We start from the raw sequence: 55,995 nt of genomic DNA, 5'->3' as shown, positions 1-55,995 counted from the left end.
CACGGGTGCCGCAGCCGCTTTCGTCGGGGCGGGCGCCGGGAAGAGCCAGCTCGATGTCCTCGGCGGTTCGGATGCCTTCGTCTCCGCCGGCCTCGCTGCCGGACGGAATGCGCCATTCGTCGCCGGCTGGCTCCCGTTCCGGAAAGCATAGCCGTGGGAGGCGGGGGCTGGCCCGGTCCGCGCGGCGTTGGGTTCAGTCATGAGAGTTCCCCCATTCATGGGCGCCCCCTTGAGGAGCGGCTGACGTTCTTCGATCCTGGCAAATAGCGGTTCGCCGGCGCGGCGCGCGGCCGCAACGAGCTGAGGACGGGTCGAGACGCGCTCGGCGCGGAACCAGTCCTGCCGCACAGGTGCCGCCTCTCCGGCCTGCCAGCGGCGATCGAGCTCGATGACCGCGGCGTAGTCCTTCTCGGCACGGAAGCGGGCGGTGCAGGCGGTACGATAGACCTCGACCACCCGGCGCACGTCGTCGCGCATATGGTGGGCAAGTATTTCCTCGACATAGAGGTCCTGGCGAATGCCAATCGCCATCGTGTCGAAGAACTTCATAAGGACGGCAATGTCCCGGTAGATGCCGGTTTCCGCCCGGCGGCCATTGGAGAGGGCGTAGTTGGAGAGGGCGTCGGCCGCCTTCTCGAGGAGCGGATCGCTGTCGAAGCGGTCGCAGACGCCAAGGCTGGCACGCTTTTTCTCGTCATCGCGCGTCGCGCGCATCTGCTCGCGCAGAAGACCAAGCTGATAGAGGCCGCCAAAAGCAAGAACTGTAAAAAGAATCACGGAGATCAGCGAGGCGGCCGCACCGATCAATGCCACGGTCATTTGAGTCATCCTTCTTGAAGGCGCCGGCAAGCGTTCACAGTGCTCGTCTCAGACACCCGGCGTTCTTGCTTGTCAAGAATCCTGGGGACACCCGTTCCTACTCTATTGACTCTACCCACACGTGGTTAACGATAAGGTAATGACCGTTAAAAAAGGCTTAATACTAAGTAGAAATCCTAATTATACTGACATCCATCTGCGGCACTCAGAGTCGCCCCATCCGCGCCAGTAGACAAAAGGAAGGCGGCGGAAATGGGTCATTCTATGCCCCCAAGCGTTCGCGGGTCAAAAGGTCAGACGGGCGCACCCGACTATCGTGTCTCTGATGCGGTCAAAGAAAGTTCGCGGGGACGGCCGAAAACCGGCCATGTGGCGGTGTGCATGGGGCTCGGAACAGGCCGGGACGCGCCGGCTAAGTGATTCGCAAAGCCGCGGAAGGCCGGGCTTGCCGCGGGATTTTCGTCGCAACCGCTCCTACTTTTTCAGTGCTAGAGAAGATCCGCCGGCGCGCCTGGCCGGACGCCCGATGCTGGCGGGCAACGCGGCCGCGGCGAGGTTGAAAATGGCATCTGGAGGCTCTCGCATGATCGATCACATCGGCTTTTCGGCGTCGGACTATGGCCGTTCGCGCGCCTTCTATGACAAGGCCCTCGCCGCCCTCGGCATGGAGGTGGTGATGGAGGTGACGAAAGAAGAAAGCGGCAGCTACGAAGGGGTCGGCTACGGCAGGGCCGGAAAGCCGTTCTTCTGGGTGAGTCCGGTGCCGGGCGCGAGTGCGAGCGGGCATCTTCACGTCGCCTTCGCCGCGGCCGACAGAAGGGCGGTCGACGCCTTTTACGATGCGGCCATGGCGGCCGGGGGCCGTGACAATGGCGCTCCGGGGATCCGTCCCCACTATCATCCGAACTATTACGGCGCGTTCGTCCTCGATCCGGACGGCAACAACATCGAGGCCGTTTGTCATCGCCCGGAGTAAGGCGATGATGTCGGCCTTGCTCTCAGGCGCCCGACTGGGAGCGCCCGCAAGTATCGCGGAATTCCGGGAAAGTCAGTCGCACGACTGAGGCGTTGGTCGATCAGCCAAGCACGGGTTCGCCGCCGCCTTGGGGACGGAAAACGAGGGCCACTCCGTTGATGCAGTGGCGCTTTCCGGTCGGCGGCGGGCCGTCGTCGAAGACGTGGCCGAGATGGCCGCCGCAATCGGCGCAGTGCTCCTCGGTGCGGGGATAGACGAGCTTGTAGTCGGTGGAATTCTTCACCGCCCCCTCTTCAATCGGCTTGTAGAAGCTCGGCCAGCCCGTGCCGGAATCGAATTTTGCCTCGGAGGAATAAAGGGCGTTGTCGCATCCGGCACAATGAAAGGTGCCCGCGCGGTGCTCATCGTTGAGCGGGGAGGTGAAGGCGCGCTCGGTGTCGGCATCGCGCAGAACGGCAAACTGCCGGGGGGACAGCTTGGCTTTCCATTCCTCGCGGGTCATCTCGATCGGGAACGCACCCGAAGCGGCATCGGCGCGTCCGAAGATGCTCAGAGCGCCGGCCGAACCGGCGGCGACGGCGACGACGCCTGCGCCACCCAACAAAACCTGTCGACGAGAGAGCATTTCCAAATTCCTCCACCTTGCGAGCTTCCCTCAAGGTGGGGCGCGGTGAAAGGCCAAAAAAGGCCTCTCACCCTCTCGTGACGCATGGTGATGGCGGCGCGGCCGCAGCGGCGCGGGCTCGGATTGCCCTACTGGCCGACGCGCTTGGGCTGGCCGGAGGAGAAGTCGGTGGTGATCAGCGGCAGGTTCGCCTGTTTCCAGGCCGAAAGGCCGCCGACCATATGGGCGACCTTGTCGAAGCCGGCCGCGACGGCCTGGCGGCTGGCCGCCTCCGATCGTTTGCCCGTCCCGCAATGGAAGACGACGCGCTTGCCCGTCTGATCGGGCAGGCTGATCACGTCGAGCTCCGACATGGGCGCGAGCAGGGCCCCGGGGATGCGCTCGAAGGCGAATTCGGCGGGTGTGCGGACGTCGATGAGGACAATCTCATGCGCGTCGAGTGCCTTGCGCACCTCCTGCGGGGACAAGAGATCGAAGGGAATGCCGTTGATGTTCTCGGTGGTGCTCATGTTGCCTCGGCTCCTGCCGTAAACGGGATATCGGGATCGTCTGCAAGCGTCTGGACGCAGTAGCGCTGCAGGCTTTCCGTCAGCTGGGCCGCGTTACCCTGCAACTCCTCGTGAGAGATAAGAGGGCCGAACTCGATCTTGAAGGTCTTGCCGCGCTTGTTGAGAAGTTCGTGGAAGACGGTCATGTCCCGCAGCTCCGTCAGCCCCTGGTTGCCGAAGAGATAGAAGAGCCAGGAGTTGCGCGCCGTGACGCGGCAGGGAAGCACCGGAACCTTGTGCTTCTGCGCCAGCGAGACGGCCGATGTCTGCCACGGGCGTTCGTTGAGCCTGCGGTTGCGCCAATAGGCGATGCGGCCGGCGGGAAAGAGGACGATCGCGCGCCGATCGGCGAAGGCGCGCGAGGAAAGACGCAGCGTCTCGCGCGTCTTGGTGAGGCTGCGGTGTTCCACGCGCCACTCGACCGGGATCAGGTATTCGACGAGTCGCTCGTTGATGCGCACGGCGTCGCGGTTGGTGAAGATGGAGACGTCGCCGCGCACGGGCTTCAGCGCCTGGTAGACGGCGACGCCATCGGCGATGCCGGTCGGGTGGTTCGCCGCGATGATGAAGCCGCCCTCGCGGGGGATGCGTTCGGCGCCGCTGATCTGAAGGTTCAGCGAAAGGAGGTCACTGATATAGTCCATCCCGTCGACGCCGGAGAGGGCGCCCAGCCTATCGGCCATCTCGACCGCCTCGCGATAGCGCAGAATGCGGTAGAGGAAGGGCTTGTAGAGGGGCCAGAAAGGATTGGCGACGAGCTTGATCCCGCGCTCGGCGATGAGCTGGTCGACGATGTGTCCGCGACGCTGGCGAACAGCCGATCTCAGCGCGCGCTGGCGCGCCCTCTGCATCCAGCTCAGTTCAGATACCGCCATGCGCCGCCCTTCGTGACAAACCGCCTAGGACGTGCCAGAAGTCGGGTCAAGTCGAACCTCCGATCCGGGACAATTGGCCCGGTCCGTGTTGCAAGCTCACACGAGGGACACGTTATGCCGAGCGCCCCGCGCCCTCTCCCCGGGCGCGCCTTTCTTACCGCCCTTCTCCTGGCCGGCGGCCTGTCGGCCTGCCAGTCCGCCTATTTCGGCAATAGCGAGCCGCGCTACACGCCGCCGCCTCAACCCCTGCCTTCCGCGCCCGTCGGTACGGTCACGCAGAGCGACCTGCCGCCTCCCGGCGGCCTTCCCGCCGACCCGACGATGGCGGGAAACCAGGGTCCCTATTCGACGAGCCCCGGCGCGCCAGGCACCTCGCCCATCGGCGGCGATACGCAGGTCGCGTCGGCGCCTCCGCCTTCCGGCGGCGAGTCGATCGGGCGGACCGACCTTCTCGGCGGCTGGACCGTCGCCTCCGGCAACGACCGCTGCCAGCTCTTCATGTCGCTCACTTCCTGGTCGGGCGGCTATCGCGCCTCGACGCGCGGCTGCGGCTCCGCTGCCCTGCAGAACGTCTCGGCGTGGAATCTGACCGGCAATCAGGTCAGCCTTCTCGACCAGTCGGGCTCGACAGTGGCGCGACTTTATTCAAGCTCGAAGACGCAGTTTAACGGGCAAACGGAAAGTGGTGCCGCAATTTCGGTCACGCGCTAGCCTGATTTGGCGCCATCGCGTGTTGCACAAATGTGCCATAGCCGGCTTTCCTTTTCGGCCGACCTTCGTTCTAGTTCAATAACTTGCGCAAATCTCTTACCCTTCATTGCAATCCGATGACGGCCTGTCGGGTGGTCATCGCCGGGCATGCGCCAGCGCATGGAGGGGAAGATGAGTCAGCCAACCGACCAGCATGTCGGAAGCCTTCTCACCGGGCTTGGAGCTGTGGCCGTCATGGCCGCATCCCTCGCCTTTTGCGGCAGCGCGGAGGCTGCCAGCACCCGCCTTTCGGTGCCCCAATGCGCCGAGCACGGGAAGATGGTCGAGATCCTCGCCCAGGAATACAAGGAATTGCCGAAGGCGCTCGGCATCGTGCGCGGGGAGCGCATCATGCAGCTCTTCGTCTCCGAGCGCGGCACCTGGACCATCGTCGTCACCAAGACCTCCGGCTCCACCTGCATCGTCGCAGCGGGCCAGGACTGGGAAGAGGTGCCGGTCGATACCAGCAAGCTGGAACCGCGCGCCTGATACTTCGGGGAAGCGAGGGGCACTTCAGCGCTGCGACCCCGACAAGCGGGCCGCTCGCCCGATGAAGAATCCCGTTTCGCGCCGCTATGGCGAACTTGCCGCAGAGGGCGGCATCACCGCCGATCCCGGTCAAAAAGAGCTCGCAGAGCGCCTGGATGCGCTGCTCACGGCGCTTTGCGAGGCGCGCACCCGCTCGAAGCGCTCCTCGCTCGGCTGGCTCTTCTCGCGCTCCGGCGCGCCCCAGACCGTTCCCGGCCTTTACATCCACGGCCCGGTCGGGCGCGGCAAGACGATGCTCATGGACATCTTCTTCGAGCTGGCGCCGAACGCGCGCAAGCGCCGAGCGCATTTCAACGATTTCATGCAGGACGTGCAGGAGCGGATCGCCCTCTTCCGCAAGCGGCTGAAGGCCGGCGAAGTCGACGGCGACGACCCGATCAAGCCGGTGGCCGAAGAGATCGCGCAGGAGACGCGTCTCCTGTGCTTCGACGAATTCGCCGTGACCGATATCGCCGATGCGATGATCCTCGGGCGCCTGTTTGAAAAGCTCTTCGCTTCGGGACTGACGCTGGTCGCCACCTCGAACGTCGCGCCGGACGAACTCTATGCCGGCGGACTGAACCGGGCGCTCTTCCTGCCGTTCATCGATCTCATCAAGGAAAACGCCGAAATCTTCCATCTCGATGCGGCGCGCGATTTCCGCCAGGATCGTGAGCGCACGCATCCGCTCTATGTGGTCCCTCCCGGCCCGAAGGCAGAGGAAGTGCTGGCGGCCCATTTCGTGCGCCTGACGGGCCGGGAAAAGGGCGAACGTCAGGAGATCGCGCTGCGCGGGCGCCAGATCGAGGTGCCGGAGGCGGCGGAGGGCGTGGCTCGCTTCACCTTCTCCGAGCTCTGCGAGCGTCCGCTCGGCAGCGCCGACTATCTGAAGCTCGCCTCGCGCTTCCATACCTTCATCGTCTCCGGCATCCCGGTGCTGGGGTCGGAGCGACGCAACGAGGCGAAGCGCTTCATCAACCTCGTCGACACGCTCTACGACAAGCGCATCCGCCTGATGGCCTCTGCCGAGGCGGAGCCGGAAGCGCTGTTTTCCGGGACGAGCGGCGCGGAGGCGATGGAGTTCGTGCGCACCGCCTCGCGGCTTGCCGAGATGCGCTCCGACGACTGGCCGGAAGCGGCGCGGCGGGAGGAGCGGCCGGCCGTGGCCAAGGCCGGGAACTGAGCCGGCGAACCGGCGGCAACGCCCGCCAGCCGCTTGCCTCCGCCCCCCATTCGCGCTATCGCCGCCGCACCCGCAAGGGATGTTTCATCCTCATTTCCATCGCAACGGAAGGTAGCTCATGGCCCGCAACAAGATTGCGCTGATCGGTGCCGGGCAGATCGGCGGCACGCTCGCCCATCTCGTCGGCCTCAAGGAGCTTGGTGACGTCGTCCTCTTCGATATCCAGGAAGGAATCCCCGACGGCAAGGCTCTCGACATTGCCGAATCCTCGCCGGTCGACGGCTTCGATTCCAGGCTCACCGGCGCGCAGTCCTACGAGGCCATCGAGGGCGCCGACGTCGTCATCGTGACGGCCGGCGTGCCGCGCAAGCCGGGCATGAGCCGCGACGATCTCCTGGAGATCAACCTCAAGGTCATGGAGCAGGTCGGCGCGGGCATCAAGAAATTCGCCCCCGACGCCTTCGTCATCTGCATCACCAACCCGCTCGACGCCATGGTCTGGGCGCTGCAGAAGTTCTCCGGCCTGCCGCCGGCAAAGATCGTCGGCATGGCCGGCGTGCTCGATTCCTCGCGCTTCCGCTACTTCCTCGCCGACGAGTTCAAGGTCTCCGTCGAAGACGTGACGGCCTTCGTGCTCGGCGGCCACGGCGACACGATGGTGCCGCTGACGCGCTACTCCACCGTTGCCGGCATCCCGCTTCCCGATCTCGTCAAGATGGGCTGGACGACGCAGGAACGGCTTGAATCGATCCTGCAGCGCACCCGCGACGGCGGCGCGGAGATCGTCAGCCTTCTGAAGACCGGCTCGGCCTTCTATGCCCCGGCGGCTTCTGCGATCGCCATGGCGGAGGCCTACCTCAAGGACAAGAAGCGCGTCCTTCCCTGCGCGGCGATGCTCTCGGGCGAATACGGCGTCTCCGACATGTATGTCGGCGTGCCGACCGTCATCGGCGCCGGCGGCGTGGAGCGGATCGTGGAGATCTCGCTCGATCGCGGCGAGCAGAGCCAGTTCGAGAAGTCGGTCGGCGCCGTGCAGGGCCTCGTGGAGGCCTGCCGGAAAATCCAGCCGGCACTGAACTCGTAAGCCATAGGGGGCAGCCGGCATGAACATCCATGAATATCAGGCGAAAGCGGTCCTCAAAGAGTTCGGCGCGCCGGTCGCGTCCGGGGTGATGATCACCTCGGCCGACGAAGCGGAGGCTGCGGCAACGAAGCTGCCCGGCCCGCTCTATGTGGTGAAAAGCCAGATCCATGCCGGCGGCCGCGGCAAGGGCCGCTTCAAGGAGCTCGGCGAAGGGGCCAAGGGCGGCGTGCGCCTCGCCAAGAGCCCCGAGGAGGTGCTCGCCAACGCCAAGGAGATGCTCGGCCACACGCTCGTCACCAAGCAGACGGGCAAGGCCGGCAAGGTGGTCAACCGCCTCTATATCGAGGACGGGGCGGACATTGCCCGCGAGCTCTATTGCTCGCTGCTCGTCGACCGCAGCACCGGGCGCGTCGCCTTCGTCGTTTCCACCGAAGGCGGCATGGATATCGAGACCGTCGCCGAGGAGACGCCCGACAAGATCCTCACCCTGCCGATCGACCCCGAGACGGGAGTCACCGAGGCGGATACGGCAAAGCTCGCCGACGCGCTGGCGCTGGAAGGCGCGGCGCGCGAGGAAATGGCCGGGCTTGCCAAGGTCCTCTACGAGGCCTTCTTCGCCAAGGACATGAGCCTCCTTGAGATCAACCCGCTCATCGTCATGAAGGACGGGCATATCCGCGTCCTCGACGCCAAGGTCTCCTTCGACAACAACGCCCTCTTCCGCCATCCCGATATCGCGGAACTGCGCGACATCACGGAAGAGGACGAAAAGGAGATCGAAGCCTCCAAGTACGACCTCTCCTATGTCGCGCTCACCGGCAATATCGGCTGCATGGTCAACGGCGCGGGCCTTGCCATGGCGACGATGGACATCATCAAGCTCTACGGCGCGGAGCCGGCGAACTTCCTAGATGTCGGTGGCGGCGCCTCGAAGGAGAAGGTGACGGCGGCGTTCAAGATCATCACCTCGGATCCGAACGTCGAAGGCATCCTGATCAACATCTTCGGCGGCATCATGCGCTGCGACGTGATCGCGGAAGGCGTGGTGGCAGCGGTCAAGGAAGTCGGCCTCAAGGTGCCGCTCGTCGTCCGCCTCGAAGGCACCAATGTCGAGATCGGCAAGAAGGTGATCAACGAGAGCGGGCTCAACGTCATCGCCGCCGACGATCTCGACGATGCGGCGCAGAAGATCGTCGCGGCGGTCGGCAAGTAAGCCGGTCGCGCGAACGCGCCCTAAAGGCGCGCCAGAGACAAACGGGTCGAAACTTCATGTCCATTCTCGTCGACAAGAACACCAAGGTCATCGTCCAGGGCCTGACCGGCAAGACCGGCACCTTCCATACCGAGCAGGCGCTCGCTTATTACGGCACGCGCATGGTCGCCGGCGTCCACCCGAAGAAGGGCGGCACGACCTGGGAGGCGGGGGTCGAAGGCCTCGCCGAGCTGCCGATCTACGCCTCCGTCGCCGAGGCGAAGGAGAAGACCGGCGCGAACGCCTCCGTCATCTACGTGCCGCCGGCGGGCGCCGCGGCCGCCATCGAGGAAGCGATCGACGCGGAGATCCCGCTCATCGTCTGCATCACCGAGGGCATTCCCGTCCTCGATATGGTCAAGGTGAAGGCCAAGCTCGACAAGTCGTCCTCGCGCCTCATCGGCCCCAACTGCCCGGGCGTGCTGACGCCGGAAGAGTGCAAGATCGGCATCATGCCGGGCTCGATCTTCAAGAAGGGCTCCGTCGGCATCCTGTCGCGCTCCGGCACGCTCACCTACGAGGCGGTCTTCCAGACGACGAATGCCGGGCTCGGCCAGACGACGGCCGTCGGCATCGGCGGCGATCCGGTGAAGGGCACGGAGTTCATCGACGTCCTGGAGATGTTCCTCGCCGACGAGGCGACGGAATCGATCATCATGATCGGCGAGATCGGCGGTTCGGCCGAGGAGGACGCGGCGCAGTTCCTCGCCGACGAGAAGAAGAAGGGCCGCTGGAAGCCGACCGTCGGCTTCATCGCCGGCCGCACGGCGCCTCCGGGACGCACCATGGGCCATGCCGGCGCCGTCATCTCCGGCGGCAAGGGCGGCGCGGAAGACAAGATCGCGGCCATGGAAGCGGCCGGCATCACCGTCTCCCCCTCGCCCGCCAAGCTCGGCGACACGCTCACCGAGGTCCTCAAGGGCTGAATGGCGGACCGGGGGCGTTTGCACCTTCTTGACCATTGCCCGAGCAAGCCGCCTGCCGAACCGGCCGGCGGCACAATTTCCGGCTCGCTAGAGCGATTCTCGGTTGGCGACGGGCAGCAATTGCACTAACTCCGCGTTTGCAAACGGGGCAGTAGCATTGCGGCACGCCGTCGCGGCAGGGGAGCGGCGGGCGAACCGGGAAAGGCGCGGGCAGGCGAAGCCCGCGAGGCACAATGGCACGGCAAGTCTCTAACGAGGCCCTCAGGCAATCTTCCTTCCTTTATGGCGGCAACGCGGAATATCTGGAGCAGCTCTATGCGCGCTATCAGGAAAATCCGTCCTCGCTTGGCGCCGGCTGGCAGGATTTCTTCCGTCAGCTGAAGGATGACAAGGCCGATGTGATGGCCGAGGCGCGCGGCGCGCCCTGGCAGCGCAGCGACTGGCCGATCGTCGCCAACGGCGAGCTCGTCTCCGCCCTCGACGGCAACTGGCAGAGCGTCGAGCGCCATATCGAGACGAAGGTGCGCGGCAAGGCGCAGGGCGCCGGCGTGGACCTCTCCGAGCCGGAAGTGCTGCAGGCGACGCGCGATTCCGTGCGCGCCCTGATGATGATCCGCGCCTATCGCATGCGCGGGCATCTGCACGCCAATCTCGATCCGCTCGGCATCGCGGCGCGGCGCGACCACGAGGAGCTGCATCCTTCGTCGTACGGTTTCTCGGAGGCCGATTACGAGCGTCCGATCTTCCTCGACCATGTGCTCGGCCTGGAATTTGGCACCATCCCCGAGATGCTGGAAATCCTCCGGCGCACCTACTGCTCCACCCTCGGCGTGGAGTTCATGCATATTTCCGAGCCGGACGAGAAGGGCTGGATCCAGGAGCGCATCGAGGGGCCGGACAAGGAGATCACCTTCACCAATGAGGGCAAGAAGGCGATCCTCAACAAGCTGATCGAGGCGGAAGGCTTCGAGAAGTTCCTCGACCTCAAATATACCGGCACCAAGCGCTTCGGCCTCGACGGCTCGGAAGCGCTGATCCCGGCGCTCGAACAGATCATCAAGCGCGGTGGCGCCCTTGGCCTCCGGGAAATCGCCCTCGGCATGGCCCATCGCGGCCGCCTCAACGTGCTCGGCCTCGTCATGGGCAAGCCGCTTCACGTCATCTTCCATGAATTCAAGGGCGGCTCGGCGCAGCCGGACGACGTGGAAGGCACCGGCGACGTCAAATATCATCTCGGCGCCTCTTCCGACCGCGCCTTCGACGGCAACAACGTCCATCTGTCGCTGACGGCGAACCCCTCGCATCTGGAGATCGTCGATCCCGTCGTGCTCGGCAAGTCGCGCGCCAAGCAGGACCATTGGGAAGACGTGAATTCGGAAGGCGTGCGCGAGCGCACCTCCGTGCTGCCGCTGCTGCTGCATGGCGACGCGGCCTTCGCCGGCCAGGGCGTCGTCGCCGAATGCTTCGGCCTTTCCGGCCTTCGCGGGCACCGCACGGGCGGCTCCATCCACTTCATCATCAACAACCAGATCGGCTTCACCACCAATCCGCGCTTTTCGCGCTCCTCGCCGTATCCCTCCGACGTCGCCAAGATGATCGAGGCGCCGATCTTCCATGTGAACGGCGACGATCCGGAAGCGGTGGTCTTCGCGGCGAAGGTGGCGACGGAGTTTCGCCAGCGCTTCAAGAAGCCGGTCGTCATCGACATGTTCTGCTACCGGCGCTTCGGCCACAACGAGGGCGACGAGCCGAGCTTCACCCAGCCGCTCATGTACCGGGAGATCCGCAAGCACCCGACGACCCTGTCGATCTACGGCAAGAAGCTGGTCGAGGAGGGGCTCGTCAGCGAGGAGCAGATCGAGGAGCGCAAAGCCGAATGGCGCGCCCAGCTCGACGAGGAGTTCGAGGTCGGCCAGGCCTATCGCCCGAACAAGGCCGACTGGCTCGACGGCGCCTGGTCGGGGCTGACGACCGCCAAGGCGACGGACGAGCGCCGGGTCGGTCGTACCGGCATGCGCCTCGACCGGCTGAAGCAGATCGGGGCCGCGCTCACGACGGCGCCGGAGGATTTCAAGCTTCACCGCACCATCCGCCGCTTCCTCGACAACCGCCGCCAGATGCTGGAGACGGGCGAGGGAATCGACTGGGCGATGGGCGAAGCGCTCGCCTTCGGCACCCTCCTCTCGGAAGGCCACAAGGTGCGCCTTTCCGGCCAGGACGTGGAGCGCGGGACCTTCTCGCAGCGCCACACGGTGCTCTACGATCAGGAGACCGAGGAGCGCTACACGCCGCTCAACAATCTCGGCATGGAGCAGGAGCATTTCGAGGTCGTCAATTCGATGCTCTCCGAAGAGGCGGTGCTCGGCTTCGAATACGGCTACTCGCTTGCCGAGCCGAAAGGTCTGACCCTCTGGGAGGCGCAGTTCGGCGACTTCGCCAACGGCGCGCAGGTCATCTTCGACCAGTTCGTCTCATCGGGCGAGCGCAAGTGGCTGCGCATGTCCGGCCTCGTCTGCCTGTTGCCGCACGGCTATGAGGGCCAGGGGCCGGAGCATTCCTCCGCCCGGCTGGAGCGCTTCCTGCAGATGTGCGCGGAAGACAACATGCAGGTGGCCAACTGCACGACGCCGGCCAATTACTACCATATCCTGCGCCGTCAACTGCACCGCAACTTCCGCAAGCCCTTGATCCTGATGACGCCGAAGAGCCTCCTCAGGCACAAGATGGCGGTGTCGAAGCTTTCCGAATTCGACCAGGATTCCTCCTTCCACCGGATTCTCTTCGACGATGCGGATGCGGGGAATGCGGTGCGCAACGGCGATGGGCCGACGCTGAAGCCCGACAAGGAAATCCGCCGGGTGGTCGTCTCGGCCGGCAAGGTCTATTACGACCTGTTCGAGGAACGCGCCGAGCGCGGCATCGACGACATCTATCTCCTGCGGCTGGAGCAGTTCTATCCCTTCCCGATGACGGCGCTGACCAAGCAGCTGCAGCGCTTCGAAGGGGCCGAACTGGTCTGGTGCCAGGAAGAGCCGAAGAACATGGGTGGATGGACCTTCGTGAAGCCGCGGCTGACGAAGATCCTGCATACGATCGGGTCGAGCCAGAAGAAGCCGCGCTATGCGGGCCGGCAACCTTCCGCCGCAACGGCGACGGGCCTCATGTCCCGGCATCTGGAGCAGCGGGCCGCCTTCCTGGAAGGGGCGCTCGGCGACTGACAACATTCAATAGAAGGGGCGCCGTCACGGCGCCGATCGAGCGGGACATTTCATGACAACCGACATCAAGGTTCCGACGCTGGGGGAATCGGTCACCGAGGCGACCGTCGGCCAGTGGTTCAAGAAGGAAGGCGAGAGCGTCAGCCGCGACGAGCCGCTGGTGGAGCTGGAGACCGACAAGGTCACGCTCGAGGTGCCGGCGCCGGCGGATGGAGAGCTGGCGTCGATCGTCGTGAAGGAAGGCGAGACCGTGGGTGTCGGCGCGCTCCTCGGCTCAATTGGCGAGGGGGGCGGCGAGGGCGGCGGCAAGGCCGCGGCAAAGCCGGCTTCCAAACCCGCCGAGGCCAAGAAAAGCGAAAAGGCCGAACCGGCGAAGAGCGACGGCAAGGCGAAGGCGGACAAGTCCGATAGCGGCGATGAAGGCGGCGAGCTCGTCGATATCGTCGTTCCGGCCGCCGGCGAGTCGGTGACGGAGGCCGATGTCGGCGAATGGTTCAAGTCCGAGGGCGAGGAAGTCGCCATGGACGAAGCGCTGGTGGAGCTGGAGACCGACAAGGCGGCGCAGGAAATCCCTTCGCAGGCCAAGGGCGTGCTCGTCGAGATCCTGAAGAAGCAGGGCGAGACGGTGCAGGTGGGCGAGGTGCTCGGCCGCATCCGCGTCGGCGCCAAAGCCGATGGCGCGAAAGCGGGCGAGGCGAAAGGCGAAGACGCGCCGGCCAAGGCCGCTCCCGCAAAGGACGAAGCCAAGACCGAAGAGCCTTCCGGCGACAAGCGCCCGCCGGCGCCCTCCGCCGCCAAGATGATGAAGGAAAAGAGCCTTGCGGATGCCGATATCGACGGCTCCGGCAAGGAAGGCCAGGTCCTGAAGGAAGACGTCCTGAAGGCCCTTGAGGGCGGCGGCAGGAAGAGCGAAGAGGCCAAGCCCTCCGCGCCCCGCGCGCCATCGCCGGAAGAGGATGGGGGCCGCGAAGTGCGGGTGAAGATGACCCGCCTGCGCCAGACCATCGCCCGGCGCCTGAAGGAGGCGCAGGACACCGCCGCCATGCTGACGACGTTCAACGACGTCGACATGGGCGCGGTGATGGAACTGAGGAAGAGCTACCGCGACCTCTTCGAGAAGAAGCACGGGGTGCGGCTCGGCTTCATGGGCTTCTTCGTCAAGGCGGCGGTGCACGCGCTGAAGGAGATCCCGGCGGTGAATGCCGAGGTCGACGGCAACGAGCTCGTCTACAAGAACTATTACCATGTCGGCGTCGCCGTCGGCACCGACAAGGGCCTGGTCGTGCCCGTCGTGCGCGACGCGCAGGACATGTCGATCGCCGACATCGAAAAGAAGATCAACGAGCTCGGCAAGCGGGCCCGCGACGGCGCGCTGACGCTCGACGACATGCAGGGCGGCACCTTCACCATCTCCAATGGCGGTGTCTACGGCTCGCTGATGTCGACGCCGATCCTCAACGCCCCGCAATCGGGCATCCTCGGCATGCACCGCATTGAGGAGCGGCCGGTGGTGAAGAACGGCCAGATCGTCATCCGCCCGATGATGTATCTGGCGCTTTCCTACGACCACCGGATCGTCGACGGGCAGGAGGCGGTGACCTTCCTCTTGCGCATCAAGGAAGCGATCGAGGATCCGCAGCGGCTCGTCCTCGACCTCTAGGAGGGGAACGAAACCGATGGAATCGGCCCCCCTTTCCACCGAGCTCGTGCTTCTCGGCTGGAGCGTCGTCCTTCTCGTCGTGCACATCCTCGTCCAGTCCGGGACGATGACGCGCGAGACGGGGCTGGAATGGAACGCCAGCGCCCGCGACGGCGGGCCGAAGGCCGACGGCCTGATGGCCGGGCGCTCGGCGCGTGCGCTGAAGAATTTCCTGGAAACCTACGCCGCCTTCGTCGGCCTTGCCGTGGCGCTTGCCGTCACCGGCCAGACCGGCGGTCTCGGCGCCGTCGGCGCGCATCTGTGGTTCTGGGGCCGCGTCCTTTATCTGCCGCTTTATCTTGCCGGGATTCCCTATATCAGGAGTATCGTCTGGGCGATCGCGACGGGCGGCCTCCTCCTGATGGCCTGGGCGCTGCTCACATAGGCTGCGTGGCGGGCGCGGGCTGGCCGGGTGAAGAGACGGGAGCCGCAATGAGCATCGAATTCCTGCTGACGAGCCTCCTCATCGTCCTCGTTCCCGGGACGGGCGTCGTCTACACCATCGCGGCGGGACTGACGGGCGGGCGGCGTGCCGGCCTCATCGCGGCGTTTGCCTGCACGCTCGGCATCGTGCCGCATCTCGCCGCTTCGATCCTCGGGCTCGCGGCGCTCCTGCATGCGAGCGCCACGCTCTTTGCGGCGCTCAAATATCTCGGCGTCGCCTATCTCCTCTATCTCGCGGTGACGACGCTGCGGAATGCCGGGCCGCTGGCGCTGACGCCGGCAGCGCGGGCCGAGCGCAAGGCGCGCGAGATCGTGCGCACCGGCATCCTCATCAACTTTCTCAATCCGAAGCTGTCGATCTTCTTCGTCGCCTTCCTGCCGCAATTCGTGCCGGCCGAGGGCGGCACCAGCCTCCAGCTCCTGGCGCTCTCCGGCGTCTTCATGGCGATGACCTTCGTCGTCTTCGTCTTCTATGGCGTCTTCGCCGCGCTGGTGCGCCAGAAGGTGATCGAGAGCGCGCGAGCGATGGCCTGGATGCGCCGGGCGACGGCGCTTGCCTTCGCCGGCTTCGGGCTGAGGCTTGCCTTTGCCGAGCGTTGATCGCCCGCCGCTAATGACTACCTTTCGCACGCAAACGAAAAACAGACGGAGATAACGAGCCGACATGCCCGACACCTACGACCTCATCGTCATCGGCTCCGGACCCGGCGGCTATGTCTGCGCCATCCGCGCGGCCCAGCTCGGCCTCAAGACGGCGGTGGTGGAGAAGCGGGCGACCTATGGCGGCACCTGCCTCAATGTCGGCTGCATCCCCTCCAAGGCGCTGCTCTACGCCTCGGAGATGTTCGAACATGCCGGCCACGGCTTTGCCGATCTCGGCATCAAGGTGGAGCCGGAGCTCGACCTTTCGGGGATGCTCGCCCACAAGGACAAGACGGTGAAGTCGAACGTCGAGGGCGTCGCCTATCTCTTCAAGAAGAACAAGATCGACGGCTTCGAGGGCACCGGCCGGATCCTCGGGCCCGGCAAGGTCGAGGTCAGCGCTGACAAGGGCGAGAGCCAGGTGCTGGAGACGAAGGCGATCGTCATCGCCACGGGATCCGATTCCGCGCCCCTACCGGGCGTTACGGTCGACGAGAAGAAGGTCGTCTCCTCCACCGGCGCGCTGTCGCTGGAAAAGGTGCCGGAAAAGCTTCTCGTCGTCGGCGCCGGCATCATCGGGCTCGAACTCGGCTCTGTCTGGCGGCGCCTCGGTTCGCAGGTGACGGTGGTGGAATTCCTCGACCGCATCCTGCCCGGCATGGATGGCGAGGTCGCCAAGCAGACGCAGCGCATTTTGAAGAAGCAGGGGCTCGATTTCCGCCTTTCGACCAAGGTGACGGGCGTGCGCTCGGAAAAGAAGGGGCTTCGGGTCAGCGTCGAGCCGGTCTCGGGCGGCGATGCCGATACGTTCGACGCCGACATCGTGCTCGTTGCGATCGGCCGGCGGCCCTATACGGAAGGGCTCGGGCTCGAGGAGGCCGGCGTGGAGACAGACGAGCGCGGCCGGGTGAAGACCGACGAGGGCTTCAAGACGAGCGTCGATGGAATCTATGCGATCGGCGATGTCATTGCCGGCCCGATGCTCGCGCACAAGGCCGAGGACGAGGGCAGCGCGCTGGCCGAGATCCTCGCCGGCCAGAAGGGGCATGTGAATTACGGCGTCATCCCGAGCGTCCTCTATACCGATCCGGAGATCGCGGTGGTCGGCCGCTCGGAAGAGGATCTGAAGGAAGCCGGAATTGCCTACCGCGTCGGCAAGTTCCCGTTCTCGGCGAACGGAAGGGCGCGGGCGATGAACGCCACGGACGGATTCGTCAAGGTTCTCGCCGACGAGAAGACGGATCGGGTGCTCGGCGTCCATATCGTCGGGCACGGGGCCGGCGAGATGATCCACGAAGCGGCGGTGCTGATGGAGTTCTCCGGCGCGGCGGAGGATCTTGCCCGCACCTGCCACGCCCATCCGACGATGTCGGAAGCCGTGCGCGAGGCCGCGATGGCCGCCTGGTTCAAGCCCATCCACATCTGAGCCCGGAGCGCTGGCCGGAACGAAAAAGAGCGCCGGAGGCTTCCGGCGCTCTTTATTTCTGAAGCGGTGAGCGCGCTAGCGCAGGTTCAGGCGTCCGGCCTCGTAGGCCTGCCGGCAATCGGTGGCGTCGTGGCGGATGTCGGCGTCGAGGAGCGGCGTATCCGTCATGCCCGGGCCTTCGAAGCGCGGGTCGTCGCATTCGCCGTCTTTCGACCAGCGGCCGTCGTCGTCACCGAAATCGACCCGCTGGTTCTGAGGCTTGGGCTCCTCCTTGCCGAAGACGATGCGGCCGGCATCGTAGGCCTGCTTGCAGTCGGTGGCATCGTGAAGGATGTCGTCGTTCAAGAGCGGCGTTGCCGTCATGCCAGGGCCGGAAAAGCGGGGGTCGTCGCATTCCCCGTCCTTCGACCATCTGCTCGCATCGTCGCCGAAGTCGATGGCCAGTGCGGGCGTGGCGAAAAGCACTAGCCCGGCGAATACCCCATATGCCGTCAGGCGCGATGCATCCCCAAAACGAAGCATGGTCTCTCCTTGTTTTTCTTTCCCTCCCCGGTCACGGAGGGCGAATGGAAGAAACGTAGCACAATTCTGAGCCGGATAAGCACGCCCCAAAGCGCGCGGGCGGCGCGGGTACCCAAGCGCCGGCGGCCGGCCGGACCAGCCTATCTTGCTGTCGGACATAAAAAAACGCCGGCCTGAGGCCGGCGTAAATTTTTCAGATTGCCCTTGGCAACCTAGACTGGAGTATGCCGATAACGGGCCAGTCGCTACTTGGTTCCCGCCTCAGGGCAAGAATCTTTTCCGATGCAGGTTTTTTCCGCCGCAGCGGTCTTTTCCTCCGCCGGACGGGTCGCCGGCGTCGCCTCGTCATGGGTCGACATGGCGACGGTTTCCTTTACCGGGGCCGCCGAGGCCATGACCTGCTGGTTGTGAAAGGCGCATCCGGCGCTCGCCGCGCCGGTCAGGAAAAGGGCCGCCGAAATCCCGGCCAGGCCGACAACAATCTTCCGCATGGCTGTCTCCTCTCGGTCTCTCTCCGCAGGACGGAGCGCTAAACTCCGCCGCTATCCTGGAGGATAGGGCCGCACCTGACGAAGGGGAAGGTGAGGGGGCGCCCATTTGCGCGCCATGACGCAAGTGTGATCGCAGCTTCGGCGTCTTAGCCGCCGCCTGCCGCGCGGGGATGGGCGCTGCGATAGACGTCGAGGAGCCGCGCCGCGTCGACATGGGTGTAGCTCTGCGTCGTGGAGAGGCTCGCATGGCCCAGGAGTTCCTGGATGGTCCTCAGGTCGCCGCCATTGCCCAGCAGATGCGTGGCGAAGGAATGGCGCAGCGCATGCGGCGTCACGCTCGGCTCCAGGCCCATCGCCGAACGCAGGCGCTCCATCACCTTCTGGATGATGCGGGGCGACAGCGGTCCGCCTCTTGCGCCGCGAAAGAGCGGCTCGCCGGGCGCCAGGGAGAACGGGCAGAGCGCGAGGTAGCCGGAGATCGCCTCTGAGACCACCGGCAGGACCGGCACGATGCGCGTCTTTCCGCCCTTGCCGGTGATGCGGAGCGTGTCGCGCCCTCCCACCGGCGCGTCGGCGCGGGTGACGGCAAGCGCTTCGGAAATGCGCAGCCCCGAGCCGTAGAGAAGAAGCAGCACGGCCCGGTCGCGCGCGGCGATCCAGGGCTCTTCGGCAAGGCTGTCCGCCTCCTCGGCAAGCGCCAGCGAATCCGTGACCGTCAGCGCTTTCGGCACACCTTTGTCGAGCTTCGGCGTGCGCACCGCCTGGAAAGCGGAGGGCGCGTCGTGGCCGCGGCGGGCGAGAAAGCGGGCGAAGGAGCGACAGGCGGCGAGCTGGCGTGCCAGCGTCCTCGATCCGGCCCCGCCCGCCCTGCGCGAGGCGAGGAAGGCACGGATATCGGAAGGGGCGAGCGTGGCGAATTCCTTCAGCGAAGGCGCGCTGCCGAGATGGCCCGTGAGGAAGGTGCAGAGCTGCGAGAAATCGCGCTGGTAGGCTTCGAGCGTCTTGGCCGCCAGCCGCCGCTCGCCTTTGAGGTACTCCAGCCACTCGCCGGCGAGCCCGGCGAGGTCGGGTCGTGCGATCAGCAGGAAGGGCGGCTCGGTCGGCATGTCAGAGAGGATGCGCCGCCATGGTTAAGCAAGCCTCAAGGGCCATCCCGCCCCACCGCTCAGAGGATCGACTGGCCGGTCTTCTTCCAGTCTGCCAGGAAGGCCGAAAGGCCCTTATCCGTCAGCGGATGGTCGATGATGCCCTTCAGCACCGAAGGCGGCACGGTGACCACGTCGGCGCCGGCGAGGGCGGCTTCCTTCACATGGTTCGGTGTGCGGATGGAGGCGGCGAGGATCTCCGTCTCGAGCATCGGATAGTTGTCGTAGATCTGGCGGATCTCCTCGATCAGATCCATGCCGTTGAGGCCGATATCGTCGAGCCGGCCAATGAAGGGCGAGATGAAGGTCGCGCCGGCCTTGGCCGCCAGCAGCGCCTGGTTCGCCGTGAAGCAGAGCGTGACGTTCACCATGCGGCCCTCGTCGGCGAAGGTGCGGCAGGCCTTCAGCCCGTCCCAGGTGAGCGGCACCTTGATCGCCACGTTCTCGGCGATTTCAGCGAGCTTGTGGCCTTCCTTCAGCATGGTGTCGTAATCCGTCGCCGCCACCTCGGCGGAGACCGGCCCGTCGATGATCTCGCAGATCTCCGCGATCACCTCCAGGATTCCGCGCCCCGACTTCATGATGAGGGAAGGATTGGTGGTGACGCCGTCGAGAAGGCCCGCGGCGGCAAGCTCCCCGATCTCGGCTACATCGGCGGTGTCGACGAAGAATTTCATGGCTTCTGCCTTTTCCTGTGGCCGGCCGGTGCCGGCGTGCTTTTAACTCGTTGCCCTGTCTAGAGCGTTCGCTGGCCGGAATGAAGGCATGACGGGCTTCGCGCGCAAGGGGGCCTCAAAAGGCGAAGGCCGCGATGGCGACCGCACCCAGATAGATGGAGAGGATGCCGGCGGTCTCAAACCCGACATTGCCGATGCCGGAGCGCTCGCGCCGGATGAGACCGAGAAGAAGCACGGCGGTCATGGCAATGCCGACCAGCGCCCAGAAGCGGGAATCCGGGCCGATGGCGTTGTAGATGGAGCCGTCGCGGTAGGCGACGTCGGAGGCGGAGAGGAAGAGAACGTCGAAGGTGTTGCCGCCGATGATGCCGCCAACGGCGAGTTGCAGCGCCCCGCGCCGGATGGCGGCGAGCGTGGTCACGAGCTCCGGCAGCGAGGTGACGGTCGCCGTCAGGAGGGCGCCCACGACGCTGCCGGCGATGCCGGTTTCGCGCGCGATGGTCATGCCGGTCTCGGCGACGACGTAGCCGGCGATGCCGACGACCACGACCATGGCGGAAAAGGCGAGCACGAGCCGCGTGGCGGAGGCGTTCTCGTTGTCCTCCTCCGGCACGTCGTGGCGTGTCTCGGTGGTATCGCGGGGCTGCCACATCGGCGCCTCGCGGTCCAGCTTGCTCAGCTTTACGCCCGCCACATAGACCAGAACGAGGACGAGGCTCGCCGGATGCACGCCGAAGAAGGTGATCGGCGGGGCGGCGCCGGCAATCAGCGGGATCGCCAGAAGCAGGATCAGGAGTGTCGACTGGGAGAGATTGGAGGCTTCTGCCGCGGCATGCTCGAGATTCGCCCGCCGGTAGGCGATGTCGGCGCAGGCGAGGAAGGCCGTCTGCGCGGCGATGCCGCCCAGCGAATTGGAATAGGCTAGGTCGATGTCGCCGCCCGAGGCGGCGGTGACGGAGGTGACGACGCCGGCGGCCGAGGTGCTGGCGCCCAGAAGGACCGCACCGGCCATCGCCTCGCCGAGACCGGTGCGGTCGGCGAGCATGTCCGCTGTGCCCGTCAGCTTCGTGCCGATGAAAGCGATGACGGATGCGGCCGCGATGAAGAGGCCGATCGCAAGGGGGAGAGAAAGCTCTGGCATGTCGATGTCGGAAGGCAACCCGGCACTTCGCCAAGTGTTCCCCGGCCTTCGCGAGGCTTTCCGTTCAACCTGGCATTGGCCCGGGCGACAGATTTCTTGAGCGCGCCGCCGCTTGGTATGCCGGCGCGCGAGCGGCTAGTCTCGCGCGCGATTCCCTATCTGCCGGTCGATCCGGCGCCGGAGCATTCAATCCCCGTGGCCCAGCAGGAACTTCTTCCAAACGACGAGCACGAGGTGAGCGTTCTCCTGCCCTATGCGCTGGAGCGGGCCTACACCTATCTCGCCGACCGGCCGCTTTGTGCGGGGAGTGTCGTCGTCGTGCCTCTTGGGGCGCGCAACGTGCTCGGTGTCGTCTGGCCCGAGAAGGAAGACGCCGGCGAAAAGAAGCCGGTCGCCCGCTCCCGGCTGAAGCCGGTCGGCGAGGTGCTGGGCGCGGCACCGCTGCCGGCGGCGCTTTTGAGGCTCATCGACTTCATCGCCGATTACACCCTTTCGCCGCCGGGCATGGTCCTGCGCATGGTCCTGCGCGTGCCGGCGGCGCTGGAGCCGGAAAAGCCGGTTCAGGCCTTTCGGGTCACCGGGACTGTGCCGGAACGGATGACGCCTGCCCGCGGGCGGGTGCTGGAACTTGCCGGCGACGGGCTCGCCTGGTCGAAGAGCGGCCTTGCCGGCCAGGCCGGCGTCTCGCCGGGCGTGGTCGACGGGCTCGTCAAGCAGGGCGTTCTGGAAGAAGTGTGGCTGCCGCGCCGGCCGGTGACGGGAGAGCCGAAACCGGACTTCCGGCCGCCCGGCCTTTCCGGCTCGCAGGCGGAGGCGGCCGAGACGCTTCGCCAGATGGTGCGGGACGACCGATTCGCCGTGGCGCTGGTGGAAGGGGTGACGGGGGCCGGCAAGACGGAGGTGTTCTTCGAGGCCGCCGCGCAGGCGATCTCCGCCGGGCGGCAGGTCCTCATCCTGATGCCGGAGATCGCGCTGACCGCCGCGGCTCTGGAGCGCTTTTCCTCCCGCTTCGGCGCGCCGCCGGCCGAGTGGCATTCCGACATGCCCCCGCGCCAGCGCGAAAGGGTCTGGCGGGGGGTGGCCGATGGCTCGGTGCGCGCCGTCATCGGGGCGCGCTCGGCGCTCTTCCTGCCCTTTCGCGAGCTCGGCCTCATCATCGCCGACGAAGAACATGACGGCGCCTACAAGCAGGAGGAGGGCGTCATCTACCACGCAAGGGACATGGCGGTCGCCTACGGCCATCTCGCCGGATTTCCGGTGGTGCTCTCCTCGGCGACGCCCTCGGTGGAAAGCCGCGTCAACGCCGAGCGCGGGCGCTATCGGCATATCCGCCTTGCCGAGCGCTTCGGCGGCGGCACGCCGCCGGCGATCGAAATCGTCGACCTCAAGGCCGCGCCCCCGGCGCGCGGCCAGTCACTGTCGCCGCCGCTCATTGATGCGGTCCGGCAGAACCTCGCCGAGGGCCATCAGAGTCTCCTCTTCCTCAACCGGCGCGGTTACGCGCCCCTGACGCTCTGTCGGACCTGCGGGCACCGCTTCACCTGTCCGAACTGCTCGACCTGGCTGGTGGAGCATCGCTTCCGCGGCGTGCTCGCCTGTCACCATTGCGGCCACGAGGAGAGGCGGCCGGAAGCCTGCCCGTCCTGCGGCGCCGAGGACAGCCTCGTCGCCTGCGGACCGGGCGTGGAGCGCCTGCAGGAGGAGGTGGAAGCGCATTTTCCCGATGCGCGCAGTCTCGTCCTTTCCAGCGACCTGTCTGGCGGGGTGGCGCGCCTCAGGCTGGAACTGGCGGCGGTGGAGCGGGGTGAGGCCGATATCGTCATCGGCACGCAGCTCGTTGCCAAGGGGCACAATTTTCCGAGCCTCACGCTCGTCGGGGTGATCGATTCCGATCTCGGCCTTGCCCAGGGCGATCCGCGCGCAGCCGAGCGGACCTTTCAACTCCTCACCCAGGTGGCGGGACGCGCCGGGCGCGCCGGCCAGGCGAGCCGCGCCTTCCTGCAGACCTGGCAGCCGCAGCATCCGGTCATCGCCGCGCTTGCCGCCGGCGATCCGGAGTCTTTCTACCGGGCGGAGATCGACAGCCGGAAGAGGGGCGGGCTGCCGCCGTTCTCGCGGCTTGCCGGCATCCTCGTCAGCGGCGAGGAAAGGGCGGCGGCGCAGGAATATGCCCGCGCTCTCGCCCGCGGGGCGCCGCGCCAGAAGGGGCTTGAGCTCCTCGGCCCGGCCGAGGCGCCGCTCGCGCTCATCCGCGGCCGCTACCGCTTCCGCCTTCTCCTGCGCGCGCCGACTTCGGCGATATTGCACGATTATCTGAGGGCCTGGCTCGCGGCCGGGCCGAAGCCGCGCGGCAGCATCCGCGTCTCGGTGGACGTCGATCCGCAGGCATTCCTTTAAGGCGCGCGTGACGGCTAGAAGGCGATCGCCGCCTGCGCCGTGACGCCGAAGACCTCGAGCGACCAGTCCTCGTCCTGGTCGCCCGCCCCGGCGACGACATCGCCGAAATGCGCGTCGCCTTCCGTTTGCATGTGCCAGTAACGGCCGCCGAGGCCGATCATGAAGCTTTCCGTGACGCGGAAGTTCACCATGCCCTCAAGCTGATAGCCCCAGCCCGCGCCGGTCTCCGGAATCGCGCCGCCGATATCGGGGCGCAGGTGATGCGTATCGGCGCCGTCAAGATAGACGTAGGGGAGAACGGCGCCTTCCGCGCTCACCATCCAGCGGTCGGCGACGACGGCATCGGCCTTGAGGCCGAGCCGGACCGAATGCCAGTCGTTCTCCTGCGAGATGACCAGTGTTGCAGGCGCGACCTGGCCGCTGGCGCATATGGAGGGATTGCCGGCCACCTGCGTGCAGCCATAGGCCTGCACCTTGTTGCGGACCCAGGAATAGCCGGCGAAGGCGCCGATTCGGAATTCTGGCTTTTCCCAGAGCCAGCCGCCGCCGTCGATGGTGGCGTAGGTGAGGCCGCCGTCGTCCTGGCTGGAGTCCGTGCTGGAATAGGGGTTGATGTACGGCGGGAAATCCTCGTCCTGCAGCGATCCGCGCAGCACCGCGCCGAGGCCGACATTCGCCTTGCTGAAGAAGCCTTCGTTGGTGACTTCGCCGAAGAGCTCGCCGACATGGCTGTCGAGGTTGTCATAGGTGAGACGCGAGACCAGCGGCGCGCCTGTGGAGGTGAAGAGATCCTTGCCCGTCTCTCCCATGGCGTACCAGTAGCGCGCTCCGAGCACCCAGCTAAAAGGCTGGTTGAGCGGCCCGATGTCCTCCGCCGCGTTCCAGTCCTGGGCGGAAGCCGTTCCGCCCGCGAGGATGACGAGCCCCGCCAAAAGCGCGCCCGCCGCCGTTTTCTGCATCCCCAGCATCGTTCTTCTCGCCCCTTCGAACCCAAACCGAAGCCCGGGCGAAAGGTAAAACCGGAAGTTAAAAAGTTCGGTTAACGGCGAGATAACGCCCGCGATCTCTGGGGTGGCGACGGCGCGCAGACGAGGCGGCGTCGACCGGAGCGTTCCCCCGGTTGCAAATCTCCGCCTTTTTCCGGTCGCAGCCCGTGTTGCACCCCCCAAGACCCTGTGCTAGAGGGGCCCCGGCTTGGCAGAGGGGGCTCCTTGGCGAGCCCCTCGCGGTCGTTTGAACCCACCTGCTTCCGGGCCGACAATCCGGAGCTCAATAGAGATAGGACAGGCGTGGCGGATTCCTCCTCCCCCGTATCCGGTGTGGCTGAACGCTATGCGACAGCTCTCTTCGAGCTGGCGGTCGAAGAATCGGCAACCGAAGAGGTGGAAGCCGAACTCGATCGCTTCGCCGAAATCCTGGCGGAAAGCGCCGATTTCCGGCGTCTCGTGGAAAGCCCCGTCATTTCCGCCGACGATCAGGCGCGCGCCATCGCAGCCATCGCCGACAAGGCGGGGATCACCGGACTTGCAGCCAATTTCGCCGGCGTTCTCGCCGGCAATCGCCGGCTCTTCACGCTGCCGGGCGTCATTCGCGCGTTCAAGCGGATGGCGGCCGAACAGCGCGGCGAGGTCACGGCCGAGGTGACCTCGGCCCATGCCCTCAGCGACGGGCAGAAGGACGCGCTCAAGGCGGCTCTGAAGGAGCGCCTCGGCAAGGACGCCTCGCTCGACCTCAAGGTCGATCCGGCGGTTCTCGGCGGGCTCGTCGTCAAGCTCGGCTCGCAGATGATCGACACGTCGCTGAGGACGAAGCTCAACATGATGAAATCACGTCTTAAAGAGGCCAGCTGATGGATATTCGGGCCGCGGAGATCTCCTCGATCCTGAAGGAGCAGATCAAGAATTTCGGCAAGGAAGCCGAGGTCACTGAGGTCGGCCAGGTCCTGTCGGTCGGTGACGGCATCGCCCGCGTATGGGGCCTCGACAAGGTCCAGGCCGGCGAGATGGTCGAGTTCGACGGCGGCGTGCGGGGCATGGCGCTGAACCTCGAAGAGGACAATGTCGGCGTCGTCATCTTCGGCTCCGACCGCGAGATCAAGGAAGGCAGCACGGTCAAGCGCACCGGCGCCATCGTGGAAGTGCCGGTCGGCAAGGGCCTGCTGGGCCGCGTCGTCGATGCCCTCGGCAACCCGATCGACGGCAAGGGCCCGATCGAGAGCGACGAGAAGCGCCGCGTCGACGTCAAGGCGCCGGGCATCATTCCGCGCAAGTCGGTGCACGAGCCGATGTCGACGGGCCTGAAGGCGATCGACGCGCTGATCCCGATCGGCCGCGGCCAGCGCGAGCTGATCATCGGCGACCGCCAGACCGGCAAGTCCGCGATCATCCTCGACACCATCCTCAACCAGAAGCCCGCCTGGGACCGCAAGGACGAGAACCGCATTCTCTATTGCATCTACGTCGCGGTCGGCCAGAAGCGCTCCACGGTTGCCCAGTTCGCCAAGACTCTCGAGGAGCACGGCGCGCTGGAATATTCCATCATCGTCGCGGCGACGGCTTCCGATCCGGCGCCGATGCAGTTCCTGGCACCGTTCTCCGGCTGCGCCATGGGCGAGTTCTTCCGCGACAACGGCATGCATGCGCTGATCTCGTACGACGATCTGTCCAAGCAGGCCGTGGCCTACCGCCAGATGTCGCTTCTCCTGCGTCGTCCGCCGGGACGCGAGGCCTATCCGGGCGACGTCTTCTACCTGCATTCGCGCCTCCTGGAGCGCGCGGCCAAGATGAACGACGATTACGGTGCGGGCTCGCTGACGGCCCTGCCGGTGATCGAGACGCAGGCGAACGACGTGTCGGCCTACATCCCGACCAACGTCATCTCCATTACCGATGGCCAGATCTTCCTGGAGACGGACCTCTTCTACCAGGGCGTCCGTCCGGCGGTGAATGTCGGCCTGTCGGTGTCGCGCGTCGGTTCGGCGGCGCAGATCAAGGCGATGAAGCAGGTGGCGGGCTCGATCAAGGGCGAGCTGGCGCAGTACCGCGAAATGGCGGCCTTCGCGCAGTTCGGCTCGGACCTCGACCGTGCCACGCAGCGTCTCCTCGATCGCGGCGCACGCCTGACGGAACTCCTGAAGCAGCCGCAGTTCTCGCCGCTGAAGACGGAAGAGCAGGTCGTCGTCATCTTCGCCGGCGTCAACGGCTATCTCGATAAGATCAAGGTATCCGAGGTGCGCGCCTTCGAGGATGCGATCCTGACCATGATGCGCAGCGAGAATCAGGAGGTTCTCGACCAGATCCGCACGGAGCAGCAGCTTACGGACGACATCCGCGAGAAGCTGACCTCGATCCTCGACAAGCTCGCGAAGAATTTCGCAGCGTAAGCCCGGGGAGTAGCGGCTCATGGCGAGCCTGAAAGACCTTCGCAACCGTATCGCCTCCGTCAAGGCGACGCAGAAGATCACCAAGGCCATGCAGATGGTGGCCGCGGCGAAGCTGCGTCGTGCGCAGGAGGCGGCGATCGCGGCCCGTCCCTATGCGGAACGCATGGACAAGGTCCTTGCCAATATCGCGGCCTCCGTGGCCGGCAAGGAAACGGCGCCCGAACTCCTCGCCGGCACCGGCAAGGACGACGTGCACATGCTCGTCGTCTTTACCGCCGAGCGCGGCCTTGCGGGCGCCTTCAACGCCTCGATCGTGCGCAAGGCGCGTCTCGACGCCCGCCGGCTAATCGGCGAGGGCAAGACCGTCAAGCTCTTCCTCGTCGGCAAGAAGGGCAACGACATGCTCCGGCGCGAGTTCGAGAAGGAGATCGGCGAGCGCATGGATTTCCGCGGCGTTCGCAATATCGCCTTCGAGCAGGCGCAGGGCGTGGCGGAAAAGCTGCTCACCCTCTTCGACGAGGGCGCCTTCGATGTTGCGACGATCTACTATGCGCGCTTCGAATCGGTGATCTCGCAGGTGCCAGTCGCCCAGCGCGTCATCCCGGTGGAGATCGCCGAGGAAGACGACGGCGAGCACGCGGCCTCGTATCACTACGAGTACGAGCCGAGCGAGGAAGAGATCCTGGCCGACCTCTTGCCGCGCAATCTCGCGGTCCAGGTCTTCCGGGCACTTCTGGAAAACGCGGCTTCCGAGCAGGGCGCTCGGATGAGCGCCATGGACAACGCCACACGCAATGCAGGCGACATGATCGACCGGCTGTCGCTCTCCTACAACCGCCAGCGGCAGGCGCAGATCACCACCGAGCTCATCGAGATCATCTCGGGCGCGGAATCGCTTTAAAGGCCCCGGCAAGGGCCTAAGTTAAATACCAGCCCCGGAACGCGGCCAGCCGCGCCGGGACAGGATGAGGATGAAGGCATGGCTGAGAAGAACATCGGACGCGTCGCACAGGTGATGGGCGCCGTCGTGGACGTGGAGTTCGACGGCGCGCTGCCGGGGATCCTGAACGCCCTCGAGGTGGACAACCACGGCAACCGGCTTGTCCTGGAAGTGGCGCAGCATCTCGGCGAGAGCACCGTGCGCGCGATCGCCATGGACCTCACGGAAGGTCTGGCACGCGGCCAGGAAGTCGTCGATACGGGGCGGGCCATCACGGTGCCGGTGGGCGACGAGACGCTCGGGCGCATCATGAATGTGATCGGCGAGCCGATCGACCAGGCCGGCGAGATCAAGACCGCCGAAACCCGCGGCATCCACCAGGATGCGCCGTCCTACATGGAACAGTCGACGGAATCGGAGATTCTGGTCACCGGCATCAAGGTCATCGACCTGCTCGCGCCTTATGCGAGGGGCGGCAAGATCGGCCTGTTCGGCGGCGCCGGCGTCGGCAAGACGGTGCTCATCCAGGAGCTGATCAACAACGTCGCCAAGGCCCATGGCGGCTATTCGGTCTTCGCCGGCGTCGGCGAGCGCACCCGCGAGGGCAACGATCTCTATCACGAGATGATCGAATCGGGCGTGAACAAGGACCCGCACAAGGACGGCTCGGCCGAGGGCTCCAAATGCGCTCTCGTCTACGGCCAGATGAACGAGCCTCCCGGAGCGCGCGCCCGCGTCGGCCTGACGGGCCTCACCGTCGCCGAGTATTTCCGCGACCAGGGCCAGGACGTGCTGTTCTTCGTCGACAACATCTTCCGCTTCACGCAGGCGGGTTCCGAGGTGTCGGCGCTTCTCGGCCGCATCCCCTCGGCGGTGGGCTATCAGCCGACGCTCGCCACCGATATGGGCGCCATGCAGGAGCGCATCACCACGACCACCAAGGGCTCGATCACCTCGGTGCAGGCCATCTACGTGCCCGCGGACGATCTGACCGACCCGGCGCCGGCGACCTCCTTCGCGCATCTGGATGCGACGACGGTGCTCAACCGCGCCATCTCCGAGAAGGGCATCTACCCGGCGGTCGATCCGCTGGATTCCACCTCGCGCATGCTCGACCCGCGTATCGTCGGCGAGGAGCATTACGAAGTTGCCCGTTCCGTCCAGGAGATGCTGCAGCGCTACAAGTCGCTTCAGGACATCATCGCCATTCTCGGCATGGATGAGCTTTCCGAAGAGGACAAGCTGACGGTGGCCCGCGCCCGCAAGATCGAGCGCTTCCTGTCGCAGCCCTTCTTCGTCGCCGAGGTGTTCACCAACACCCCAGGCAAGCTCGTCGACCTCGCCGACACCATCAAGGGCTTCAAGGGCCTCGTGGCCGGCGACTACGACGATCTGCCGGAAAGCGCCTTCTACATGGTCGGTACCATCGAAGAGGCGCAGGAGAAGGCGCAGAAGCTCGCCGAGGCGGCGTAACCCAGCGCCCAACCGGCGGAGGCATGAATGGCTGATCCTTTCCGTTTCGAGCTCGTCACACCGACGGCGCTCCTCGTTTCCGAGGAGGCCGATCAGGTCGTGGTGCCCGGCCAGGAAGGCCAGTTCACGGTCCTGAGGCAGCATGCGCCGTTCATGACGACGCTGAAGCCCGGAATGGTGGAAGTGACGAAATCCGGCGGCGAAACCGAGCGCTTCTACGTGCGCGGGGGTTTTGCCGACACGACGCCGGAGAGCCTGACGATCCTCGCCGATGAGGCGGTGCCCGAGACGGAGGTCAATGCCGACCTCATCGAGGCGCATCTGCGCGAGGCGGAGGAAGAGCTCGAGGCGGCCGGAGGAGATTTCCACCGCCACGCATCGGCGCAAAAGCGGATATCCGACCTGCACGACGTGCGGCGCTGGATCATCCCGGCCTGAGGGCCGCGATCCGGCGCCCTTTCGTCGCGGTGGCGGCAAGGCCGCACACCGCCTTTAATTGACTCGCTCGGCGCAGGCGCGTAGTGCTCCAAGAATCCGCCCTGCCGACGCTTGATTTGCATGGGGCCAGACGCCCCCAAATGGACCAGAAACAGCGATGGCATTGAAGATATCCGGCAAGAACGTCGATATCGGCGAAGCGCTTCGATCCCGGATCGAGGCGACCGTCGAAGGGGCGGTTACCAAATATTTCGACGGCGGCTATTCCGGCCACGTCACGGTGTGCAAGAACGCCCGGAACTTCCACACAGAATGCGCCGTTCATCTCGATACGGGCGTGGTGCTGGAAGCCGGCGCGACCAATCCGGACGCCAATGGCAGCTTCGACGAGGCGGCGGAACGCCTCGAAAAGCGCCTGCGCCGCTACAAGCGGCGGCTCAAGGACCACAAGCGGCATGTGAGCCCGAAGCAGGCGGCTGCGGAGGCCGCGGCCTTCGTGATCGCGCCGCCGCACGAGGAAGAGGAGATCGGCGACGAATACGCTCCGGCGATCGTCGCGGAGACCACTACGGAGATCAAGCGCATGACCGTCAGCTCCGCCGTCCTTGCCCTGGATATGACGGACGCGCCGGTCATCGTGTTCCGCAACCATTCCCATGGCGGGGTCAATGTCGTCTACCGGCGGCCCGACGGGCATTTCGGCTGGATTGACCCGGCTCTCAGCGATTCGTCCGAAGAGGCGAACGGCTAATCGTGACGGCCGGGCCAGACGCCCGACGCTCACCCAGCGCTTTATGGACCCATCATGGACCTTAGCGATCTCCTGAAGCCCAACGCCATCGTGCCGAACCTGAAGGCCGTGAGCAAGAAACAGGTCATTCAGGACCTGTGCGGCAAGGCGTCGAAGCTGACGGGGCTGTCGGAGCGCGAACTGTTCGACACGATCCTGCAGCGCGAACGCCTCGGCTCGACCGGGGTGGGGCAGGGGGTCGCGATTCCGCACGGCAAGCCGCGCTCCATCAACGAGATCACCGGCGTGTTCGCCCGGCTGTCGAAGCCGGTCGATTTCGAATCGCTCGACGAACAGCCGGTCGATCTCGTTTTTCTGCTGCTGGCTCCGGAAGGGGCGGGGGCCGATCACCTCAAGGCACTGGCCCGCATCGCCCGGGTGCTGCGCGATCAGCAGATCGCGGCAAAGCTGCGCGCCACCACGGATCCGGATGCGCTCTATGCGCTTCTCGTCGACCGCGGCTCTTCGCAGAGCGCCGCCTGAGCCAGGGGCTCAAGCCGCGCGTCTTACCTTTCGAAAAGTCCGTTTCTGCCGGCTGTCAGTGGACGCTGAGCGGCTCGAGATCGTTCTCGCGCGCATTGGCGAGAGCGGCAGCTCGTGAATCGGTGAGGAGGATGGGCGTGCCGTCCGCGGTCAGGAGGGCCCACAATTCCAGCCCGGGCGCGAGGGCGGGGGCGGACGGGAAAAGGCTCGGGACGTCGTCGGACTTCACCGGGCGGATATAGGCGATCTCCCCGCCTCCCAGCTGGGCAAGCGGGCCGGTGGAGGGGGGCTTCAGAGCCTCGCAATTGGCCATCTTTAACTCCTTTGACGTGCCGGGGCTGAGCCCGGCCGCATCCTTCCTACGAAGCGATGCTTGCGTGAACCCCGGCTCCTTGCGGCCTCCGGCGTCCTTGGAGATGCATATGGGATGCCAGACCAGGCGAGGCAAGCGCGCCCTTCGATGGTCGCCGCCGCGGGTCACGATCGTGTGACAGAAGCGGAATCGTCAAAGTTTCCACAATGTTAAGGATATTGGGGAGTCATTGGGGCGCGCCAATGGCGCGGGACTCGGATTGCCAGCGAAGCAAGTGCGACCCATCCGCAACACCCGGAATGGGTCGTCCCGTGTGCGGCTGTCCCGCTCCCGGGCTATCGGATAAGTTGCCTGTGCAACGCGCGAACATGTCTGGAGTAAAACGCATCGTGCAGGAGACGGGACGGGATGAGAAGCGCCCGCTGGGCGCGGCCGGCAGATCCTGCCCGCCGTGCTGGCGCAGCCGCGTCTCGCATCTTGCGATGGCCGCCTTTCTCCTCTGCCTGCCGATGAGCCAGCCGGCAGACGCCTTCTCCCTCTTCGGCTACCATTTGTGGGGCGAAAAGGAAGACGACCTTTCGGACCAGGTGATCGAGCCGCAGACCTACACGCTCGATCTGACGGTGAAGGGCGAGGACGGCGACGTCGAGGATTCCGTCAAGAGCGCCTCGGCGCTCTACCGCGACCGCGAAAAGCCGGCCTCCGGTACGGCGGGGCTGCTTGCCCGCGCCCGCGGCGACTATGCCCGCATCCTGACGGCGCTCTACAGCCAGGCGCGCTATGGCGGCGTCATCACGATTTCCGTGAACGGCCGGCCCCTCGATGCGCTCGGCGCGGGAGACACGCTTCCCGCAGACGTGCCCGTCGCGCTCACGGTCGATCCCGGTCCTGCCTACGTCTTCGGCGCGGTCCGCATCTCCAACCTGCCGGACTACAACACCCGCGAAACACGCCGCCTCGACACGCCGGAGGACCTCGGCCTCGTCAACGGTCAGCCCGCCCGCTCCGGCATCATCCTGAAGAGCGAGGGAAGCCTCATCTCGGCCTGGCGCGAGTTCGGCTATCCCAAGACCTCCGTCACGCGGGAAATCGTCGCCGATCACGCCAACCGCACCGTCGATGTCGATCTCAACGTCGATACCGGCCCCTATGCCTCCTTCGGCGCGGTGACGGTCGAAGGCACCAAGCGCATGGATGCGGGCTATGTCGGCTACATGACGGGCGTGCCCGTGGGCGAGGAGTACGATCCCGACGTTCTCAAGCGCGCCCGCGAGCGGCTCAGGCGGCTTGAGGTCTTTCGCTCAGTGACGGTCAGCGAGGCGGAGGCGGTCGGCGCTGACGGGCTCCTGCCGATCGGCGTCCACGTCGCCGAGCGCAAGCGCCGCCTGATCGGCGCGGAGGCGAAATACTCCACCATCGACGGAGCGGAGGTCGGCGCCTACTGGGTCCACCGCAACCTCTTCGGCCATGCCGAAAGACTGCGCATCGAAGGCAATGTCAGCGGCGTCAACTCCACCGAATACGAGGATTTCAGCTACCTCTTCGCCACCACCTTCACGCGGCCGGGCGTGTTCACGCCCGATACCGACCTGACGGCGCGCGTGGAGGCCAAGCGGGAGGAAGTGGACACCTACGAGGAAAAGAGCATTTCGGGGCGGATCGGGCTCACCCACCGCTTCACCGAGGACCTGAAGCTCTCAAGCGCCGTCTTGGTGGAGCGCTCGCGCATCGACGACGCGCTCGGCGTCAACCAGTATCTCCTCGCCGCCCTGCCGACCGATCTCGACTACGACAGCCGCGACAACAAGCTGGATGCGCATGAGGGCATCCACGCGCAGCTGGAGGCCGAGCCCTTCTACGAATTCTACGACAGCACGATCGCGTTGCGCGGCCGCGCGGACCTCGCCACCTATTACGCCTTCGATCGCGACGGCCGTTTCGTCATCGCGGCGCGGGCGGCGGTCGGCTCCGTCGCCGGGCCTTCGCTTTCGGCAATCCCGGCCAGCCGGCGCTTCCTTGCCGGCGGCGGCGGCTCGATCCGCGGCTATTCCTACCAGACGGTTGGCATCGATCTGCCGAACGGGAAAACGACGGGCGGCAAGTCGCTGATCGAAGGCTCGCTGGAACTGCGCGCGCGCGTCACCGATTCGATCGGGCTCGTACCCTTCGTCGATGTCGGCACGGTCGGTGCGAACGCGATCCCCGATTTCGGCGACGATATCAAGATCGGCGTCGGGCTCGGCCTTCGCTACTACACCTCGCTCGGGCCGATCCGGCTCGACGTCGCCATGCCGCTCGATCCGGGGCCGGACGATTCGGACTTCGCCTTCTATGTCGGCATAGGACAGGCCTTCTGATGCGCCGCAGGACAGCTCTTTTCGTCGTCCCACTCCTTGCGACCGGCGTTGCGGTCGTCGGGCTGGCGCATGCCCAGTCGAGCTCGAACGACGAGGATAGATCCTGGCTCCAGAACTTTCTGGAGAACCGGCTCTCCACTCCGAACCGGCAGATCTCCGTCGGCGCGATCAACGGCGTCCTCTCCTCCAATCCGTCCATCGCCTCGCTGACCATCTCCGACGAGGCGGGGCCGTGGCTGAGGGCGGAGAATCTCTCGCTCAACTGGACGCGCTCGGCGTTGCTGCGCGGGCGGCTCGACATCGACAGCATGCGCGCCGGCTCGCTGGAAGTGATGCGCCGGCCCAATCCGGGGCCGGATAGCGACAGCGCCAGCGGCGAGCCAATCAGCTTCTCCCTGCCGATCCAGGTGAAGATCGCCGAGATGGCGATCCCGAAAATCCATCTCGGCCAGCCGGTGATCGGCGAGGAAGCGGATCTGTCGCTCCAGGGCTCCTTCAGCTACGACGGAGACCAGACGCTCGCCGCGCTCAACATCCAGCGGCAGGATCGCCCGGGCGATATCTCCCTCGATTTCCGTCTCGTTCCGGACAACAACGAACTCAGGCTGGAAGCCCATCTCGACGAGCCGGCCGGGGGCCTCGTGGCGACCGCCCTCAACGTGCCGGGCGGTCCGCCGATCAACCTCACCATCGACGGTGACGGGCCGCTTGCCGATTTTGCCGCCGATATCGCGCTGAAGACGGGCGAGGAATCGCGCCTCGGCGGCAAGGCGACGGTGCGCCGTGAAGACGCCGCCTACCACATCGCGGCCAATCTGTCGGGCTCGCTCGCCGCCCTTGCCTCCGGCGACGGGGCAACGCTGCTATCGGGCGAAAGCGAGATCGCTCTCGATCTCCTGCGCCGCGACGATGGCTCCGTCTCGCTGCGCCAGGCCCGGATCGCCAGCGACCGGGTGAAGCTCTCGGCGCAGATGGAACTGGCGAGCGACCTCTTTCCCGAGCGCGGCGATATCGCGCTTTCCCTCAACGAGGGCGGGACGGGCGCCCTGCCGCTTCCCGGCTTCAACGCCGATGCTTCGATCGGCCTCTTCACACTGAACGCCTCCCTGGCAGAAAGCGACGGCGAAGGCCGTCAGGCCTGGCAGGTAGAGCTCGACGCCCAGGCGCTCGATCATGCGGAGATCGAGCTTCAGCGTCTCACCCTTTCCGGCTCCGGTAACGCGGCCAACCTCTCCGACGCCGCGGCGCGCTCGGCCACTTTTTCAATGACCGCGAATGCGCAGGGCGTGCGGCCTGCCAATCCGGACCTCGCGCAGGCGCTCGGGCCGGAGATCACCGCGAGCGCCAGCGGCAACTGGCAATCGGCCAGCCCCGTGCGCATCGAGGAGAGCCGGATCGTCGCCGGAGACGTCAACGCCAGCTATACGGGCGCGGCTTCGGCGCGCTCCCTGCTCGGCAAACTGACGGCTGAAATCGGCAATCTCGGGCGCTTCTCCGGACTTGCCGGCCGCGATCTCGCCGGCTCGCTCGATCTTTCGGCCGATGGCAGCGTGGACCTCAAGACCTACGGCTTCGACCTCACGGTCGATGCCAACGGCGCGGAACTGGAAAGCGGCACGGCACCCCTCGATGCCCTGCTCGTGGGGACGACCCGGGTCACCGGCGGCGTCGCCCGCGACGGCGAGGGCGGGCTCACCTTCCGCGACCTTGTGGTGAATTCGGACGCGCTCCAGGCCAGCGCCGACGGTTCCTATTCGCAAAGCGCCGTCGATCTCGCCGTCCGGGCGACCATCGACGACCTTTCGCGGGCCACAGATCGTGCCCGCGGCTCCGTCACCGCTCGTGCCGACCTTTCCGGCACACCGCAAGAGCCGAAGATCGAGGCCGTGGTGACGGGCGAGCGGCTGGTCCTGATGGAAAAGCAGCTGACGGGTGCGCAGGCGCGCTTTTCCGGCACGCTCGGCAGCGCCGTTTCCGGCAGCTTCTCGCTCGCCGGCAATCTCGGCGGCGTGCCGATCGAAGGCTCCGGCCGACTGGAGCCCGGCGAGGCAGGCGCGAAGCGACTTGAGGACCTTTCCCTCACCGCCGGCGCGGCCGAGCTTTCCGGCGCGCTCGCCATGCTCGCGAACGGGCTTTTCGAGGGCGAGCTTTCGCTCCAGGCCCCGAACATCGCGCAGATCGCACCGCTCTTCCTGACCGAGGCGCAGGGTGCCGTCGATCTCGATATCTCGCTCTCGAGCGAGAACAACCGCCAGGGGGCAAGCGTCAAGGGCACGATCGACGGGCTGCGCGTGGAGCAGGCGCGCATCGACAACGGCCGCATCGACCTTACCGGCGGCGACCTTTTCGGCACGCCCTCTCTCGACGGCACCTTCGCCTTCCGCGGGGTCGACGCCGCCGGCTTCGATATCCGCACGATCGACGGCAAGGCGCAGCGGAGCGGGGAAGCGACCGCCTTTACCGTCTCGGCCGACATGGCCGAGGGTGACGCCTCGCTGGCCGGCAATCTCGCGCCGGTGCAGGGCGGTTTCGCCGTCGGCCTCGACAGGCTCACCTTCTCGCACCAGGGGGTGCGCGCCGCCCTTGCTGAGCCGACCACCATCCAGGTGGTGAACGGCGGCGCCACCTTCGACAGGCTGCGCCTCGATGCGGGTGGCGGCAGCCTCGTGGTTGATGGCTCGGCCGGCGACCGGCTCGATCTCCAGATCGTTCTCGACAAGGTCAATGCGGCGGTGGCGAATGCCTTCGCGCCCGACCTTGCCCTGGCCGGCACCCTTTCCGGCAAGGTTTCCGTCTCAGGGACATCCGCCGCGCCCGAGCCGGTCTTCGACGTCACCTGGCGCGGGGCGAACGCCGCCCCGCTGCGGCAGGCAAATGCCGGACCTTTCGATATCGCCGCCAAGGGCAACTATGCGGACGGGAAGGTCGATCTCAATGCGACCATCACCGGCGGGCGCGGCGAGAGGGTCGAGGCGCGCGGCACCATTCCGGTCTCCGGCGGGGGCAACCTCGACGTCACCGCCAACATCGTCTCGCTGCCGGCCGCCGCCATCAACGCGGTGAAGCCCGATCTCGGGGCGCAGGGCTCCATCACCGGCAGCGCCAAGGCCTCCGGCAGCCTTGCGGCGCCGCGGGCGACTTTCGATCTTCGCTGGCAGGGCGCCTCGGTGCAGCAAACGCGGGATGCGGGCCTCGGCGCGCTGACCATCGCGGCCGCCGGCAGCTACGACAACGGTCTCGTGCAGCTGCAGCGCGGCTCGATCGGCAACGGCACGCTCGACCTTTCCATCACCGGCACGGCGCGCGTCACCGGCGGGCAGAGCCTCGACCTCAGGATCAACGGCACGGCGCCTCTTGCTCTTGCCAACGTGCAGCTCGCCGAACGCGGCACCGCGGTTTCCGGCACGGCCCGCATCGATCTAGCCGTGGGCGGCACGCCCTCCAATCCGCGCATCTCCGGCACCGTTTCCACCTCCGACGGGGCGGTGACCGATCCAGACAGCGGCATCGTCCTGCGCAACATGGCGCTGACGGCCCGCTTCGACGGTGATCAGGTGTCGATCCAGAACCTCAATGCGAACTTCGCACCTTCCGGCCGGCTCTCCGGCTCCGGGACGGTCGGGCTTTCCGGCGCCATGCCGATCAGCATCAAGCTCAACATCGTCGATGGGCGCTACGCCGACGGAACCCTTCTGACGGCTCGCTTCAACGCCGATCTCGACATCACCGGCAGCATTTCGGCCGGGCCGACCATCGGCGGCCAGGTGCGCATCAATCGCGTCGACGTCACCGTGCCGGAAACGCTACCGGGCGGGGCGCTGGCCCTCGACGTCGAACATATCCATGCGACCGCCGCCATCCTGCGGACGGTGCACATGGCGCGTCCGCGCTCGCGCCCCGACGACGGCTCGGGCGGCGGCGGCGTCAAGCTCGACCTCGTCATCGATGCGCCGGCACGCATCTTCGTGCGGGGCCGCGGACTCGACGCCGAGCTCGGCGGCAGGCTGCGGCTTTCCGGACCTGCCGACAACGTCGTCGCTTCGGGCGGCTTCCAGCTCATCCGTGGCCGGCTCGACGTGCTGACCCAGCGCATCACCATCGATAGCGGCGAGCTCAACTTCATCGGCGATCTCGACCCGTATCTCGACTTCACCGCCTCCACCGACAGCGGCGACATCACGGTCACCATCACCATCTCGGGCCGGGCGTCCGATCCGAGCGTCAGCTTCTCCTCCGTGCCGCAGCTGCCGCAGGACGAAGTGCTCGCGCAGCTTCTCTTCGGCCGCTCGATTGCCGACCTCTCTCCGCTACAGGTGGCGCGGCTGGCGGCTGCGGCGGCCGAGCTCGGCGGCGTTGGCGGCGGTGCGGGAATCTTCGATCGACTCAGGGCTGCGACCGGGCTCGACGACCTCGATGTCGTCACGGATTCGGAAGGCAATGCCGCCGTGCAGGCCGGCCGCTACATCAACGACAACATCTATCTCGGCGTGCAGAGCGGCACGGATGCCCAATCCTCCCGCGTTACCATCGACCTCGACATCATCAAGGGTGTGAAGGCGCGTGGCGAGCTCGGCGCGGAGGGCGATTCCGCCCTCGGCATCGCGGTCGAGCACGAATACTGAGAGACGGGCAACGCCGGGCCATTTCGCAGGCGCGAAGGGCTTTCATTCCCGGATCGTTTGAGAGTAATTAATTCTCTCTATGGCCCCGCAAAGGCGCGTTCCTTTCTTACAATCAGGGCCGGATCGGCCTTTCATGGAATGACATTCTATTCCGTGAGAAGCTGCCATGCGAAACGGCCCGTCCAGGCTCGATGTCTTTCCCGCCTTTCACAAGGTTGCCGGCCGGCGCGTGCTCGTGGTCGGTGGCGGCGAAGAGGCCGCGGCCAAGGTGCGCCTCGTCGGCGAGAGTTCGGCGGAGATCCTCGTGGTCGCCGAAGAGGTCGAAATCTCCCTGACCGAGGCGATCGCGGCGACGGGCGCCCGGCTGGCCGCGCGTGCTTTCGAGGCCGACGACCTTGAGGGCGCCGTCCTCGTCTTCGCCGCTACCGGCGAGGAGGAGCAGGACCGCGCCGTCGTCGAGGCTGCCCGCGCTCGCGGTGTGCCGGCAAATGCGGTTGATCGGCCGGATCTGTGTGACTTCTACACCCCCGCCCTCGTCAACCGGGCGCCGCTTGCGATCGCGATCACCACGACGGGCGCCGCTCCGATCATCGCCCGGCGCCTTCGCGCAAGGCTCGAAGCGATGCTGCCGGGCGACTATGGCAGCTTCATCGCGTTTGCCGACGGGCTTCGCGCCAGGGTGCGCGAGGCGCTCGGCAATGGCGAGGATCGCCGCAGATTCTGGGCGAGCTTCTTCGACAGCACCGCTGCCGCGCTGTTCTTTTCCGGCGACCGCCGGCGGGCCGCGGCCGAAGCCGAAAGGCTGATCGAGAAGGCGTCCCGTCCGGCCGAGGGCTTCGTCGCTCTCGTCGGTGCAGGCCCCGGGGCGGAGGACCTCCTGACGCTGCGCGCCCAGCGGCATCTGCAGGAGGCGGACATCGTCTTTTACGACGCGCTGGTGCCGCAGGCGGTCGTCTCGCAGGGCCGGCGCGATGCGGAGCGCGTCGCCGTCGGCAAGCGCAAGGGCTGCCATTCCAAGAGCCAGGACGAGATCAACCGCCTCCTCGTCGCTGCCGCGCGGGAAGGCAAGAAGGTGGTGCGGCTCAAGGCCGGCGATCCGATGGTCTTCGGCCGCGCCGGCGAGGAACTCGCCGCTCTGAGGGCCGCCGGCATTGCCCATGAGGTCGTGCCGGGCGTGACGGCCGGGCTGGCGGCGGCCGCCGACCTGCAGCTGCCGCTGACGTTGCGCGGTACCGCCTCGTCTCTCGTCTTCACCACGGGCCACGACATGAAGGGCGAGACGCTTCCCGACTGGGCGCGGCTCGCCGCTGGCGGGCTGACGCTGTCGGTCTATATGGGCCGCTCCGTCGCCGCCGGCGTTGCCGGGCGGCTTGTGGAAGCCGGGCTTGCCGCCGACACGCCCGTCGCGGTGGTGGAGAATGCAAGCCGCGCCGACAAGCGCATGTTCGTCGGCACGCTCGCCGACCTGCCCGCGCTCGAGCATCGCAGCGACATCACCGGCCCGACCCTCGTCGTCATCGGCGAGGCGGTGGCCGCCGCCTCCCTTGCCGAGGCCGAACCGCTTCACGTTTCCGAAAAGACCGTTTCCGAAAGGCTCGCCGCATGAGCGCCAAGCTGCAGTATCCGAAAGTTCTCGCCGCCAACCGCCTGTCCGACGGCGAGGTCGTCTGGCTCGGCCATGGCGGCGCCTGGGTCGAGGCGATCGAGGAGGCTCGTCTCTTTCAGCCGCAAGAGGCCGATGCCGCCATCGAGGCGGGAGCGAGGGCCGTCGCGGCCGGGCTCGTGGTGGATCCCGACCCGATCGACGTGACCACCGGGCCGGAGGGCGTCGTGCCCGTGCGGCTTCGCGAGCGCATCCGCGCCCTCGGCCCCACCATCCGTACCGATCTCGGCAAACAGGCGAGCCGCCTTCCGCGCGCCGCCTGAGCCGGCAGAACCCCGCAGGATATTTCATGTACCGCTACGACGAATTCGACCAGAGCTTCGTGGAAGCCCGCCTGGAGCAGTTCCGCGGCCAGGTGGCGCGCCGGCTGGCCGGCGAGCTCTCGGAGGACGAGTTCAAGCCGCTTCGGCTGATGAACGGCGTCTACCTGCAGCTCCACGCCTATATGCTGCGGGTCGCCATCCCCTACGGCACGCTCTCCGGCCGGCAGATGCGCATGCTCGCCCATGTGGCGCGCACATACGATCGCGGCTACGGACATTTCACCACGCGCCAGAACATCCAGTACAACTGGCCGCGCCTCGTCGACATTCCCGATCTTCTGGCCGACCTCGCCAAGGTTGAGATGCATGCCATCCAGACATCGGGCAATTGCATCCGCAACGTCACGGCCGACCATCTCGCCGGGGCGGCGGCGGACGAGGTCGCCGATCCGAGGCCCTATGCGGAGATCCTGCGCCAGTGGTCGTCGATCCACCCGGAATTTTCCTTCCTGCCGCGCAAGTTCAAGATCGCGGTGACCGGCTCCGCCCGCGACCGGGCGGCGATCCAGACCCACGATATCGGCCTGCAGGTGAAGCGCGACGAGAACGGCGTGCTCGGCTTTGCCGTCTGGATCGGTGGCGGCCAGGGCCGCACGCCGATGATCGCCAAGAAGGTGCGCGAGTTCCTGCCCGAGGAGGACCTCCTCTCCTACGTCACGGCGATCCTGAGGGTCTACAATCTCTCCGGAAGGCGGGACAACAAGTACAAGGCGCGCATCAAGATCCTCGTCCACGAGACGGGAACGGAAGAGCTGAAGGCCGAGATCGAACGCGAATTCGAGGCGCTCAAAGAGAGCGAGCTGAAGCTGCCCGACGAGGACATCCGCAAGATCGCCGGCTATTTCGCGCTGCCGGGCCTGGCGGAACGGCCGGCGCGTTCTGAGGGCTTCGACAGGGCGCGCGGCGAAAATCCGGTCTTCGCGGCCTGGGTGGAGCGGAACGTGGAAGCCCACAAGGTGCCCGGCCATGCCTCCGTCACCATTTCGCTGAAGCCGATCGGTGGCGTTCCGGGCGACGCTTCGGCCGAGCAGATGGATGCGATCGCGGAGATCGCCGAGAAATGGGGCCATGACGAGCTGCGCGTCAGCCACGAGCAGAACCTCATCCTGCCGCATGTGGCGCTCGACGATCTCGCGGCGGTCTATGCGGCTCTGGTGGAGATCGGGCTCGCCGACGGCAATGCCGGCCTCATCACCGATATCATCGCCTGCCCGGGGCTCGACTATTGCGCGCTCGCCAATGCGCGCTCGATTCCGATCGCCCAGGGGCTCTCCAATCGCTTCGGCGATCCGGAGCGGCAGCGGCAAATCGGCGAGTTGAAGATCAAGATTTCTGGTTGCATCAACGCCTGCGGCCACCACCATGTCGGCCATATCGGCATCCTCGGCGTGGAGAAGAAAGGCCAGGAGTTTTACCAGATCACCCTCGGTGGCTCGGGCGACGAAAACACCTCGATCGGCGAGATCATCGGCAGGGGGTTCTCCTCCGAGGAGGTGGTGGATGCCGTCGAGACGCTGGTCGACCGTTACCTCGATCTGCGACTGGATCGGGAGGAGAACTTCCTTTCGGCCTATCGCCGGCTGGGCCAGGAGCCTTTCAAGGAGGCGCTCTATGGCGCTTCCTGAGGGGACGGATCCGGAGGTGGCCGGCAGGGCGGCGGCGCTGGAGGCGCGCTTCGGCAGCGAAAGCCCGCAGAAAATCCTCGCGGCGGCGCTCGACCGGTACGGGCCGGACGAGATCGCGGCGGTGACGAGCTTCGGGGCGGAATCGGCCGTCTGGCTGCACATGCTCGCCGGGATCGACCCCAACGTGCCGATCCTCTTCATCGATACGGGCAAGCATTTCGCCGCGACGCACCGCTACCGCGAAACGCTGACGGAAGCGTTCGCGCTCACTGACGTGCGCCTCATCCGGCCCGATGCGGCGGCGCTTTCGGCCGAAGACGGGAACGGCATGCTGTTTTCGGCCGATCCGGACCATTGCTGCCGGTTGCGCAAGACCGAGCCGCTGAAGCGGGCTCTCTTGCCCTTCCCGGCCTGGATCAACGGCCGCAAGCGCCATCAGAGCGCGACGCGGGCGCATATTCCGGCCTTCGAAGCGGACGGCACGCGCCTCAAGATCAACCCGCTCGCCAATTGGGGGCGGGAGGAAATCGCCGCCTATGCGGCGCGCTTCGACCTGCCCCGCAATCCGCTGGTGAAAGAGGGCTATGCCTCGATCGGCTGCATGCCCTGCACCTCGCAGGTGAGACCGGGCGAGGACGAGCGCGCCGGGCGCTGGCGCGGGCGCGACAAGACCGAATGCGGCATCCATCTCGGCCTGTGAGGCCGGGCAACGCAATCACGGAAGAGACGAGATGAGCGAGAATACGCGCCTGTGGCGCCGCGCCGGCTTTGCCGCGGACGAATGGCGGATCGTGACGGCGGAGGAGGCTATCCCCGCCGAGGAGAAAGTGATCGTGCCCGCGGCCCGGCTCGAGGAAATCGCGGCGGAGGCCCGGCTCGCCCCGGTGGGGGCGCTGCTCGGCGCCGGCGAGGCGATCGACCTCCTCGTGCCGCATCTGGCCGGGCTGGAGCTGATCGCGCTCGATTTTCCCCGCTTTTCGGACGGGCGCTCCTTTTCCAAGGCGGAGATCCTGCGCAGGAGGCACGGCTTTGCCGGCGAGATCCGGGCGGTGGGCGACGTCATCCTCGACCAGATCCCGCTGATGCTGCGCTGCGGCTTCGATGCCTTTCTCATCGGCCACCAGCCGACGCTCGGCTCTCTCGCAAAGGGCGAGATGCCCTCGATCGACCTCTACTACCAGCCGGCGCAGGGCGAGGAAGCCCCGGTGGCGGGACGCTCCTGGGCGCGCCGGCCGGCCATCAAGAACGCCGAAAAGGCCTGACGGGACATCATGAAGATCAATGTGATTGACGAAGCCGGCGCGATGCACGCGCTGGAAGCGCTCCCCGGGTGGCGGGTGATGGAGATCATCCGCGACTGGGGGCTGCCGATCAAAGCCGAATGCGGCGGGGCCTGCGCCTGCGCCACCTGCCATGTCTACGTGGAGCCGGAATGGCAGGAGAAGATCCATCCTCCGCACGAGGAGGAGGTCGACCGGCTCGACGAAGCCTTCGCGGTGGAAGACAATTCCCGCCTGTCCTGCCAGATCCTGATGTCGGAGGAACTTGACGGCCTGACCGTGCGCCTCGCCCCGAATTTCGACTGATCCGGCCGATTTCGACTGATCGGACCGGGCTCCGCCGGAACGCCAGGCGGCGCAAAAAAGCGACGAGACGGGCGCTCGAAGCGCTTCAATCCGCAACGGAAACTGACTAGAGCGAATGGCTAGCGGCCGCGTTTGGCGGCCGGTCGGAGCCTTCATCACATGGCGATGAGCGTGCGCCAGCCGATCTGGCTGCGGACGGCGGTACGGGAACCGGGCGCGCGCGCCTTCGCCATCCTGTTCGCGATCGAATCGCTGTCGCGCGCCTCCATCACCAGCGTCATCCCGATAGAGGCCTACGACCTCCTCAAGGACGAACAGGCCGTCTCGCTTCTCTACACGCTCGTCGGCATCGCCTCGCTGGGTGCGACGCTGATGATCCCGGTCCTGGTGCAGAAGATCGCCCGCCGGCGTGTCTATACGCTCGGCGCGCTGTCGCTCATCGGTGCCTGCGCAGCCTTCGCGGCCTACACGATCGAGGGCCAGGCGGCCGGCATGTTCCTGCGCGTCTTCGGGGCGAGCTCGCTCGCCGTGACGCTCAACCTCTACATCATGGATTTCATCCGAAAGCAGGACGTGGTGCGATCGGAATCGCTGAGGATGGCGGCGGCGACGCTCTCCTGGTCGCTCGGTCCCGGCTTCGGCGTCTTCCTCTACACGCGCTACGGCGTCGCCGCCCCCTATCTGTGGTCGGCGGCCTGCGCGGCCGTGCTGCTTGCCACCTTCTGGTTCTTTCGCCTCTCCGACAACAAGGCGATCGTGCCGGGCCGGATCAAGCCGGCGAACCCCGTCGCCAATATCGGCTCGTTCATCCGCCAGCCGCGCCTGCGGCTCGCCTGGTTCATCGCCTTTACGCGCTCCTGCTACTGGAACACGCTCTACATCTATGCGCCGATCCTGATGGTGGCGACGGGCGAGGGAAAGCTCGCCGGCGGCCTCGTCGTCTCGGCCGCCAACATGCTCCTGTTCAGCGCGCTCGCCTGGGGCCGCCTCGGCGCCAGGCTCGGCGTGCGGCGCGTCGTTCCCCTCTGTTTCCTCGGCATCTTCGCGGCGGCGATGGCGGCCGGCCTTTTCGGGGTCGCAAGCCCCTGGTTCGCCGCCTTCTTTCTCCTGTCCGGCGCGCTCTTCGCCGTCGGGCTCGACGCTGTCGGCAATGCACCGTTCCTGCGCGCGGTGCATTCCTACGAGCGGGCGCAGATGACCTCCGTCTATCGCACGAATCTCGAACTCTCCGAGCTGCTGCCGCCCGCGGTCTACGCGGTCATCCTCGGCTTCTTCGGCCTCGATGCCGTGTTCATCGCGCTCGCCCTCTTCACGCTCCTCGCGGCCCTGGTTTCCTGGCGCTACCTGCCGGATTCCATGTAGAAGGCGGGCGCAAAAGGCGGAGGAAGGCATGGGCGGCAGCGTTCTTGCGATCGGCGAGTGCATGGTGGAGCTGTTGAAGGAGGCGGGCGGCGGCTGCGGCCTGCGTTATGGCGGCGACACCTTCAACACCGCCGTCTACCTCGCGCGCGAAGGGGTCGCGGCCGGCTATGCCACGGCGCTCGGCGAGGGTGATCCGTTCTCCGAAGCGATCCTCGATCTTGCCCGCGCCGAGGGCGTGGCGACCGACGCGGTCCTCACCGTCCCGGGCCGCCTGCCGGGCCTTTACGCCATCGACATCGATGCGGCGGGCGAGCGACGCTTCTTTTACTGGCGCCAGAACGCACCGGCGCGCCAGCTTTTCGAACTCGATGGCGCCGAAAGGGTGGTCGAGGCGATGGCCTCGGCCGAATGGGTCTATTTCTCCGGTATCACCCTCGGCATCTATTCCGATACCGGCCTTTCCTGCTTCCATGACGCACTGGAAGCGGCCCGGGCGGCCGGCACGAAGATCGCGTTCGACGGCAATTTCCGGCCCGCGCTCTGGGGTGGCGACATCGAGCGCGCGCGCGAAGTCTATCGCCGCTTTCTGCCGCTCGCTTCGCTGCTGCTTCCCTCCGGCGACGACGAGCGTCTCCTCTGGGGCCTCGGCGAGGGGGACGATGTCGCTGGCCGGCTCGCCGGATACGGGGCGGAAGAGGTCGTGATGAAGAATGGCGGCGGCGAGATCGTCCTGTGGGCCGATGGCTGCGCGAGGACGATCGATCTGCCTGAGCGCGTCGCGCCGGTCGACACGACAGCGGCGGGAGATAGCTTCAACGCCGCCTATCTTGCCGCCCGCATCGCCGGCCTCTCCCCTGAGGAGGCGGTCGCACGCGGCGATGCGCTCGCCCGGCACGTGATCATGCACCGCGGTGCCATCGTGCCCCGCCGCGAATGCGACACGGCCCCGTAGGGCATTCGTTCAGCCGACGGCCTGCAGCGTCGGGAACGTCTCCAGAAGCCAGTAGGAAAGGCTCGCCATGTCGCCGGTCAGAAACAGGATGCCGGTCAGGACGAGGAGGCCGCCCATCGCCTTTTCCACCGTGCCCATGTGGCGGCGGAAGCCGGAGGCCCATTTGAGGAACGGTCCGGCGAAGGCGGCGGCCAGCAGGAAGGGCAGGCCCATCCCCATCCCGTAGATGAAGAGGAGGAGCGCGCCCTCCGGCGCCGAGCCCTCGCGGCCGGCAAGCGCCAGGATGGTACCGAGGGCCGGGCCGACACAGGGAGTCCAGCCGAAGGCGAAGGCAAGGCCGATAAGATAGGCGCCGAGGAGGCCGGGAGGCTTGTCGCGCACCTGGAAGCGGGCCTCGCGGTAGAACAGGCCGATGCGGAAGACGCCGAGGAAGTGCAGGCCGAAGCCGATGATGACGATGCCCGCGGCGATGGCGAGCCAGTTCTTGTACTGGGCGAGAAGCTGGCCGATGCCGGAGGCCGTCATACCGAGAAGCACGAAGACGGTGGTGAAGCCGAGAACGAAGGCGAGGGCGGCGGCGAAGACCTTTTGCGTCAGCCCGGGCGGCACCTTGCCCTCGCCCGAAAGCTCTTCCAGCGAGACGCCGGCGATGAAGCAGAGCGAGGCCGGTACGATGGGCAGAACGCAGGGCGAAACGAAGGACAGCAGCCCACCGATGAAGGCGCCGATCCAGGTGATGTCGAGCACGGTCTCTCCTCTCCCGGCATCTGCGCGCCGCCCCCGACGCGCCCCCGGGTTATTGGTCCCTAGCCGAACGTTGAAGACGTTCTAAAGACGGACAAGATAGTGTATTTGTGGGCGTAACGCATTGACCTGCCGAGGTGCCGCTCTGTCGCATTTGGACGCGGCCAGCCCGATCACTGAGCCTGAGCGAGCGAAAAACACATGCCGCCTGCCACCCGGATTGCACAAGACGATGTCCTTGACGAGTCCGAACTGCCGCGCATGGCCGACAAGGCCAAGGCGGCAAGCGATTTCCTCAAGGCGCTCTCGCATGAGAGCCGGTTGATGATCCTCTGTCACCTCGCGGAGGGTGAAAAGTCCGTGACCGAGCTGGAGAACCTTCTGGCGCTGCGCCAGCCGACGGTCTCGCAGCAGCTGGCAAGGCTGAGGCTGGAAGGCCTCGTCGCCACCAGGCGGGACGGCAAGGCTATCTACTACAGCATCACTTCCGGCAAGGCGCGTCGCATCATCGAGGTCGTCTACGACATGTTCTGCGGCGCCGGTCTCGAGGGGGAAGAAGATGCGCTTCCTTCCGACAGGAGCCGGCGCAACTCTTCCACAACCGTCTGAAAGGCAGCCTCGCTGCGATGCTCCGGCTGGCGCGGCATCGGCGCGGCGTTTTCAGCCTCGCCGACGATCCTGCCCGGACGCGAGGAGAAGACCAGGACGCGGGCGGCGAGGAAAGCCGCCTCGTAGACCGAGTGCGTCACGAACAGCACCGTGAAGCCAAGCTCGGCCTGCAGCGCCGAAAGCTCCTCGCCGAGGCGGAAGCGCGTCATCTCGTCGAGCGCGGCGAAGGGCTCGTCGAGAAGCAGGAGATCGGGCCGGGTGACGAGGGCGCGCGCCAGCGAGGCGCGCATCGCCATGCCGCCGGAAAGACGGGAGGGCAGCGTCTTGGCAAAATCGGCAAGCCCGACCCTTTCCAGCGCCTCGGCGACGGAACGGTCCGCCTCGCGCCGCGGCACATGGCGGAGCGTCAGCGGCAGGCGGATATTCTCGGCAAGGCTTGCCCAGGGCATCAGGGTCGGCGTCTGGAAGACATAGCCGATTTCCGGCGCCCCGCCCGAGGCCGCGTGGTCGACGCTCAGCCGGCCCGCCGTCGGGGCTTCCAGGCCCGCCACGAGGCGCAGGAGCGTCGTCTTCCCGCAACCCGACGGGCCGAGCAGGGCGACGAATTCTCCGGGCTCCACGCGAAGCGAGATATCGCGCAGCGTCTCCAGCCCGTCCGGGAACACCTTGCCGAGGCTCTCGGCCGCGATCGCCGCGCCGCTTGCCTTCATTGCCCTTTCACCACAGGTGTCCATCCTATGCCGAGCCCGCATCACCGCGTCGCCGGAATCGAGCCTGCCATGAGCGCTGTCCATTCACTCATCCTTTCTTCCCAAGGCATTTCTTCATGACCTATCGCGTCATACCGGTCGAGCCCTTCGACTACGTCGTCTTCGGAGGCACGGGCGATCTCGCCCGCCGCAAGCTGCTTCCGGCCCTCTATCACCGCATGCTCGACGGGCAGATCCCGGAAGAGAGCCGCATCGTCGCCGTCTCGCGCCGCAAGATGACCGACGACGAGTATCGGGCGATGACCGAGGAGGCTCTGAGGGAGTTCGTCCAGCCGGATGCGGGCTCTGCCGAGGTCATGCAGAAATTTCTGCAGATGCTCTCCTACCGCTCGCTCGATGCGAAAGCCGACGAGGGGTGGGACGAGCTCTGCAACGAGCTCGGGGACAGCAACGAGCGCGTCCGCGCTTTCTACCTCGCCGTGGGCCCAGACCTCTTCGACGATATCTGCCGGCGGCTCGGCCGCCATTGTCTCGTCACGGAGAATTCCCGCGTCGTCATCGAAAAGCCGGTGGGGCGCGACCTCGCCTCGGCCAGGGAAGTGAACGATGCGGTGGCGACGGCCTTCTCGGAAAGCCAGATCTTCCGCATCGACCACTATCTCGGCAAGGAGACCGTGCAGAACCTGATGGCGCTGCGCTTCGCCAACACGCTGTTCGAGCCGCTCTGGAATTCCGCCCATATCGACCATGTGCAGATCACCGTGGCGGAGACGCTCGGCGTCGGGTCGCGCGGCGAGTATTACGACACGTCCGGCGCCCTTCGCGACATGATGCAGAACCACCTCACGCAGCTTCTGTGCCTCGTCGCCATGGAGCCGCCCGACGTCTTCGACGCCAATTCGGTGCGCGACGAGAAGCTGAAGGTCATCCGGGCGCTGAAGCCGATCGACGAGGACAATTACGAGCGGCTGACGGTGCGCGGGCAATACCGCGCCGGCGCCTCCGACGGCGGCGCGGTGCCGGGCTATGTGGAGGAGCTTGCCTCCGGTAAGAGCCGCACGGAGACCTTCGTCGCCCTCAAGGCGGAAGTGGCCAACTGGCGCTGGGCCGGGGTGCCCTTCTATCTGAGGACCGGCAAGCGCCTTGCCGAGCGCGTCTCGGAGATCGTCATCACCTTCCGCGCCATCCCGCATTCGATCTTCCCGCGCGATTCCGGCGTCATCTCGCAGAACCGGCTCGTCCTGCGCCTGCAGCCGGATGAGGGCGTGAAGCAGTGGATCATGATCAAGGATCCGGGGCCCGGCGGCATGCGCCTCAACTATGTGCCGCTCGACATGAGCTTTGCCGAATCCTTCGAGGAGCGCTATCCCGACGCCTACGAGCGGCTGCTGCTCGACGTCATTCGCGGCAACCAGACCCTGTTCATGCGCCGCGACGAGGTCGAGGCGGCCTGGGCATGGATCGATCCGATCCGCGAGGCCTGGGACAAGGACGGCTCGGCGCCGGCGGCCTATACGGCCGGGACCTGGGGACCCTCCGCCGCGATCGCGCTGATCGAGCGGGACGGGCGCACCTGGCACGAGGACACGATTCGATGACCATCCATCGGCACGATCATTCCGGCCGCGAAGCCGTTGCCGAGGCTCTTGCGGACCGCGTCGCCGAAGAGCTTTCGGGAGCCATCGACGATGATGGGCAGGCCTCGCTTGCCGTTTCCGGCGGCTCCACCCCGAAGCTCTTCTTCGAAAAGCTTGCCCTGCGCGATCTCGACTGGGAGCATGTCACCATAACGCTCGTCGACGAGCGTTGGGTGCCGGCCGATCACGAGCGCTCCAATGCGCGGCTCGCCCGCGAGCATCTTTTGCGCGCCAAGGCGGCGGCAGCGCGTTTCGTGCCGCTCTATACGGGCGCGCCGACGCCCGAGGACGGGGTGGGCGCGGCCATCCTGCATGTGGAGACCGTGCTTCTTCCCTTCGCCAGCGTCGTCCTCGGCATGGGCGGCGACGGGCACACGGCTTCCTGGTTTCCCGGCGGCGACAACCTTTCGGCCGCCATCGACCCCGTCACCGACATGCCGCTCCTGCCGATGCGGGCCGAGGCGGCCGGCGAGCCGCGCATCACCTTCACGCTGACCCCGCTCCTGAAGACCCGTTCGCTGATCCTGCATGTGGAGGGAGAGGACAAGCTCACCGTTCTGGAGGCCGCTCTCGGCGAGGGGCCGGTCGAAGAAATGCCGATCCGCGCTATCCTGCGGCAGAGCGAAGTCCCCCTCGACATCTATACCGCCCCTTGAGGGCAGGAGGCCTGATGTCCGTCCGATCCGAAATCGCCGCCGTGACCGCCGCCATCGCCGAGCGCTCGAAGGCCGGCCGCGAGGCCTATCTCGCGCGCATCGCCACCGCGTGCGACGCTGGCCCGCGCCGGGGCACGCTGTCCTGCGGAAACCTTGCCCATGGCTTTGCCGCCTGCGGCGGGGCCGACAAGGCCGCGCTTGCCGGCGATACGGTGCCCAATCTCGGCATCGTCACCGCCTATAACGACATGCTCTCCGCCCACCAGCCCTACGAGCGCTTCCCCGACGTGATCCGCAAGGCGGCGCAGGAGGCGGGCGGCGTCGCCCAGGTCGCGGGCGGCGTGCCGGCGATGTGCGACGGCGTCACCCAGGGCCAGCCGGGCATGGACCTGTCGCTCTTCTCGCGCGAGGTCATCGCCATGTCGGCGGGCGTGGCGCTGTCGCACAACATGTTCGACGCGGCGGTCTTCCTCGGCATCTGCGACAAGATCGTGCCGGGCCTGATGATCGGCGCGCTCGCCTTCGGCCATCTGCCGGCCGTCTTCATCCCGGCCGGGCCGATGCCCTCGGGCCTGCCCAACGACGAGAAGGCGCGCATCCGCCAGCTCTATGCGGAGGGCAAGATCGACCGGGCGGGGCTTCTGGAGGCGGAATCCAAATCCTATCACGGGCCGGGCACCTGCACCTTCTACGGCACGGCCAATTCCAACCAGATGCTGATGGAGATCATGGGCCTGCACCTGCCGGGCGCCTCCTTCGTCAACCCGAACACGCCGCTGCGAGACGCGCTGACACGAGCGGCGGCCAAACGGGCGCTCGCCATCACCGCGCTCGGCAACGAATACACGCCCGTCGGCGAGGTCATCGACGAAAAGGCGATCGTCAACGGCATCGTCGGCCTGCATGCCACCGGCGGCTCGACCAACCACACGCTCCACATCGTCGCGATCGCGCGGGCGGCGGGCATCCATGTCACCTGGGACGATTTCGCCCGGCTCTCGGAGGTCGTGCCGCTGATCGCCCGCGTCTATCCGAACGGGCTTTCGGACGTGAACCATTTCCACGCCGCGGGCGGCATGGGCTTTCTGATCGGCTCGCTGCTCGACAACGGTCTCTTGCACGAGGATGTGCGCACCGTCGCCGGCGGGGGGCTTCAGAGCTACAGGCGCGAAGCGGTGCTGGGGGCGCAGGGCGAGGCGGACTGGCGCGAGGCGCCGGAGAAAAGCCTCGACGAGAACGTGCTGCGCCCCGCCTCCAATCCCTTTCAGGCGAGCGGCGGGCTGAAGCTTCTCACCGGCAATCTCGGCCGCGCCGTCATCAAGATCTCGGCGGTGAAGCCGGAGCGGCATGTGGTGGAGGCGCCGGCGATCGTCTTTTCCACGCAGGAAGAGCTTCTGGCCGCCTTCAAGGCCGGCGAGCTCGAACGCGACTTCGTCGCCGTCGTCCGCTTCCAGGGCCCGCGCGCCAACGGCATGCCGGAGCTCCACAAGCTCACCCCGCAGCTCGGCGTTCTACAGGATCGCGGCTTTGCCGTGGCGCTGGTCACGGACGGGCGCATGTCCGGCGCCTCCGGCAAGGTGCCGGCGGCGATCCACGTGACGCCGGAGGCCGTCTCCGGCGGCCCGATCGCCAGGGTCCGCACGGGCGACATCCTGCGCGTCGATGCCAAGGCCGGCACGCTCGCCGCGCTCGTCGACGAGGCGGAATGGGCGGCGCGCGAGCCGGTCAAGGGCGACCTCTCCGCCAACCAGTTCGGCATGGGCCGCGAGCTCTTTTCGGCCTTCCGCGCCATGGCCGGCCCCGCCGAGGAGGGCGCCGGCGTCACCGTCCTGAGCGCGCCGGCCGAGGCGGCGTAAGGGCGCATCGGCGGCGCGCGATATCGACCTATCTCGACAAGAACGAAAATCCCCGACCGAGAGAGAAATGGACAAGACCGAAGAACTGGAAGTCATTCTGGACGGGTCGCCCGTCCTGCCCGTCATCGTGCTCGATGACGCCGAGGCGGCGGTGCCGCTCGCCCGCGCACTCCATGCCGGCGGCATCAAGGCCATCGAGGTGACGCTGAGGACGGAGGCCGCCTTCGAGGCGGTGCGGCGGATCGCCGAGGAGGTCGAGGAGGTCGCGGTCGGCGTCGGCACGGTGCTCGCGCCCGACCACCTCACCCGGGCGGAGCGTGCCGGCGCCCGCTTCTGGGTTTCGCCGGGCATGAGCCCGCTCCTCAAGGAAGCGGCGAAATACTGCGTGCTGCCGGGGCTTCCGGGCGCTTCCTCCGCTTCCGAGGCGATGTCGCTGGTGGAGGCCGGCTACCATCTGCAAAAGTTCTTCCCGGCCGAGGCCGCGGGGGGTGTCGCCTATCTGAAGGCGCTTGGCGCGCCGCTGCCGGAGATCCGCTTCTGCCCGACGGGCGGCGTCTCGCCGGCCAATGCGGGGGCCTATCTCTCGCTTGCCAACGTCTTCACGGTCGGGGGCTCCTGGCTTGCCCCGCAAGATGCGATCGCCGCAGGCGACTGGGCGAGGATCGAAACCCTGGCGCGCGAGGCCAGCGCGCTCGGAAAGGCGGCCTGAAACCATGAAAGCAGCCGCCAAGACCGCGCTCGAAGCCCTCAAGGCCCATCACGAGGGGCTGAAGGACACGCATCTTTCCGACCTCTTCGCCGAGGATCCGGAGCGCTTTTCCCGTTTCTCCGTCTCCCTCGATGACGTCACGCTCGACTATTCGAAGAACCTTCTTACCGCCGAGACGGTGGAGCTCCTCACCCAGCTCGCCCGCGCCGCGGATGTCGAAGGGCTTCGCCAGAGCATGTTCTCCGGCGAGGCGATCAACATCACCGAAAAGCGCGCCGTGCTGCATACGGCGCTCCGCGCGCCCGAAAATGCGGGGATCGAGGTCGGCGGCGTCGACGTGACGCTCGGCGTGCACGACGTGCTGGAGCGGGTCGGCGCTTTCGCCGAGGGCGTGCGCTCCGGCAAGCTCGCCGGTTCCGGCGGCAAGGCTTTCACCGACGTCGTCAATATCGGCATCGGCGGCTCCGATCTCGGGCCGGCCATGGCGGTGGCGGCGCTGGCGCCCTATCGCGACGGCGGGCCGAGAGTGCATTTCGTCTCCAATGTCGACGGGGCGCACATCCACGACACGCTCCGGGAGCTCGATCCGGAACGGACGCTCTTCCTCATCGCCTCCAAGACCTTCACGACGCTGGAGACGATGACCAACGCCGCCTCGGCGCGCAAATGGCTGGTCGACCAGCTCGGCGAGGAGGCGGTGCCGGCGCATTTCGCCGCGCTCTCCACGAACCTCAAGAAGGTCGCGGAATTCGGCATAGACGAGGAGCGCGTCTTCGGCTTCTGGGACTGGGTCGGCGGGCGCTATTCCGTCTGGTCGGCGATCGGCCTGCCGCTCGCCATCTCCGTCGGCTTTGCCAACTTCAAGCGCTTCCTCGCCGGGGCGCGGAAGATGGACGAGCATTTCCGCTCCGCCCCGCTCGGCCAGAACCTTCCCGTCCTGATGGGCCTCATCGGCATCTGGCACCGCAATGTCTGCGGCTACGCCACGCAGGCCGTCATCGCCTACGACCAGCGGCTCAACCGCTTTGCCGCGCATCTGCAGCAGCTCGACATGGAATCGAACGGCAAGCGGGTGACGCGGGGAGGCAGGGCGGTCGACTACGAGACCGGACCGGTCGTCTGGGGCGAGCCCGGCACCAACGGCCAGCACGCCTTCTTCCAACTGATCCACCAGGGCACGGAGATCATCCCGGTCGATTTCCTCGCCGCCGCCGTGCCGGCCGAGGAGATGGGCGACCATCACGCCAAGCTTCTGGCCAATTGCCTCGCCCAGTCGCAGGCGCTCGCCTTCGGCAAGAGCGAGGCGGAGGTGCGCGCGGAGCTGAAGGAAAAGGGCATGGGCGAGGGCGAGATCAACCGGCTCGCGCCGCACAAGGTGTTTCCCGGCGACCGGCCTTCGAACACGCTCCTCTACCGGCGGCTCGATCCGGAAACGCTCGGGCTGCTGATTGCCCTCTACGAGCACCGCGTCTTCGTCATGGGGGCGATCTGGGACGTCAATTCCTTCGACCAGTGGGGCGTCGAGCTCGGCAAGGAACTCGCCGGCAAATTGCTCCCGGTCATCCGCGACGGCGAGGCGGGCGATGGCCTCGACGGCTCGACCGCCGGCCTCGTGGAACGCTACCGGCAGCTGGCCCGGTAGGCGGCGAGCCAGGAAAGGCCGGCCTCGACCTTGCCGCGCGGCCGGTACTCCGCGCCGATATAGCCCTTATAGCCGGCGGCCTCGATCGCCGGCAGCAGCCGCTCGTAGGAAAGCTCGCCCTCGTCCGGCTCGGCGCGTGAAGGCACGGCCGCGACCTGGATATGGCCGATCTTCGGCATCAGGCGTTCGATCCGCCGGGTGACGTCGCCTTCCATGATCTGGGCGTGGTAGCAGTCGAACTGCATCTTCAGATGCTCGGACGCCACCATGTCGAGGAAACGCTCGGCGATGGCGCTGGTGGAGAGGAAATAGCCCGGCACGTCGCGCGTGTTGATCGGCTCGATCACGGCCGTCAGGCCCTTCTCGCCGCATCGCCCGGCGGCGTAGGCGAGAAGCCGCGCAAAGGCCTCACGGCAGCGCCGCACCGGCATTTCGTGGCTCGGCACGCCGGCCATCACATGCACGGCCCGCCCGCCGAGATCGGCGGCCCATTCCACCGCCTCGTCGATCGCCGCGCGCGCCTCCGCTCCGCGCCCGGGCAGGGCCGAGAGGCCGAATTCGCCCGCGCGGCCCGGGCGCGTGTTGATGCCCAGCAGCGGCAGCCCGGTTTCGGCAAGAGCCGCCTTCAGCGCCTCGCGGCTCTCCTCGTAGGGAAAATGCAGCTCGACCGCGTCGAAGCCGGCTTCCTTGGCCGCACGGATGCGTTCCGGCAGCGGCAATTCCGCCCACAAGAGACCGAGATTGGCAGAGAATTTCAGCATGGCGTGGCTCCCGGACGGCAGGAGAGCAGAGCCAGCAGGGTGAGACAAGGCGCGCTCTGCCGGGGCGCCGGCTGCGATTGACGCGGGCGAGCCCGCTCTCTACAGCCGGGGGTTAGGGATGGTCGCCCCGCCAAGGGGCTGAAAGCGATCCCGGTGCGGCTGACCCCATCCGGGAGCCAAGGCCGGGGCCGTCCGAGCGACCTGCAGCGTTCCGCTGGCGGGCGGGCTTCCCTTATGTGTCAAAGCGAGGCCCCACCCATGTCCCTTTCCGCGCCGCCACACGAAAATTCCGGCAAAGAGAAGATCGGGCTGATGATCTGCGGTCACGGCAGCCGCAACCGCGCCGCCGTCGCCGAATTCGCCCGCCTTGCCGAGGCGGCGCGCAAGCTCTTCCCCGAATGGCCGGTCGAATACGGCTATCTGGAATTCGCCGAGCCGGTCATCCGCACAGGCCTCGACAAGCTGATCGAAGCCGGCTGCAACCGGATCCTCGCCGTGCCCGGCATGCTGTTTGCGGCGGGCCATGCCAAGAACGACATTCCCTCCGTCCTCAACACCTATCAGGCTGAGCGGGGCGTTCCGATCGATTACGGCCGCGATCTCGGCGTCGATCCGCGCATGATCAAGGCGGCCTCGGCGCGCATCTCCGAGGCGCTCGCCGCAGCGCCGTCCGACGTGCCGCTGCACGAGACGCTTCTCGTCGTCGTCGGGCGCGGCGCCTCCGATCCCGATGCCAATTCCAACGTCTCCAAGATCACCCGGATGCTGTGGGAAGGCTTCGGCTTCGGCTGGGCCGAAACGGCCTATTCCGGCGTCACCTTTCCGCTGGTGGAGCCCGGCCTCGAACACGCGGCAAGGCTCGGCTACAAGCGCATCGTCGTCTTCCCCTATTTCCTCTTCACCGGGGTTCTCGTCAGCCGCATCTACATGGGGATGGACGCCGTGGCCGAGCGCCATCCCGAGATAGAATTCATCAAGGCGAGCTATCTCAACG

At 66.7% G+C, this 55,995-nt stretch carries 51 protein-coding genes (2 of these 51 cut by a window edge); 37 read left to right on the top strand and 14 right to left on the bottom strand.

Annotated features, from left to right (window positions below):
* Positions 1-819, bottom strand: partial view of a hypothetical protein gene (locus CLD20_RS17385; RefSeq protein WP_224407936.1) — the beginning only. 2,148 nt of this gene lie to the left of the window's left edge; only the first 819 of its 2,967 coding nucleotides appear in the window; its start codon is at positions 817-819; its stop codon lies off the left edge, out of view.
* A 583-nt stretch (positions 820-1,402) separates the two neighbouring features.
* Here CLD20_RS17385 and CLD20_RS17380 point away from each other — a divergent pair.
* A complete protein-coding gene (locus tag CLD20_RS17380) occupies positions 1,403-1,795 on the top strand; it encodes a VOC family protein (protein ID WP_224407935.1) in 393 nt (130 codons plus the stop codon).
* A gap of 100 nt (positions 1,796-1,895) precedes the next feature.
* On the opposite strand, the gene msrB is transcribed toward CLD20_RS17380, so the two are convergent.
* The 3 genes from msrB to CLD20_RS17365 form a co-directional block, all read right to left on the bottom strand.
* Positions 1,896-2,420, bottom strand: coding sequence for a peptide-methionine (R)-S-oxide reductase MsrB (msrB, locus tag CLD20_RS17375; RefSeq protein ID WP_224407934.1), 525 nt, complete (start codon positions 2,418-2,420; stop codon positions 1,896-1,898).
* A 128-nt stretch (positions 2,421-2,548) separates the two neighbouring features.
* Positions 2,549-2,929: a rhodanese-like domain-containing protein gene (locus CLD20_RS17370; protein ID WP_224407933.1), complete on the bottom strand. Its 381-nt coding sequence runs from the start codon at positions 2,927-2,929 to the stop codon at positions 2,549-2,551.
* Complete coding sequence (locus tag CLD20_RS17365) at positions 2,926-3,843, bottom strand: 1-acyl-sn-glycerol-3-phosphate acyltransferase (RefSeq protein ID WP_224407932.1); 918 nt, start codon at positions 3,841-3,843, stop codon at positions 2,926-2,928. Before CLD20_RS17365 ends, CLD20_RS17370 begins: the two co-directional genes overlap by 4 nt.
* Before the next feature lie 114 nt (positions 3,844-3,957).
* Here CLD20_RS17365 and CLD20_RS17360 point away from each other — a divergent pair, with 114 nt between their 5' ends.
* The 11 genes from CLD20_RS17360 (at position 3,958) to lpdA (ending at position 16,995) form a co-directional block, all read left to right on the top strand.
* The gene (locus CLD20_RS17360) at positions 3,958-4,554 is read left to right on the top strand and encodes an AprI/Inh family metalloprotease inhibitor (protein ID WP_224407931.1); all 597 of its coding nucleotides are present in this window, start codon (positions 3,958-3,960) and stop codon (positions 4,552-4,554) included.
* 171 nt (positions 4,555-4,725) lie between these two features.
* Positions 4,726-5,082 carry a hypothetical protein gene (locus CLD20_RS17355; RefSeq protein ID WP_224407930.1) on the top strand — a complete coding sequence of 119 codons (357 nt, stop codon included), beginning with the start codon at positions 4,726-4,728 and terminating at the stop codon, positions 5,080-5,082.
* Between the two features lie 61 nt (positions 5,083-5,143).
* Positions 5,144-6,304 (top strand): cell division protein ZapE, encoded by a 1,161-nt coding sequence (zapE, locus tag CLD20_RS17350; protein ID WP_224407929.1) that lies wholly within the window; start codon positions 5,144-5,146, stop codon positions 6,302-6,304.
* A 118-nt stretch (positions 6,305-6,422) separates the two neighbouring features.
* A complete protein-coding gene (gene mdh, locus CLD20_RS17345; RefSeq protein ID WP_224407928.1) occupies positions 6,423-7,388 on the top strand; it encodes a malate dehydrogenase in 966 nt (321 codons plus the stop codon).
* Between the two features lie 19 nt (positions 7,389-7,407).
* Positions 7,408-8,601 (top strand): ADP-forming succinate--CoA ligase subunit beta, encoded by a 1,194-nt coding sequence (gene sucC, locus CLD20_RS17340; protein ID WP_224407927.1) that lies wholly within the window; start codon positions 7,408-7,410, stop codon positions 8,599-8,601.
* Between the two features lie 56 nt (positions 8,602-8,657).
* A complete protein-coding gene (sucD, locus tag CLD20_RS17335; protein ID WP_224407926.1) occupies positions 8,658-9,566 on the top strand; it encodes a succinate--CoA ligase subunit alpha in 909 nt (302 codons plus the stop codon).
* Between the two features lie 233 nt (positions 9,567-9,799).
* Positions 9,800-12,784, top strand: coding sequence for a 2-oxoglutarate dehydrogenase E1 component (locus CLD20_RS17330; RefSeq protein ID WP_224407925.1), 2,985 nt, complete (start codon positions 9,800-9,802; stop codon positions 12,782-12,784).
* A gap of 52 nt (positions 12,785-12,836) precedes the next feature.
* Positions 12,837-14,444, top strand: a complete 1,608-nt coding sequence (odhB, locus tag CLD20_RS17325; RefSeq protein ID WP_224407924.1) for a 2-oxoglutarate dehydrogenase complex dihydrolipoyllysine-residue succinyltransferase — start codon at positions 12,837-12,839, stop codon at positions 14,442-14,444.
* 16 nt (positions 14,445-14,460) lie between these two features.
* Positions 14,461-14,868 carry an MAPEG family protein gene (locus tag CLD20_RS17320; protein WP_224407923.1) on the top strand — a complete coding sequence of 136 codons (408 nt, stop codon included), beginning with the start codon at positions 14,461-14,463 and terminating at the stop codon, positions 14,866-14,868.
* A 47-nt stretch (positions 14,869-14,915) separates the two neighbouring features.
* Positions 14,916-15,527, top strand: coding sequence for a LysE family translocator (locus CLD20_RS17315; protein WP_224407922.1), 612 nt, complete (start codon positions 14,916-14,918; stop codon positions 15,525-15,527).
* A 64-nt stretch (positions 15,528-15,591) separates the two neighbouring features.
* Positions 15,592-16,995 carry a dihydrolipoyl dehydrogenase gene (lpdA, locus tag CLD20_RS17310; protein ID WP_224407921.1) on the top strand — a complete coding sequence of 468 codons (1,404 nt, stop codon included), beginning with the start codon at positions 15,592-15,594 and terminating at the stop codon, positions 16,993-16,995.
* Between the two features lie 75 nt (positions 16,996-17,070).
* Here the strand turns inward: lpdA and CLD20_RS17305 are convergent, their stop codons facing one another.
* The 5 genes from CLD20_RS17305 to CLD20_RS17285 all read right to left on the bottom strand — a co-directional run bounded on the left by CLD20_RS17305 (position 17,071) and on the right by CLD20_RS17285 (position 20,971).
* Positions 17,071-17,517, bottom strand: coding sequence for a hypothetical protein (locus CLD20_RS17305; RefSeq protein WP_224407920.1), 447 nt, complete (start codon positions 17,515-17,517; stop codon positions 17,071-17,073).
* 245 nt (positions 17,518-17,762) lie between these two features.
* Entirely contained in the window at positions 17,763-18,008 is a 246-nt protein-coding gene (locus CLD20_RS17300; protein WP_224407919.1) for a hypothetical protein, read from the bottom strand.
* A 146-nt stretch (positions 18,009-18,154) separates the two neighbouring features.
* Positions 18,155-19,114, bottom strand: a complete 960-nt coding sequence (locus CLD20_RS17295) for a tyrosine recombinase XerC (protein ID WP_224407918.1) — start codon at positions 19,112-19,114, stop codon at positions 18,155-18,157.
* Between the two features lie 59 nt (positions 19,115-19,173).
* Positions 19,174-19,830: a fructose-6-phosphate aldolase gene (fsa, locus tag CLD20_RS17290; RefSeq protein ID WP_224407917.1), complete on the bottom strand. Its 657-nt coding sequence runs from the start codon at positions 19,828-19,830 to the stop codon at positions 19,174-19,176.
* Positions 19,831-19,945: 115 nt separating this feature from the next.
* On the bottom strand, positions 19,946-20,971 hold the full coding sequence (locus tag CLD20_RS17285; protein WP_224407916.1) for a sodium:calcium antiporter: 1,026 nt from the start codon (positions 20,969-20,971) through the stop codon (positions 19,946-19,948).
* Positions 20,972-21,088: 117 nt separating this feature from the next.
* Between CLD20_RS17285 and CLD20_RS17280 the strand changes: the two genes are divergently transcribed.
* On the top strand, positions 21,089-23,368 hold the full coding sequence (locus CLD20_RS17280) for a primosomal protein N' (RefSeq protein ID WP_370636935.1): 2,280 nt from the start codon (positions 21,089-21,091) through the stop codon (positions 23,366-23,368).
* Between the two features lie 14 nt (positions 23,369-23,382).
* On the opposite strand, the gene CLD20_RS17275 is transcribed toward CLD20_RS17280, so the two are convergent.
* Complete coding sequence (locus tag CLD20_RS17275) at positions 23,383-24,336, bottom strand: hypothetical protein (RefSeq protein ID WP_224407914.1); 954 nt, start codon at positions 24,334-24,336, stop codon at positions 23,383-23,385.
* Positions 24,337-24,657: 321 nt separating this feature from the next.
* On the opposite strand from CLD20_RS17275, the gene CLD20_RS17270 reads away from it, so the two are divergent.
* The 7 genes from CLD20_RS17270 to ptsN all read left to right on the top strand — a co-directional run bounded on the left by CLD20_RS17270 (position 24,658) and on the right by ptsN (position 30,874).
* The gene (locus CLD20_RS17270; protein WP_224407913.1) at positions 24,658-25,218 is read left to right on the top strand and encodes a F0F1 ATP synthase subunit delta; all 561 of its coding nucleotides are present in this window, start codon (positions 24,658-24,660) and stop codon (positions 25,216-25,218) included.
* Entirely contained in the window at positions 25,218-26,750 is a 1,533-nt protein-coding gene (atpA, locus tag CLD20_RS17265) for a F0F1 ATP synthase subunit alpha (protein ID WP_224407912.1), read from the top strand. Before CLD20_RS17270 ends, atpA begins: the two co-directional genes overlap by 1 nt.
* A gap of 19 nt (positions 26,751-26,769) precedes the next feature.
* Positions 26,770-27,651 (top strand): F0F1 ATP synthase subunit gamma, encoded by an 882-nt coding sequence (locus CLD20_RS17260; protein WP_224407911.1) that lies wholly within the window; start codon positions 26,770-26,772, stop codon positions 27,649-27,651.
* Positions 27,652-27,729: 78 nt separating this feature from the next.
* A complete protein-coding gene (gene atpD / locus CLD20_RS17255) occupies positions 27,730-29,163 on the top strand; it encodes a F0F1 ATP synthase subunit beta (RefSeq protein WP_224407910.1) in 1,434 nt (477 codons plus the stop codon).
* Between the two features lie 27 nt (positions 29,164-29,190).
* Positions 29,191-29,601, top strand: a complete 411-nt coding sequence (locus CLD20_RS17250) for a F0F1 ATP synthase subunit epsilon (RefSeq protein ID WP_224407909.1) — start codon at positions 29,191-29,193, stop codon at positions 29,599-29,601.
* 157 nt (positions 29,602-29,758) lie between these two features.
* Positions 29,759-30,352 (top strand): ribosome hibernation-promoting factor, HPF/YfiA family, encoded by a 594-nt coding sequence (gene hpf, locus CLD20_RS17245; protein ID WP_224407908.1) that lies wholly within the window; start codon positions 29,759-29,761, stop codon positions 30,350-30,352.
* A gap of 54 nt (positions 30,353-30,406) precedes the next feature.
* Positions 30,407-30,874 (top strand): PTS IIA-like nitrogen regulatory protein PtsN, encoded by a 468-nt coding sequence (ptsN, locus tag CLD20_RS17240; protein ID WP_224407907.1) that lies wholly within the window; start codon positions 30,407-30,409, stop codon positions 30,872-30,874.
* A 55-nt stretch (positions 30,875-30,929) separates the two neighbouring features.
* On the opposite strand, the gene CLD20_RS17235 is transcribed toward ptsN, so the two are convergent.
* Positions 30,930-31,187 carry a DUF1150 domain-containing protein gene (locus CLD20_RS17235; RefSeq protein ID WP_224407906.1) on the bottom strand — a complete coding sequence of 86 codons (258 nt, stop codon included), beginning with the start codon at positions 31,185-31,187 and terminating at the stop codon, positions 30,930-30,932.
* A 368-nt stretch (positions 31,188-31,555) separates the two neighbouring features.
* On the opposite strand from CLD20_RS17235, the gene CLD20_RS17230 reads away from it, so the two are divergent.
* The 10 genes from CLD20_RS17230 to CLD20_RS17185 all read left to right on the top strand — a co-directional run bounded on the left by CLD20_RS17230 (position 31,556) and on the right by CLD20_RS17185 (position 45,677).
* Entirely contained in the window at positions 31,556-33,544 is a 1,989-nt protein-coding gene (locus tag CLD20_RS17230; protein ID WP_224407905.1) for an autotransporter assembly complex family protein, read from the top strand.
* On the top strand, positions 33,544-38,166 hold the full coding sequence (locus tag CLD20_RS17225) for a translocation/assembly module TamB domain-containing protein (RefSeq protein WP_224407904.1): 4,623 nt from the start codon (positions 33,544-33,546) through the stop codon (positions 38,164-38,166). The genes CLD20_RS17230 and CLD20_RS17225 overlap by 1 nt, the downstream gene beginning before the upstream one ends.
* Before the next feature lie 166 nt (positions 38,167-38,332).
* On the top strand, positions 38,333-39,772 hold the full coding sequence (cysG, locus tag CLD20_RS17220) for a siroheme synthase CysG (protein WP_224407903.1): 1,440 nt from the start codon (positions 38,333-38,335) through the stop codon (positions 39,770-39,772).
* On the top strand, positions 39,769-40,092 hold the full coding sequence (locus tag CLD20_RS17215; protein WP_224407902.1) for a DUF2849 domain-containing protein: 324 nt from the start codon (positions 39,769-39,771) through the stop codon (positions 40,090-40,092). The genes cysG and CLD20_RS17215 overlap by 4 nt, the downstream gene beginning before the upstream one ends.
* A gap of 26 nt (positions 40,093-40,118) precedes the next feature.
* Positions 40,119-41,777, top strand: coding sequence for a nitrite/sulfite reductase (locus tag CLD20_RS17210; protein ID WP_224407901.1), 1,659 nt, complete (start codon positions 40,119-40,121; stop codon positions 41,775-41,777).
* The gene (locus CLD20_RS17205) at positions 41,764-42,477 is read left to right on the top strand and encodes a phosphoadenylyl-sulfate reductase (protein ID WP_224407900.1); all 714 of its coding nucleotides are present in this window, start codon (positions 41,764-41,766) and stop codon (positions 42,475-42,477) included. The genes CLD20_RS17210 and CLD20_RS17205 overlap by 14 nt, the downstream gene beginning before the upstream one ends.
* 31 nt (positions 42,478-42,508) lie before the next feature.
* Positions 42,509-43,039, top strand: coding sequence for a DUF934 domain-containing protein (locus CLD20_RS17200; protein WP_224407899.1), 531 nt, complete (start codon positions 42,509-42,511; stop codon positions 43,037-43,039).
* A gap of 9 nt (positions 43,040-43,048) precedes the next feature.
* The gene (locus CLD20_RS17195; RefSeq protein ID WP_224407898.1) at positions 43,049-43,363 is read left to right on the top strand and encodes a 2Fe-2S iron-sulfur cluster-binding protein; all 315 of its coding nucleotides are present in this window, start codon (positions 43,049-43,051) and stop codon (positions 43,361-43,363) included.
* Positions 43,364-43,522: 159 nt separating this feature from the next.
* Positions 43,523-44,725 carry an MFS transporter gene (locus CLD20_RS17190; protein ID WP_224407897.1) on the top strand — a complete coding sequence of 401 codons (1,203 nt, stop codon included), beginning with the start codon at positions 43,523-43,525 and terminating at the stop codon, positions 44,723-44,725.
* Between the two features lie 28 nt (positions 44,726-44,753).
* Positions 44,754-45,677: a sugar kinase gene (locus CLD20_RS17185; protein WP_224407896.1), complete on the top strand. Its 924-nt coding sequence runs from the start codon at positions 44,754-44,756 to the stop codon at positions 45,675-45,677.
* 9 nt (positions 45,678-45,686) lie between these two features.
* On the opposite strand, the gene CLD20_RS17180 is transcribed toward CLD20_RS17185, so the two are convergent.
* Entirely contained in the window at positions 45,687-46,424 is a 738-nt protein-coding gene (locus CLD20_RS17180) for a cytochrome c biogenesis protein CcdA (RefSeq protein WP_224407895.1), read from the bottom strand.
* A gap of 198 nt (positions 46,425-46,622) precedes the next feature.
* Between CLD20_RS17180 and CLD20_RS17175 the strand changes: the two genes are divergently transcribed.
* A complete protein-coding gene (locus tag CLD20_RS17175) occupies positions 46,623-47,030 on the top strand; it encodes a helix-turn-helix transcriptional regulator (protein ID WP_224407894.1) in 408 nt (135 codons plus the stop codon).
* Here the strand turns inward: CLD20_RS17175 and CLD20_RS17170 are convergent.
* Entirely contained in the window at positions 46,940-47,740 is an 801-nt protein-coding gene (locus CLD20_RS17170; RefSeq protein WP_224407893.1) for an ABC transporter ATP-binding protein, read from the bottom strand. The genes CLD20_RS17175 and CLD20_RS17170 overlap by 91 nt on opposite strands.
* 116 nt (positions 47,741-47,856) lie before the next feature.
* Here CLD20_RS17170 and zwf point away from each other — a divergent pair, with 116 nt between their 5' ends.
* From zwf to pgi, 5 genes are all read left to right on the top strand, one after another.
* On the top strand, positions 47,857-49,338 hold the full coding sequence (zwf, locus tag CLD20_RS17165) for a glucose-6-phosphate dehydrogenase (RefSeq protein WP_224407892.1): 1,482 nt from the start codon (positions 47,857-47,859) through the stop codon (positions 49,336-49,338).
* Positions 49,335-50,033, top strand: a complete 699-nt coding sequence (pgl, locus tag CLD20_RS17160) for a 6-phosphogluconolactonase (protein ID WP_224407891.1) — start codon at positions 49,335-49,337, stop codon at positions 50,031-50,033. The genes zwf and pgl overlap by 4 nt, the downstream gene beginning before the upstream one ends.
* A gap of 14 nt (positions 50,034-50,047) precedes the next feature.
* Positions 50,048-51,889, top strand: a complete 1,842-nt coding sequence (edd, locus tag CLD20_RS17155) for a phosphogluconate dehydratase (RefSeq protein ID WP_224407890.1) — start codon at positions 50,048-50,050, stop codon at positions 51,887-51,889.
* A 67-nt stretch (positions 51,890-51,956) separates the two neighbouring features.
* Positions 51,957-52,598 (top strand): bifunctional 4-hydroxy-2-oxoglutarate aldolase/2-dehydro-3-deoxy-phosphogluconate aldolase, encoded by a 642-nt coding sequence (eda, locus tag CLD20_RS17150; protein ID WP_224407889.1) that lies wholly within the window; start codon positions 51,957-51,959, stop codon positions 52,596-52,598.
* 4 nt (positions 52,599-52,602) lie between these two features.
* Entirely contained in the window at positions 52,603-54,240 is a 1,638-nt protein-coding gene (gene pgi / locus CLD20_RS17145; protein WP_224407888.1) for a glucose-6-phosphate isomerase, read from the top strand.
* Here pgi and CLD20_RS17140 read toward each other — a convergent pair.
* A complete protein-coding gene (locus tag CLD20_RS17140; protein ID WP_224407887.1) occupies positions 54,219-55,001 on the bottom strand; it encodes a hydroxypyruvate isomerase family protein in 783 nt (260 codons plus the stop codon). The two genes, pgi and CLD20_RS17140, sit on opposite strands and share 22 nt — an antisense overlap.
* Positions 55,002-55,259: 258 nt before the next feature.
* Between CLD20_RS17140 and CLD20_RS17135 the strand changes: the two genes are divergently transcribed.
* Positions 55,260-55,995 carry the 5' portion of a sirohydrochlorin chelatase gene (locus tag CLD20_RS17135; RefSeq protein ID WP_224407886.1) on the top strand. 455 nt of this gene lie beyond the right edge of the window, so only the first 736 of its 1,191 coding nucleotides appear in the window; the start codon lies at positions 55,260-55,262; the stop codon falls past the right edge of the window.

Source organism: Afifella sp. IM 167 (assembly GCF_020144925.1).
Lineage (GTDB): Bacteria > Pseudomonadota > Alphaproteobacteria > Rhizobiales > Afifellaceae > Afifella.
This window is presented reverse-complemented; position numbering and strand designations above follow the sequence as displayed.

Bases quoted from the DNA above. Each gene is read 5' to 3' on its own strand.
- CLD20_RS17380 (WP_224407935.1), top strand. From the start codon at position 1,403: ATGATCGATCACATCGGCTTTTCGGCGTCGGACTATGGCCGTTCGCGC.
- msrB (WP_224407934.1), bottom strand. From the start codon at position 2,420: ATGCTCTCTCGTCGACAGGTTTTGTTGGGTGGCGCAGGCGTCGTCGCC.
- CLD20_RS17370 (WP_224407933.1), bottom strand. From the start codon at position 2,929: ATGAGCACCACCGAGAACATCAACGGCATTCCCTTCGATCTCTTGTCC.
- CLD20_RS17365 (WP_224407932.1), bottom strand. From the start codon at position 3,843: ATGGCGGTATCTGAACTGAGCTGGATGCAGAGGGCGCGCCAGCGCGCG.
- CLD20_RS17360 (WP_224407931.1), top strand. From the start codon at position 3,958: ATGCCGAGCGCCCCGCGCCCTCTCCCCGGGCGCGCCTTTCTTACCGCC.
- CLD20_RS17355 (WP_224407930.1), top strand. From the start codon at position 4,726: ATGAGTCAGCCAACCGACCAGCATGTCGGAAGCCTTCTCACCGGGCTT.
- zapE (WP_224407929.1), top strand. From the start codon at position 5,144: ATGAAGAATCCCGTTTCGCGCCGCTATGGCGAACTTGCCGCAGAGGGC.
- mdh (WP_224407928.1), top strand. From the start codon at position 6,423: ATGGCCCGCAACAAGATTGCGCTGATCGGTGCCGGGCAGATCGGCGGC.
- sucC (WP_224407927.1), top strand. From the start codon at position 7,408: ATGAACATCCATGAATATCAGGCGAAAGCGGTCCTCAAAGAGTTCGGC.
- sucD (WP_224407926.1), top strand. From the start codon at position 8,658: ATGTCCATTCTCGTCGACAAGAACACCAAGGTCATCGTCCAGGGCCTG.
- CLD20_RS17330 (WP_224407925.1), top strand. From the start codon at position 9,800: ATGGCACGGCAAGTCTCTAACGAGGCCCTCAGGCAATCTTCCTTCCTT.
- odhB (WP_224407924.1), top strand. From the start codon at position 12,837: ATGACAACCGACATCAAGGTTCCGACGCTGGGGGAATCGGTCACCGAG.
- CLD20_RS17320 (WP_224407923.1), top strand. From the start codon at position 14,461: ATGGAATCGGCCCCCCTTTCCACCGAGCTCGTGCTTCTCGGCTGGAGC.
- CLD20_RS17315 (WP_224407922.1), top strand. From the start codon at position 14,916: ATGAGCATCGAATTCCTGCTGACGAGCCTCCTCATCGTCCTCGTTCCC.
- lpdA (WP_224407921.1), top strand. From the start codon at position 15,592: ATGCCCGACACCTACGACCTCATCGTCATCGGCTCCGGACCCGGCGGC.
- CLD20_RS17305 (WP_224407920.1), bottom strand. From the start codon at position 17,517: ATGCTTCGTTTTGGGGATGCATCGCGCCTGACGGCATATGGGGTATTC.
- CLD20_RS17300 (WP_224407919.1), bottom strand. From the start codon at position 18,008: ATGCGGAAGATTGTTGTCGGCCTGGCCGGGATTTCGGCGGCCCTTTTC.
- CLD20_RS17295 (WP_224407918.1), bottom strand. From the start codon at position 19,114: ATGCCGACCGAGCCGCCCTTCCTGCTGATCGCACGACCCGACCTCGCC.
- fsa (WP_224407917.1), bottom strand. From the start codon at position 19,830: ATGAAATTCTTCGTCGACACCGCCGATGTAGCCGAGATCGGGGAGCTT.
- CLD20_RS17285 (WP_224407916.1), bottom strand. From the start codon at position 20,971: ATGCCAGAGCTTTCTCTCCCCCTTGCGATCGGCCTCTTCATCGCGGCC.
- CLD20_RS17280 (WP_370636935.1), top strand. From the start codon at position 21,089: ATGCCGGCGCGCGAGCGGCTAGTCTCGCGCGCGATTCCCTATCTGCCG.
- CLD20_RS17275 (WP_224407914.1), bottom strand. From the start codon at position 24,336: ATGCTGGGGATGCAGAAAACGGCGGCGGGCGCGCTTTTGGCGGGGCTC.
- atpA (WP_224407912.1), top strand. From the start codon at position 25,218: ATGGATATTCGGGCCGCGGAGATCTCCTCGATCCTGAAGGAGCAGATC.
- CLD20_RS17260 (WP_224407911.1), top strand. From the start codon at position 26,770: ATGGCGAGCCTGAAAGACCTTCGCAACCGTATCGCCTCCGTCAAGGCG.
- atpD (WP_224407910.1), top strand. From the start codon at position 27,730: ATGGCTGAGAAGAACATCGGACGCGTCGCACAGGTGATGGGCGCCGTC.
- CLD20_RS17250 (WP_224407909.1), top strand. From the start codon at position 29,191: ATGGCTGATCCTTTCCGTTTCGAGCTCGTCACACCGACGGCGCTCCTC.
- hpf (WP_224407908.1), top strand. From the start codon at position 29,759: ATGGCATTGAAGATATCCGGCAAGAACGTCGATATCGGCGAAGCGCTT.
- ptsN (WP_224407907.1), top strand. From the start codon at position 30,407: ATGGACCTTAGCGATCTCCTGAAGCCCAACGCCATCGTGCCGAACCTG.
- CLD20_RS17235 (WP_224407906.1), bottom strand. From the start codon at position 31,187: ATGGCCAATTGCGAGGCTCTGAAGCCCCCCTCCACCGGCCCGCTTGCC.
- CLD20_RS17230 (WP_224407905.1), top strand. From the start codon at position 31,556: ATGTCTGGAGTAAAACGCATCGTGCAGGAGACGGGACGGGATGAGAAG.
- CLD20_RS17225 (WP_224407904.1), top strand. From the start codon at position 33,544: ATGCGCCGCAGGACAGCTCTTTTCGTCGTCCCACTCCTTGCGACCGGC.
- cysG (WP_224407903.1), top strand. From the start codon at position 38,333: ATGCGAAACGGCCCGTCCAGGCTCGATGTCTTTCCCGCCTTTCACAAG.
- CLD20_RS17215 (WP_224407902.1), top strand. From the start codon at position 39,769: ATGAGCGCCAAGCTGCAGTATCCGAAAGTTCTCGCCGCCAACCGCCTG.
- CLD20_RS17210 (WP_224407901.1), top strand. From the start codon at position 40,119: ATGTACCGCTACGACGAATTCGACCAGAGCTTCGTGGAAGCCCGCCTG.
- CLD20_RS17205 (WP_224407900.1), top strand. From the start codon at position 41,764: ATGGCGCTTCCTGAGGGGACGGATCCGGAGGTGGCCGGCAGGGCGGCG.
- CLD20_RS17200 (WP_224407899.1), top strand. From the start codon at position 42,509: ATGAGCGAGAATACGCGCCTGTGGCGCCGCGCCGGCTTTGCCGCGGAC.
- CLD20_RS17195 (WP_224407898.1), top strand. From the start codon at position 43,049: ATGAAGATCAATGTGATTGACGAAGCCGGCGCGATGCACGCGCTGGAA.
- CLD20_RS17190 (WP_224407897.1), top strand. From the start codon at position 43,523: ATGGCGATGAGCGTGCGCCAGCCGATCTGGCTGCGGACGGCGGTACGG.
- CLD20_RS17185 (WP_224407896.1), top strand. From the start codon at position 44,754: ATGGGCGGCAGCGTTCTTGCGATCGGCGAGTGCATGGTGGAGCTGTTG.
- CLD20_RS17175 (WP_224407894.1), top strand. From the start codon at position 46,623: ATGCCGCCTGCCACCCGGATTGCACAAGACGATGTCCTTGACGAGTCC.
- CLD20_RS17170 (WP_224407893.1), bottom strand. From the start codon at position 47,740: ATGAAGGCAAGCGGCGCGGCGATCGCGGCCGAGAGCCTCGGCAAGGTG.
- zwf (WP_224407892.1), top strand. From the start codon at position 47,857: ATGACCTATCGCGTCATACCGGTCGAGCCCTTCGACTACGTCGTCTTC.
- pgl (WP_224407891.1), top strand. From the start codon at position 49,335: ATGACCATCCATCGGCACGATCATTCCGGCCGCGAAGCCGTTGCCGAG.
- edd (WP_224407890.1), top strand. From the start codon at position 50,048: ATGTCCGTCCGATCCGAAATCGCCGCCGTGACCGCCGCCATCGCCGAG.
- eda (WP_224407889.1), top strand. From the start codon at position 51,957: ATGGACAAGACCGAAGAACTGGAAGTCATTCTGGACGGGTCGCCCGTC.
- pgi (WP_224407888.1), top strand. From the start codon at position 52,603: ATGAAAGCAGCCGCCAAGACCGCGCTCGAAGCCCTCAAGGCCCATCAC.
- CLD20_RS17140 (WP_224407887.1), bottom strand. From the start codon at position 55,001: ATGCTGAAATTCTCTGCCAATCTCGGTCTCTTGTGGGCGGAATTGCCG.